General features: G+C 44.0%; 54 protein-coding genes, 1 other RNA gene and 1 pseudogene (1 of these 56 running past the window's edge). 44 read left to right on the forward strand and 12 right to left on the reverse strand.

The genetic code is table 11. The annotated features are described in order from the left end of the window. Together Xsto_RS14245 and Xsto_RS14250 are read left to right on the forward strand one after the other, a co-directional pair. The coding region (locus tag Xsto_RS14245; RefSeq protein ID WP_211284273.1) for a tail fiber assembly protein at positions 1 to 190 on the forward strand (190 nt) is incomplete at its 5' end. A 291-nt stretch (positions 191 to 481) separates the two neighbouring features. Beyond that, positions 482 to 1,021, forward strand: coding sequence for a hypothetical protein (locus tag Xsto_RS14250; protein WP_099109063.1), 540 nt, complete (start codon positions 482 to 484; stop codon positions 1,019 to 1,021). A 767-nt stretch (positions 1,022 to 1,788) separates the two neighbouring features. On the opposite strand, the gene ssrA is transcribed toward Xsto_RS14250, so the two are convergent. Together ssrA and smpB are read right to left on the reverse strand one after the other, a co-directional pair. Next, positions 1,789 to 2,152: a transfer-messenger RNA gene (gene ssrA / locus Xsto_RS14255) on the reverse strand. Between the two features lie 50 nt (positions 2,153 to 2,202). Then, complete coding sequence (gene smpB / locus Xsto_RS14260) at positions 2,203 to 2,685, reverse strand: SsrA-binding protein SmpB (RefSeq protein WP_099111869.1); 483 nt, start codon at positions 2,683 to 2,685, stop codon at positions 2,203 to 2,205. A gap of 157 nt (positions 2,686 to 2,842) precedes the next feature. Between smpB and Xsto_RS14265 the strand changes: the two genes are divergently transcribed. Then, positions 2,843 to 3,277: a type II toxin-antitoxin system RatA family toxin gene (locus Xsto_RS14265; protein ID WP_099111870.1), complete on the forward strand. Its 435-nt coding sequence runs from the start codon at positions 2,843 to 2,845 to the stop codon at positions 3,275 to 3,277. Next, positions 3,270 to 3,563, forward strand: coding sequence for an RnfH family protein (locus Xsto_RS14270; RefSeq protein WP_099111871.1), 294 nt, complete (start codon positions 3,270 to 3,272; stop codon positions 3,561 to 3,563). The genes Xsto_RS14265 and Xsto_RS14270 overlap by 8 nt, the downstream gene beginning before the upstream one ends. Before the next feature lie 63 nt (positions 3,564 to 3,626). On the opposite strand, the gene bamE is transcribed toward Xsto_RS14270, so the two are convergent. The 3 genes from bamE to nadK all read right to left on the reverse strand — a co-directional run bounded on the left by bamE (position 3,627) and on the right by nadK (position 6,804). Beyond that, positions 3,627 to 3,971, reverse strand: coding sequence for an outer membrane protein assembly factor BamE (gene bamE / locus Xsto_RS14275; RefSeq protein WP_099111872.1), 345 nt, complete (start codon positions 3,969 to 3,971; stop codon positions 3,627 to 3,629). A 143-nt stretch (positions 3,972 to 4,114) separates the two neighbouring features. Continuing rightward, positions 4,115 to 5,788 (reverse strand): DNA repair protein RecN, encoded by a 1,674-nt coding sequence (recN, locus tag Xsto_RS14280; protein WP_099125461.1) that lies wholly within the window; start codon positions 5,786 to 5,788, stop codon positions 4,115 to 4,117. A gap of 137 nt (positions 5,789 to 5,925) precedes the next feature. After that, positions 5,926 to 6,804 (reverse strand): NAD(+) kinase, encoded by an 879-nt coding sequence (gene nadK, locus Xsto_RS14285; protein ID WP_141554516.1) that lies wholly within the window; start codon positions 6,802 to 6,804, stop codon positions 5,926 to 5,928. A gap of 124 nt (positions 6,805 to 6,928) precedes the next feature. Between nadK and grpE the strand changes: the two genes are divergently transcribed. Continuing rightward, positions 6,929 to 7,510 (forward strand): nucleotide exchange factor GrpE, encoded by a 582-nt coding sequence (grpE, locus tag Xsto_RS14290; protein WP_099111875.1) that lies wholly within the window; start codon positions 6,929 to 6,931, stop codon positions 7,508 to 7,510. A gap of 58 nt (positions 7,511 to 7,568) precedes the next feature. On the opposite strand, the gene ung is transcribed toward grpE, so the two are convergent. Beyond that, positions 7,569 to 8,249 (reverse strand): uracil-DNA glycosylase, encoded by a 681-nt coding sequence (gene ung, locus Xsto_RS14295; RefSeq protein ID WP_099111876.1) that lies wholly within the window; start codon positions 8,247 to 8,249, stop codon positions 7,569 to 7,571. Positions 8,250 to 8,600: 351 nt separating this feature from the next. Between ung and Xsto_RS14300 the strand changes: the two genes are divergently transcribed. Beyond that, entirely contained in the window at positions 8,601 to 9,785 is a 1,185-nt protein-coding gene (locus Xsto_RS14300; RefSeq protein ID WP_211284323.1) for a Tle-like phospholipase domain-containing protein, read from the forward strand. 84 nt (positions 9,786 to 9,869) lie between these two features. Here the strand turns inward: Xsto_RS14300 and srmB are convergent, their stop codons facing one another. Next, a complete protein-coding gene (gene srmB / locus Xsto_RS14305; RefSeq protein WP_099125462.1) occupies positions 9,870 to 11,210 on the reverse strand; it encodes an ATP-dependent RNA helicase SrmB in 1,341 nt (446 codons plus the stop codon). Between the two features lie 160 nt (positions 11,211 to 11,370). Here srmB and trmN point away from each other — a divergent pair, with 160 nt between their 5' ends. From trmN to Xsto_RS22215, 12 genes and pseudogenes are all read left to right on the forward strand, one after another. Continuing rightward, entirely contained in the window at positions 11,371 to 12,111 is a 741-nt protein-coding gene (gene trmN, locus Xsto_RS14310) for a tRNA(1)(Val) (adenine(37)-N(6))-methyltransferase TrmN (protein ID WP_099125463.1), read from the forward strand. 290 nt (positions 12,112 to 12,401) lie between these two features. Then, complete coding sequence (rpoE, locus tag Xsto_RS14315; protein WP_099110645.1) at positions 12,402 to 12,977, forward strand: RNA polymerase sigma factor RpoE; 576 nt, start codon at positions 12,402 to 12,404, stop codon at positions 12,975 to 12,977. Positions 12,978 to 13,047: 70 nt separating this feature from the next. Next, a complete protein-coding gene (gene rseA / locus Xsto_RS14320) occupies positions 13,048 to 13,701 on the forward strand; it encodes an anti-sigma-E factor RseA (protein ID WP_099110644.1) in 654 nt (217 codons plus the stop codon). A gap of 5 nt (positions 13,702 to 13,706) precedes the next feature. Next, positions 13,707 to 14,666, forward strand: coding sequence for a sigma-E factor regulatory protein RseB (gene rseB / locus Xsto_RS14325; RefSeq protein ID WP_099125464.1), 960 nt, complete (start codon positions 13,707 to 13,709; stop codon positions 14,664 to 14,666). Continuing rightward, entirely contained in the window at positions 14,666 to 15,130 is a 465-nt protein-coding gene (gene rseC / locus Xsto_RS14330; RefSeq protein WP_099125465.1) for a SoxR-reducing system protein RseC, read from the forward strand. Before rseB ends, rseC begins: the two co-directional genes overlap by 1 nt. 358 nt (positions 15,131 to 15,488) lie before the next feature. Continuing rightward, positions 15,489 to 17,282: a translation elongation factor 4 gene (gene lepA / locus Xsto_RS14340; RefSeq protein WP_099110638.1), complete on the forward strand. Its 1,794-nt coding sequence runs from the start codon at positions 15,489 to 15,491 to the stop codon at positions 17,280 to 17,282. Positions 17,283 to 17,306: 24 nt separating this feature from the next. Next, the gene (gene lepB, locus Xsto_RS14345; protein ID WP_099110636.1) at positions 17,307 to 18,281 is read left to right on the forward strand and encodes a signal peptidase I; all 975 of its coding nucleotides are present in this window, start codon (positions 17,307 to 17,309) and stop codon (positions 18,279 to 18,281) included. Between the two features lie 210 nt (positions 18,282 to 18,491). Next, positions 18,492 to 19,172, forward strand: coding sequence for a ribonuclease III (gene rnc / locus Xsto_RS14350; protein ID WP_099110634.1), 681 nt, complete (start codon positions 18,492 to 18,494; stop codon positions 19,170 to 19,172). Next, positions 19,169 to 20,074, forward strand: a complete 906-nt coding sequence (era, locus tag Xsto_RS14355; protein ID WP_099110632.1) for a GTPase Era — start codon at positions 19,169 to 19,171, stop codon at positions 20,072 to 20,074. The genes rnc and era overlap by 4 nt, the downstream gene beginning before the upstream one ends. Before the next feature lie 8 nt (positions 20,075 to 20,082). After that, positions 20,083 to 20,814 carry a DNA repair protein RecO gene (recO, locus tag Xsto_RS14360; RefSeq protein WP_099110630.1) on the forward strand — a complete coding sequence of 244 codons (732 nt, stop codon included), beginning with the start codon at positions 20,083 to 20,085 and terminating at the stop codon, positions 20,812 to 20,814. A 70-nt stretch (positions 20,815 to 20,884) separates the two neighbouring features. After that, positions 20,885 to 21,616 (forward strand): pyridoxine 5'-phosphate synthase, encoded by a 732-nt coding sequence (pdxJ, locus tag Xsto_RS14365; protein WP_099125466.1) that lies wholly within the window; start codon positions 20,885 to 20,887, stop codon positions 21,614 to 21,616. Continuing rightward, a pseudogene (locus Xsto_RS22215) lies at positions 21,616 to 21,821 on the forward strand (holo-ACP synthase). The gene pdxJ and the pseudogene Xsto_RS22215 overlap by 1 nt, the downstream one beginning before the upstream one ends. Before the next feature lie 77 nt (positions 21,822 to 21,898). Here the strand turns inward: Xsto_RS22215 and Xsto_RS14375 are convergent. After that, positions 21,899 to 22,159, reverse strand: a complete 261-nt coding sequence (locus Xsto_RS14375) for a YfhL family 4Fe-4S dicluster ferredoxin (protein WP_099125467.1) — start codon at positions 22,157 to 22,159, stop codon at positions 21,899 to 21,901. Between the two features lie 275 nt (positions 22,160 to 22,434). Here Xsto_RS14375 and cspE point away from each other — a divergent pair, with 275 nt between their 5' ends. Together cspE and Xsto_RS14385 are read left to right on the forward strand one after the other, a co-directional pair. Further along, entirely contained in the window at positions 22,435 to 22,647 is a 213-nt protein-coding gene (cspE, locus tag Xsto_RS14380; protein WP_099110625.1) for a transcription antiterminator/RNA stability regulator CspE, read from the forward strand. A 414-nt stretch (positions 22,648 to 23,061) separates the two neighbouring features. Further along, positions 23,062 to 23,964: a DNA-3-methyladenine glycosylase family protein gene (locus Xsto_RS14385; RefSeq protein WP_099125468.1), complete on the forward strand. Its 903-nt coding sequence runs from the start codon at positions 23,062 to 23,064 to the stop codon at positions 23,962 to 23,964. A 3-nt stretch (positions 23,965 to 23,967) separates the two neighbouring features. Here the strand turns inward: Xsto_RS14385 and fos are convergent, their stop codons facing one another. Continuing rightward, complete coding sequence (gene fos, locus Xsto_RS14390; RefSeq protein WP_099110621.1) at positions 23,968 to 24,366, reverse strand: fosfomycin resistance glutathione transferase; 399 nt, start codon at positions 24,364 to 24,366, stop codon at positions 23,968 to 23,970. Positions 24,367 to 24,569: 203 nt separating this feature from the next. Here fos and Xsto_RS14395 point away from each other — a divergent pair, with 203 nt between their 5' ends. Next, entirely contained in the window at positions 24,570 to 25,214 is a 645-nt protein-coding gene (locus Xsto_RS14395) for an HD domain-containing protein (RefSeq protein ID WP_099125469.1), read from the forward strand. 59 nt (positions 25,215 to 25,273) lie between these two features. Further along, positions 25,274 to 25,780, forward strand: coding sequence for a tRNA adenosine(34) deaminase TadA (tadA, locus tag Xsto_RS14400; RefSeq protein ID WP_099110618.1), 507 nt, complete (start codon positions 25,274 to 25,276; stop codon positions 25,778 to 25,780). Positions 25,781 to 25,787: 7 nt separating this feature from the next. On the opposite strand, the gene mltF is transcribed toward tadA, so the two are convergent. Further along, the gene (gene mltF / locus Xsto_RS14405) at positions 25,788 to 27,266 is read right to left on the reverse strand and encodes a membrane-bound lytic murein transglycosylase MltF (RefSeq protein WP_099110617.1); all 1,479 of its coding nucleotides are present in this window, start codon (positions 27,264 to 27,266) and stop codon (positions 25,788 to 25,790) included. A 265-nt stretch (positions 27,267 to 27,531) separates the two neighbouring features. Here mltF and purL point away from each other — a divergent pair, with 265 nt between their 5' ends. The 7 genes from purL (at position 27,532) to glnB (ending at position 38,489) form a co-directional block, all read left to right on the forward strand. Further along, the gene (gene purL / locus Xsto_RS14410) at positions 27,532 to 31,419 is read left to right on the forward strand and encodes a phosphoribosylformylglycinamidine synthase (protein WP_099125481.1); all 3,888 of its coding nucleotides are present in this window, start codon (positions 27,532 to 27,534) and stop codon (positions 31,417 to 31,419) included. 170 nt (positions 31,420 to 31,589) lie between these two features. Continuing rightward, positions 31,590 to 31,994, forward strand: coding sequence for a RidA family protein (locus Xsto_RS14415; RefSeq protein WP_099125470.1), 405 nt, complete (start codon positions 31,590 to 31,592; stop codon positions 31,992 to 31,994). A gap of 765 nt (positions 31,995 to 32,759) precedes the next feature. Next, on the forward strand, positions 32,760 to 34,199 hold the full coding sequence (locus Xsto_RS14420) for a sensor histidine kinase (RefSeq protein WP_169926653.1): 1,440 nt from the start codon (positions 32,760 to 32,762) through the stop codon (positions 34,197 to 34,199). A gap of 32 nt (positions 34,200 to 34,231) precedes the next feature. After that, positions 34,232 to 35,071, forward strand: a complete 840-nt coding sequence (qseG, locus tag Xsto_RS14425; RefSeq protein WP_099110612.1) for a two-component system QseEF-associated lipoprotein QseG — start codon at positions 34,232 to 34,234, stop codon at positions 35,069 to 35,071. Further along, on the forward strand, positions 35,068 to 36,405 hold the full coding sequence (gene glrR, locus Xsto_RS14430) for a two-component system response regulator GlrR (RefSeq protein ID WP_099110611.1): 1,338 nt from the start codon (positions 35,068 to 35,070) through the stop codon (positions 36,403 to 36,405). The genes qseG and glrR overlap by 4 nt, the downstream gene beginning before the upstream one ends. A gap of 107 nt (positions 36,406 to 36,512) precedes the next feature. Next, the gene (locus Xsto_RS14435) at positions 36,513 to 38,135 is read left to right on the forward strand and encodes an NAD+ synthase (protein WP_099125472.1); all 1,623 of its coding nucleotides are present in this window, start codon (positions 36,513 to 36,515) and stop codon (positions 38,133 to 38,135) included. 15 nt (positions 38,136 to 38,150) lie between these two features. Beyond that, positions 38,151 to 38,489, forward strand: a complete 339-nt coding sequence (gene glnB / locus Xsto_RS14440) for a nitrogen regulatory protein P-II (protein ID WP_086956068.1) — start codon at positions 38,151 to 38,153, stop codon at positions 38,487 to 38,489. 56 nt (positions 38,490 to 38,545) lie between these two features. On the opposite strand, the gene hmpA is transcribed toward glnB, so the two are convergent. Then, positions 38,546 to 39,793, reverse strand: coding sequence for an NO-inducible flavohemoprotein (gene hmpA / locus Xsto_RS14445; RefSeq protein WP_422646200.1), 1,248 nt, complete (start codon positions 39,791 to 39,793; stop codon positions 38,546 to 38,548). A gap of 287 nt (positions 39,794 to 40,080) precedes the next feature. On the opposite strand from hmpA, the gene glyA reads away from it, so the two are divergent. Both glyA and Xsto_RS14460 read left to right on the forward strand, forming a co-directional pair. Then, positions 40,081 to 41,334 carry a serine hydroxymethyltransferase gene (gene glyA / locus Xsto_RS14455; RefSeq protein ID WP_099110605.1) on the forward strand — a complete coding sequence of 418 codons (1,254 nt, stop codon included), beginning with the start codon at positions 40,081 to 40,083 and terminating at the stop codon, positions 41,332 to 41,334. 112 nt (positions 41,335 to 41,446) lie between these two features. After that, positions 41,447 to 42,673, forward strand: a complete 1,227-nt coding sequence (locus tag Xsto_RS14460; protein ID WP_099125474.1) for a 3-phenylpropionate MFS transporter — start codon at positions 41,447 to 41,449, stop codon at positions 42,671 to 42,673. Between the two features lie 106 nt (positions 42,674 to 42,779). Here the strand turns inward: Xsto_RS14460 and suhB are convergent, their stop codons facing one another. Then, positions 42,780 to 43,583, reverse strand: a complete 804-nt coding sequence (suhB, locus tag Xsto_RS14465; protein WP_099110602.1) for an inositol-1-monophosphatase — start codon at positions 43,581 to 43,583, stop codon at positions 42,780 to 42,782. A gap of 125 nt (positions 43,584 to 43,708) precedes the next feature. Between suhB and trmJ the strand changes: the two genes are divergently transcribed. The 13 genes from trmJ to Xsto_RS14535 all read left to right on the forward strand — a co-directional run. Further along, positions 43,709 to 44,470, forward strand: coding sequence for a tRNA (cytosine(32)/uridine(32)-2'-O)-methyltransferase TrmJ (trmJ, locus tag Xsto_RS14470; protein WP_099110654.1), 762 nt, complete (start codon positions 43,709 to 43,711; stop codon positions 44,468 to 44,470). 139 nt (positions 44,471 to 44,609) lie between these two features. Continuing rightward, positions 44,610 to 45,104 (forward strand): Fe-S cluster assembly transcriptional regulator IscR, encoded by a 495-nt coding sequence (iscR, locus tag Xsto_RS14475; RefSeq protein WP_099121872.1) that lies wholly within the window; start codon positions 44,610 to 44,612, stop codon positions 45,102 to 45,104. 60 nt (positions 45,105 to 45,164) lie between these two features. Beyond that, a complete protein-coding gene (locus tag Xsto_RS14480; protein WP_099110599.1) occupies positions 45,165 to 46,379 on the forward strand; it encodes an IscS subfamily cysteine desulfurase in 1,215 nt (404 codons plus the stop codon). A 24-nt stretch (positions 46,380 to 46,403) separates the two neighbouring features. Further along, on the forward strand, positions 46,404 to 46,790 hold the full coding sequence (gene iscU, locus Xsto_RS14485; RefSeq protein WP_099110598.1) for a Fe-S cluster assembly scaffold IscU: 387 nt from the start codon (positions 46,404 to 46,406) through the stop codon (positions 46,788 to 46,790). Between the two features lie 260 nt (positions 46,791 to 47,050). Further along, positions 47,051 to 47,374, forward strand: coding sequence for an iron-sulfur cluster assembly protein IscA (gene iscA, locus Xsto_RS14490; RefSeq protein WP_099110596.1), 324 nt, complete (start codon positions 47,051 to 47,053; stop codon positions 47,372 to 47,374). Between the two features lie 31 nt (positions 47,375 to 47,405). Continuing rightward, on the forward strand, positions 47,406 to 47,927 hold the full coding sequence (gene hscB / locus Xsto_RS14495) for a co-chaperone HscB (RefSeq protein WP_099125475.1): 522 nt from the start codon (positions 47,406 to 47,408) through the stop codon (positions 47,925 to 47,927). Between the two features lie 127 nt (positions 47,928 to 48,054). Then, entirely contained in the window at positions 48,055 to 49,902 is a 1,848-nt protein-coding gene (hscA, locus tag Xsto_RS14500) for a Fe-S protein assembly chaperone HscA (protein WP_099125476.1), read from the forward strand. Positions 49,903 to 49,904: 2 nt separating this feature from the next. After that, positions 49,905 to 50,240: an ISC system 2Fe-2S type ferredoxin gene (fdx, locus tag Xsto_RS14505; RefSeq protein ID WP_099110592.1), complete on the forward strand. Its 336-nt coding sequence runs from the start codon at positions 49,905 to 49,907 to the stop codon at positions 50,238 to 50,240. Between the two features lie 154 nt (positions 50,241 to 50,394). Beyond that, complete coding sequence (gene iscX / locus Xsto_RS14515) at positions 50,395 to 50,589, forward strand: Fe-S cluster assembly protein IscX (RefSeq protein ID WP_099125477.1); 195 nt, start codon at positions 50,395 to 50,397, stop codon at positions 50,587 to 50,589. Positions 50,590 to 50,775: 186 nt separating this feature from the next. Beyond that, on the forward strand, positions 50,776 to 52,101 hold the full coding sequence (pepB, locus tag Xsto_RS14520; RefSeq protein ID WP_099125478.1) for an aminopeptidase PepB: 1,326 nt from the start codon (positions 50,776 to 50,778) through the stop codon (positions 52,099 to 52,101). Positions 52,102 to 52,122: 21 nt separating this feature from the next. Next, positions 52,123 to 52,563, forward strand: coding sequence for a GNAT family N-acetyltransferase (locus Xsto_RS14525; protein WP_099110588.1), 441 nt, complete (start codon positions 52,123 to 52,125; stop codon positions 52,561 to 52,563). A gap of 128 nt (positions 52,564 to 52,691) precedes the next feature. Further along, on the forward strand, positions 52,692 to 53,120 hold the full coding sequence (locus Xsto_RS14530; RefSeq protein ID WP_099125479.1) for an enhanced serine sensitivity protein SseB C-terminal domain-containing protein: 429 nt from the start codon (positions 52,692 to 52,694) through the stop codon (positions 53,118 to 53,120). Positions 53,121 to 53,311: 191 nt separating this feature from the next. Next, positions 53,312 to 57,671 carry the 5' portion of an alpha-2-macroglobulin family protein gene (locus tag Xsto_RS14535; protein WP_099125480.1) on the forward strand. Its footprint extends 701 nt past the window's final position, so the window shows 4,360 of its 5,061 coding nt (coding positions 1-4,360); it begins with the start codon at positions 53,312 to 53,314; its stop codon lies beyond the right edge, outside the window.

Genomic DNA, 57,671 nt, shown 5'->3' on the forward strand with positions numbered 1-57,671 from the left:
GTCTCGAAAACGGCAACTGCTAACGGAAGCCAAAGAAAAAATCGATATCTGGCAGGACGCCGTTGAGCTTGATATGGCAACGAAAGAAGAGAAAGCCGCACTGCTCAAATGGAAAAAATACCGTGTCCTGCTCAACCGGGTGGATTGTTCCACTGCCCCCGATATCGTCTGGCCTGAACAGCCGGAGTGAGGCTGTCGCTTGGATGTCCGTGTCCAAATGCCGGCAGATTCGGTGTGGAATGTGAAGCAGAAAGAGGCCGAGGTTGCCACTGATAGTGAGCAGGCTGAACCGGTGGAGTAAGGGCATGATTAACCCGCAGAAAATTGCGGGTTAAGTTGTATTCAGACTTAAGCGGCTCTGACGATGTAATTGAAGGCTACGTTGCGTCAGGGGGAAGAAAGATTTAGTTAGGATAAGGTTTACATTGAAGGGAGTACAGTTTGCGATGTATCTATTGATGAAGAAGCAAAAAGGAAAGTTATGAGGTTAATAAAAGTATATTCCGACTCATATTGGTTTGAAGAATCAAGCCGGAAAGAGCAGGGGAAGAATCGGTTAACGATGGCTTGCCATGGTTTTGGTTTTATAGACGGAATATCACAAGTAAAGATAGATGGTCAGTACAAAAATCCCGCACAACTTGCACTATACATCAAAGCATGGGTAGATATTAGTAAGTTACATGATATTCGACTTGTTTCTTGTGAATCAGCTAATCCTCACCCCAATGAGAAAGACCTACGAATAACTTCAGATCACCGCAGATATCCACCCTGGGCAACCTCTTTCGGCTCGCAATTATCTCTTTTTTTGCCAGATATCTGGATAAAAGCATACATGGGGCTCATTGATTCAGATTGCTCAGATGAGTACACGTGGAACTTTTATACAACATACGGGCACGATGCTACTAGCACTATGTTAAGCAAATACTTTAAGTTATATAAAGGGAGTCCTGACCATTATCATAGCGTAGTGTTTTTGAATGGTAGATTTTATAAACAACATTACAGAGAATAATCCTTAATTTTTAGTTTTCTGGCATAAATAATCAAAATCAATCACTTATCTAAATAGGATAATTCTCCCCTTTTAACTCATTGATTTAGTTGAATTCCGTTCCTGAGCCGGAATTAAGCAAAATCAACAAGTTACATAAAGGTGAGAAATCTCACTTTTAACTTTTCCGCATGAAATTTAGGAGTCACCGATTTGGGAGGCTCCTCCTGTCATTCAGGAGGGTATACGAAAATTTTCGGACACCTGCGGCAACTTATTGATTATTCCGTGGTCCTCACTTTGGCTCAATCCTTCTGTTTCAAACGGAGTGATTACTCAACCGCAATTATTTCTCTTGTTACTCAGTGGAGTGAGTATGCAAAATATTTGTCGCACTCAGTTAAATGCAATCAAAAAATTTGAATATTTCAATATGCTGCTTATGCGTACAGAAGTGAGCCAGTTCAGAGAGGAAATTTAGTGGTGAATTTTTTGAAAAAAATAACGATGACCGTTCTTCAATATAAAATTTGGTGCGCATGATTCAGAAGGAAAAATTAGACTCTAAACAGGTAAAACGGCCTGTTTTTTTGTTACTCTTTCTTACAAATGGAAATGATTTTGTTACAAATAAAAACACCTCAGAGGGGAATCTGAGGTGCCTTAGATTTAACTTCACGTGCATTTTACGTGCACTTTGAAGTCCTTTTACTGTCATGACAGTGACCTACCAACTTTGCTAACTGCCTGTTTTTCAAGTTGTTGTCCTAACACTGTCCTACCAAATTTGGTGGAGCTGGCGGGAGTTGAACCCGCGTCCGAAATTCCTACGTCCTCGGTACTACATGCTTAGTCTAATCTTTACATTCGCTTGCCAGCTGCGGACAGACACGCCACTAACAAACTAGCCTGATTAGGTTTAACGCTTCAACCTCAGGCAAGGCATCCACGCGATCTCTTTTGGGTTTGACCTCTCTTGATCCCCGTCCTAAGAGCGGAGGCTAGGGAGAGAGGGCTCTGCGCAGGTTATTAAGCTGCCAGTGCGTAGTTTTCGTCGTTTGCGACTATTGTTTTGCGGCTTTTTACGAGGCCAACCGCCCCTCGGCATGCACCTTGGGTTTCGCGAATCCCGTCGAATCCAGAATCAGCCCCAAGTATGTTAAACGCAAGTATATCAGAATATTGAGCAATAATGCTAGTGGTTAACGCCCAGCATTCTTCATAATTCGCGCTTTGTCTAATTTCCACTCACGTTCTTTAATATCTGAACGTTTATCGTGCGCTTTTTTACCTTTGGCAACGCCGATTTTGATTTTACACCAAGCGTTTTTCCAATAAAGGGAAAGGGCGACGATAGTATAACCTTCACGATTGATCCGACCGTATAGGGAATCAAGTTCGCGTTTGTTAAGTAATAGTTTACGTGACCGTGTAGGATCACAGACCACATGGGAAGAGGCGACATTTAATGGCGTAATTGTGGCACCAAAAAGATAAGCATCACCATTTTTAAGCAAAACGTAACTTTCACTGATGTTTGCCTTGCCAGCGCGCAGTGATTTGACTTCCCAACCTTGTAGCGATAAGCCAGCTTCGAATTCTTCTTCAATAAAGAATTCGTGGCGAGCTCGCTTATTCATGGCAATTGTTGCCGAACCGGGTTTGTGTGCTTTTTTCTTTGTCATAATGCGTTGTATTATACTGTAAGCGCTAATGAAAGAAATCTCTTCTGCATGATATTTAGCGATAACCGCACATTTATTGCGCTAAAGATCATCAGGTTTTTATTTAACCACATTAAAGTGATATTATTCGGCGCTGTTATGTTTTACAGGAAATGATATGCCACAGATTAATCGCTCTGCGTTAGTTCCATACAGCGTGGAACAAATGTATAAATTGGTCAATGATGTGAAATCTTACCCGGATTTTTTGCCGGGGTGTGTCGGCAGCCGCGTTATAAGCAGTAATGGTAATGAAATGACGGCTTCTGTTGATGTCTCCAAGGCAGGGATCAGTAAGACGTTTATAACGCGGAATACGTTATCTGACAACCAAAGCATCAGTATGCAGTTGGTTGATGGCCCCTTCCGCAAACTCATGGGTGGATGGCACTTCATTCCACTTAGCGAAGATGCCTGTAAGGTTGAATTACATCTCGATTTTGAATTCACTAATAAGTTGATTGAGCTCGCTTTTGGTAAAGTATTTAAGGAACTGGCCGGTAATATGGTTCATGCTTTTACCCAACGTGCGCGAGAGGTTTATAGTGTCTGAAATCAATATTGAAGTCATTTATGCTTTACCAGAACGGCAATATCTGCGTAATGTTAAATTGCCTCAGGGAGCCACTGTTGAACAGGCAATTATGGCATCGGGGCTTTTAGAGTTACGTAGTGACATTGATTTGGCTAAGAATAAAATTGGCATTTATAGCCGTCCGGCTAAATTGGCAGATACTTTGGAAGAGGGGGATCGTGTTGAAATTTACCGTCCTCTTATTGCTGATCCGAAAGAAATGCGTCGTAAACGCGCAGAACGCGCAAAAAATAGTACTCAGTAGATATCTGCTTGATATTTACTCGCCAGAAATTAATTCACTGGCGAGTAAATAAAACCTCGAACCTTACCCATTTTTCGGCAAAGATTTCTCATTTTTGATATCGGTTAAAACGCCATTACTATCAAATGTGAGTGTTAATGTTTCTTGTTTTACTTTCTCGTGCCCGGGCTGCTGACGGAATATGTAATACCATGTCTGGCTACCAAACGGATCTGTCAGCATAGGTGTTCCCAAAGTGTAAGTAACCTGCTGTTGAGTCATCCCTTTATGGATTTTTGATACTGCATCCGGTGTCAGGTAATTCCCCTGATTAATATCAGGACGATAAATAACTCGCTCAAACATAGAGCAACCCGCAGTCAGCATAACTAGAGATATAGTTGCGGCAGTCAACAATTTACAGCGCATAGTAATCACATTCCTTTAGGAGTTAGGCTGTCGATGATAATAAACATTATAGAGTTTGAAAACCTCTATGCTATTTGCCTATAGCTTTAATTTTGAAATCGGTAAGATATATGACTTCAATTATACAAAAAAGTTGTAGTAAGTTATGCGGCTAAAAGTTCCTTCGCGTTAGCCAGCGTATTTTTTGTCACTTCACTGCCTGCGAGAAGCCGGGCAAGCTCCTGCAACCGAGCTTTTCTATCTAACAGCTGCATTTGGGTTTCTGTTTCTTCTCCATCAGTTTGTTTACTGACGTAAAAATGCTGATGACCACATCCTGCAACCTGCGGTAAATGCGTAACACACATAACCTGAGTTGATTCGCCCAATTCCCGGAGAAGCCGCCCTACGATCATTGCTGTCGGGCCACTGATACCAACATCAACTTCGTCAAAGATTAGTGCAGGCGTTTCCATTTTTTTAGCTGTAATCACTTGAATCGCAAGAGCAATGCGGGAAAGTTCACCACCTGAAGCCACTTTTGCCAGTGATTGGTGAGGTTGTCCGGGGTTAGTTGTGACATTAAATTCTACCTTACTGGCGCCATCAAGATTTAAATGCTCAGGCTCGAAAATAACATCAATGGTGAATCGGCCGTGAGGCATAGAAAGTTGATGCATGCTGTTGGTGATAAGCTGACTTAATTCGATAGCGTATTGCTGGCGAATTTGGTGGAGCTTTTCAGCAACGCTGAGCGCTTGTTGATAGTGTACGCTGACGAGTTCACTGAGGTGAGCACAATCATCTTCCTGCTGTGAAAGCTGGTGCTGTTCTTCCAACAGTTGTTGATGTAAGGCTGGTAGCTCTTCGGGAGAAACATAATGTTTACGGGCGATACTGATTTGCTGTGAGATTTTTTGTTCCAGCTCAAACAGGCGATTAGGGTCTAATTCCAGTTGATCGCTGTAATGACGTAGCTCATCACTCACTTCACTGATTTGAATAGAGGCTTCTTCCAGCATATTCAGTAAACCGCTGAGTTTATGATCCATGCTGGCGAGTTCAGTAAGTTCATTTCGTGCGTAATTTAGCAGACTAACGATATTTTGTTCATCATTGTCACTTAAAATCTGAAGGATATCCTGACTGCCAGACAAAAACTGACCGCAGTTTGCCAGACGTTTATATTCGCTATCTTGTTCCTGATATTCGCCAGACTGAGGTGCCAGCTCATTCAGTTCTTTCAGGTGGTATTCCAGTAGCTGTTGCCGTGAACGGCGCTCAAGAGCCTGCTGCTGGAATTGGGTAAGAGCCTGACAGCTTTGCCTCCATTGCTGATATGCCTGCTTCATTTCATTTTTTAGTGTGAATTCACCGGCGTAAGTATCCAGCAAATGTCTTTGATGGCGGTTTTCTAAAAGCAGCTGATGGGCATGTTGACCATGGATTTGAATCAGATGTGAACCTAATTCACGTAGCTGAGAAAGAGGGACTGCGGTACCATTGATAAAACCACGGGAGCGCCCGTCTGCGGTAATAGTACGCCGTAGCAGGCACTCATTATCATCATCAAAACTGCCATCAAGCTGATGTGTTTCAAGCCATTTACGGGCAGAAGGTGTATCTGCCAGCGAAAACCGGGCACAGATGTCAGTACGGGGAGCACCAGCTCGAACCATATTCGCTTCTCCACGATTACCGAGACATAAACCCAGCGCATCAATTGCGATTGATTTACCTGCTCCGGTTTCTCCGGTGATGGTCGTCATTCCTGAGCGAAAATCGATTTCAAGTTCGCGAACAATGGCAAAATTACTGATGGTCAATTGAGCTAACATCGTGCTCCTCCTACCTTTTCTATACTTAAAACAATGTTTCTGTATATAAGTCCATGTTCCTGTGCATAAAAACATGTCTGTTCTTTTGCACAGTATAAACTGGTTTTTTATACAGTAAAGTAGGGAAGCATCTTTTTTTAGAACATTTTTTTTGACCAGCCTAACTTGGTACTCAGTGTATTGAAATAATTATAATCTTTCGGATGGATTAAGTGCAGGTTATATTCACTACGCTTAATGATAACTTCTTCACCATCCTGAATCGGTAGTACAATCTGGCTGTCACAACTGACTTCGTAATCATTGCTGTTTTGGGAAAATTTTAGACGAATGCTACTTTCGCTGCTGACCACAAGAGGACGGGCAGAGAGTGTATGTGGAAACATCGGTACTAATACGATAGCATCCAGATTCGGTGTCAGTATTGGCCCGCCGGCTGACAGAGAATAGGCGGTAGAGCCTGTTGGGGTCGCTATAATGAGGCCATCTGAACGTTGCGAAAAGGCAAAACGTTCATCAATATAAACCTCAAAATCGATCATATGGGCGACTTTGCCCGGATGCAGGACAACTTCATTCAGTGCTGTACTGTGCCGCGGTTTCTGGCCTTTTTTTGTGACCTGCGCTTCCAGTAGAAATCGTTTTTCGTCCCGATATTCTCCATTGAGAACCTCAGAAAGTTGTTGTAGGGCGTTATCCGGATCTAAATCCGTCAGAAAGCCTAAATTACCGCGGTTAATGCCAATAACTTTAATATCATAACGGGACAGGACTCTGGCAGCTCCCAGCATGTTACCGTCACCGCCAACTACGATCACTAAATCGGCGATTTTGCCGATTTCAGTTAATCCTCCGGTTTGAGCGTCTTTTAAATTAATATCTTTTGCAACTTGTCTGTCCACAATGACGCAATAACCTTTAGATACCAGCCAATAATAAAGCATTTCATGAGTAGCCAGTGCTTCAGGGTGACGTGGACGCCCGACAATACCGATGCATTTGAATTCATTATTCATTGCTGTTATTTCCTGCAGCATATGGTTTTGCCCTCACAATATGATGTGTTCCCTTGAATCCCTCGTTTTGATCCCCATAATAAGCGAGAGTTGCGAATATAATACAAAATACGCGGAGATATTCATGAGTAGTAAAGACCAAAAAGTACCTGACGAGCAAGTCTCAGAAAATACAGAAAATGTATTTGAGCAACAAATGGATGCAGAAAAGGCAGACGCGCCAGAGACTGAAAGCATTGTTGACCCGCGTGTTGCCGAGTTGGAAGAAGAGCTGAAACAGGCTCAGTCTCGTGAACGTGATGCGATTCTGCGTGCTCGTGCTGAAGTAGACAACATTCGTCGTCGTGCTGAGCAGGATGTAGAAAAAGCACATAAATTTGCACTGGAAAGATTTTCTAATGAGCTTCTGCCAGTAATTGATAATCTGGAACGTGCTCTGGAAGCGGCAGATCGGGCCAATGAGACTTTGGTTCCAATGATTGAAGGTATTGAATTAACTCTGAAATCATTTATTGATGCAGTGGGTAAATTTGGTATTGAAGTTGTTGGTGATATCAATGTTCCTTTCAATCCGGAAGTACATCAGGCGATGACTATGATGGAGTCTGATCAGCATGAGCCAAATCATGTAATGTTGGTTATGCAGAAAGGTTATACTCTGAATGGGCGTCTGCTGCGTCCTGCAATGGTTGCTGTTTCTAAATAAGAAATACAGTTTCCATTATTTAATGCCGCCGTTTTAGGCGGCATTTTTGCAGGAATAACTATTCAGGAAGTACCGGGTTCCAGTCAATTGATGCCAATCCTTGGGATTCAAGTAGTTGGTTAGCCTGTGAGAAGTGCTTGCACCCCAGAAAACCGCGATGAGCTGATAAAGGAGAAGGATGTGGCGCTTTCAGGACATGATGGCGCTGTGTATCAATAATTCGGCCTTTTTTCTGGGCATGTGCACCCCAGAGCAGGAAAATAACACCACTCCGATGTTCATTGATCGCTGCAATGACCTTATCTGTGAAAGTCTCCCAACCCAGATTTGCATGAGAGTGAGCATTACCCCGTTCAACCGTTAACACTGTATTCAGCAATAAAACCCCTTGTTTTGCCCAGCTAAGCAGGCAGCCGTGATTGGGGCGCTGAAATCCTGCAATATCAGATTCCAGTTCTTTGTACATATTAACGAGTGAAGGTGGTGCGGGTATTCCCGGCTGTACTGAAAAAGCCAGGCCATGAGCCTGATTCGGGCCGTGATAAGGGTCTTGTCCCAGGATCACGACTTTCACATCAGCTAATTCGGTATAGCGGAATGCGTTGAAAACATCCTGTTGTGGCGGATAAATGGTTTTACCTGCTTTACGTTCGTTAGCGACATACGTCAATGTATCAGTAAAGTAAGGCTGTGCTTTTTCATTGCCGATGACATCATGCCATGTAAGGGGAGCGGACATAGCGGGTTCCGTTTTAAATAAAAGATTACCAGATAGGGTTAAGCTTACCGATTCCCTTAGCATAGGGAAAGCTTTCATCTAAGAAGTTCTTATACCTCCCCCCCTCTTTTAAGTAATTCTCCTCGTTGGCTGCATTTACTCACTTTAGTCACATCTAACTACTATAGTTGTTTATGCTTCAGAAGGTGCTTCCTTACTACTTTGATGCAAATTGAAATTCATTGATTATATAAAATGAATACATTCGATTGTTAAATAAAAATTAAAATTGATATAAAAATGTTAATCATTCTGCCGATAGATGATCTAGGTCAGTCTGTTATGTCTAACTTAAATCGGTAGGAGTATTTTATGACTTTGGTGACAAATATCAGTTTATTGAGTAAGTTAGGTGCTATCCCTTTACAGGGAAATCAGGCAACTCTTCAGTCAATTTCCTCTGGCAGTACACTTCTGGATAAAAATAAACAACTTTCTCCCGCGATAACTTCCCGTTCAGAAAATACTAAACAAGCTGATTCGCTCTATCAATCATTGATAACGTCTTCTCAAAACAGAGTTATGGATACACCTGAATTAAAAGCTAATGATATTGCAGGAAAACATTCAAAATCTATTGATTATGCACTGGCTCAAGTCACCCGTGATGTTTATCGTCGAAATAGTTTTGGCATTGGTGACTATGTACGCGTATCAGATGAAGAGCTAATTAAAGCGGGTATTGACCCTGATACCTTGGATGATAGCTCTACAGGGTTTCAGGCTGGGATTTACCGGAATAAGGGGTTATATATTGTGTCATTTACCGGCTCAAACGAAATAAAGGATTTTATGGCGAGTATTCGTCAGGGGCTTGGATACAATGAAGCGCAATATAATCAGGCGGTAGATTTGGCTAAATCAGCATTAAAAGCATTTGGCGAGAATGTTATTTTTACCGGGCACTCTATGGGGGGAGGGCTGGCATCAATGGCTGCTCTGACAACAGGAAAGCCTGCGGTTACTTTTAATTCTGCCGGTGTTTCAGACTGGACATTGAAACGGATGGGATGGTCACCGGGAGCTGGTCGTGAAATAGCTGAACAGGGATTAATCCGGAATTATATTGTTGAACATGATTGGTTGGATAATCTGCAAAAAGCATTACCAATTCCTCAGCCGATGGGAAGTCAGATTCTTCTTGAATATGAATACAAGCCGGAAAATTTCATCGATTCGATTGTGCGCTATAGCTATGCGTTACATTCATTCAAGGCTCATTTTTTAGAGGCGGTGCAGGAATTAATGGTTATTCATAAGCCCTGGCAAGGAAAAGAAGATAATAAAGAACATGGGAAAGAAAGTGTGATGATGGCTGCCGCGAGTAACGATATCCACGATAATATCATCGCTTCAAATAAAGCGTCATCACTGCAAACATGGGCGGTAGATATGAGTGACAATGAACTTGGTGTTGTATTCAGCCAATCCTATCAGCACACTCATTTACAGCCGCAATTAAGTAAGGAAAAATTGGAAAAATATTATTCAGCTTAATTGATTGTCTTCTAATTAAGAATTCATGCGTTGAGAACAATATCGATAACAAGCGGGCAAATAGCCCGCTTATACCAAAATTGGTTAATTGTCAGTCGATTCTGGCAATTCTGGTTTAGGGTTTCCTGAAGGAGCGCGGCGCTTTCCGATGTTTTTGCTGTCACGATGACGCACTTTCACCCGGTTTTTCTTCGCTTCTTCTGTTTTTTTCTTTTCTTTACGCTTAGCCAGCACTTTCTTGGATGGCTTATAGCTTTTATTCTCACTTGGTGCTTTGGTTTGTGGACGAAGTTCGTCAACAACTCGCACTTTCAGTGGTTCCTGAAGATAGCGACTGATTTTTCCAAGTAATGGATGGTCATGGGACTCAATCAGCGCAATTGCGGTTCCTTTGCGGCCAGCACGGGCAGTTCGGCCAATCCGGTGCAGATAAACATCTGCTGTGCGTGGTAAATCAAAGTTAAAAACGTGGCTGATATTTTCGATATCCAGCCCACGGGAAGCAACATCGGTTGCAACCAGTACCTTAACTCGGCCATCATTCAGGCGCTTCACAGCGTCTGTTCGTTTAGCCTGTACCATTTCACCTTCAAGGAAACTGGACTGAATACCGGCCTGATGCAGCCATTCAACCAATTCGCGGACACGCTCCCGTTTACGTACAAAAACAATCGATTTTGTAACGTCTTCTTGTTTCAGCAAGTGGCATAACAAGGCTGTTTTATGTGCCAGATTATCAGCACGATAATAAAATTGCTGAATTTTCTTACGCTCACGACGGGAAGGCTCTGCATCGATCTCAACAGGATCTGTCAGCAGGCGCACTGCAAAATCACGGATACTTTCGCCTTCAAGCGTTGCGGAAAATAGCATGGTTTGTTTACGCCAGCGGGTTTCTCCGGCAATCGTCTCAACGTCATTGGCAAAACCCATATCCAACATGCGATCGGCTTCATCAAGGATGAGGGTTTCTACTGCACGGCAGTCAAAGTTTTCTTCTTTGATATATTGCAGCAGACGCCCTGTAGTTGCGACGACAATGTCCTGATTCTCACTGAACACTTCTGCATGATTCATATAGGCTACACCACCAGTAATTGTGGCAATATCCAGATTAGTATGTGCAGCCATCTCTCTGGCCTGCTCTGCAACCTGCATCGCCAGTTCACGGGTTGGTGTCAAAATCAAAATACGTGGTGGCCCTGATTTCTTACGTGGGAAATCCAGCAAATGCTGTATAGCCGGTAGCAGGTAGGCAGCTGTTTTGCCTGTCCCCGTTGGTGCGGAACCTAATACATCCCGCCCGTCCATGGCCGCAGGAATGGCTGCCGCCTGAATTGCGGTCGGGCGTTCATAGCCTTTATCATTTAACGCATCAAGCAGGCATTCATCAAGTTCGAAGTCGGAAAAGTTTGTCGCAGTCATCATATACCTCTGTTTGGGCCGATGATTATAAACAGGTTAGGCTCATTCTTCACCCTATAACATGCACCAGTGTTAAAAGTATCAGGCGTGCGTGTGGCTTTTATCCTCGAGTCATAAGATTTATGCTATGAAGAATTTTGGTTTTCAACAGATATAATTCATGACGTTAATACACAAACCTGCTTTGCGTCGCGGTGGTTTCACATTCAAACAATTTTTTGTCGGGCATGATAAATGTGCCATGAAAGTCGGAACTGATGGCGTGCTATTGGGGACATGGGCACCGGTAGATAATAGAAAAAATTGTCTGGATATCGGGTGTGGCAGTGGACTGATTGCACTGATGATAGCCCAGAGATCCGGAAACGATACAGCTATTGATGCCGTGGAGCTGGACGAAGATGCAGCAATGCAGGCTATTGAAAATATCGATCAATCCCCGTGGCCTGACCGCATCAGGGTATACCGGCAGGATATTCATGATTTCGCTGTGAGAAGCGAAATCCGGTATGACTTGATTGTGAGCAACCCTCCTTACTTCGAACCTGCCATTGCCTGTCGTAATGAGGCGCGCAATCAGGCTCGTTATACCGAAGCACTGACTCATCAAGGGTTATTGGACTGTGTTGAACAATTGATTACCCCGGACGGGTTATTTTGTGTGGTGCTTCCTTATGGGATTGGAGAGCTCTTCGAAAAAATGGCGATAGAATGTGGTTGGTTTCCCCATTATCGGCTCAATATTCGTGATAGGCTGGATAAGCCGTTACATCGTTTATTGTTGGGATTATCCCGGCAGAGGCAGGAAATACAGGTTAGTGAGCTGATGATCCGTGCTGCTGATGGTACATATTCAAACGAGTTTCAGCAGTTAGTGAAAGATTTTTATCTTTATTATTGATAGGGTTATCGTTCATAAAAACCTTAAATTTTTTTACGGAAGATTGGGATAAATCTTTCTGTTTTTCATAATCTAAAATCGAGTGAGCCACTGAATAGAGGCTATGATTTGTACTATAAATAAAAAGTGCAATGCAGAATAATCGGTGGTTGTAACACAAAATTACAATCAAAGTTGAACTTCACATGTAATGAACACTCAAAAGTGATGCTTGTTCGAGTAGCAAAGTGTCATGGCTGGTGTAATGTAAGTGTAAATGTGGAGTTTTACCTCAGGAGAGTGAGCCTCGGATGAGCGAGCAGTTAACGGATCAAATGCTGGTCGAGCGAGTACAAAAAGGCGACCAAAAAGCGTTTAATTTGCTGGTAATCAGATATCAGCACAAAGTGGCAAGCTTAATTGCCCGTTACGTACCTCAAGGCGATGTTCCTGATGTTGCACAAGAGGTATTTATTAAAACTTATCGGGCACTGTCTTCTTTTCGGGGTGATAGTGCTTTTTATACGTGGTTGTACCGTATTGCCGTTAATACTGCGAAAAATTATTTGGTAGCTCAGGGGCGTCGTCCACCATCCAATGATCTGGATGCTAATGATGCAGAAAATTACGATACGTCAAGTTCATTAAAAGAAATTTCGAACCCTGAGAACTTAATGTTGTCAGAAGAATTAAAGAAAGTGGTATTTCGTACCATTGAATCACTGCCAGAAGATTTGCGGATAGCAATTACGCTTCGGGAACTTGATGGCCTGAGCTATGAGGAAATAGCCGTCATTATGGATTGTCCTGTGGGTACTGTTCGCTCGCGAATTTTTCGTGCAAGGGAAGCCATCGACAATAAAGTTCAACCCCTGATCCAGCAGTAAGCAGTAGTGGAAGCACCAGCAGCAGTGGAAACAGTAGTAGTGGAACAAAATAATATTGAAGGGTACTGGCATGCAAAGAGAGAAACTTTCCGCGTTAATGGATGGAGAAGCTCTTGATAGTGAAATCGTTCGTTTAATCTCTGAAGATGCTGAAATGCAGAAACAGTGGGAAAGATATCACCTCATCCGGGATACATTACGTGGTGATGTGGGTGAAGTGTTACATTTGGATATCGCTAGTCAAGTGGCACAGGCGCTTGAAAAAGAACCTGTCCATATTAATCCAGCAGCTATTCCGGAATCTCAGCCAAAACCTGATACGTGGCAGGAATTGCCGTTCTGGCATAAACTCCGCCCGTTAGTGACTCGGCCCTGGGCTAGTCAGATAACTCAGATTGGTGTTGCGGCTTGTGTGTCAATGGCAGTTATCATCGGTGTTCAGCAATATAATGGGTCTGACACTGATGCTCAGCTTGATAACCCGGTCTTCAATACATTACCGGTGATGGGTTCTGCTTCACCTGTTGGGTTATCGGTTCCCGCTGAACATGATGCTTTTGGTGGCGACTTGAGTACGCAGGTGCGGGAAAGTAATAAGCGTATTGATGCAATGTTGCAACAGTATGAACTTTTCCGGCGTATTAATGCAGAAAATGAACAAGGGTTGCCGGAGGTTAACGCAATACATTCGGGAGAACAAAGACCTGTAATCTCAAATAAGTAATAAAAATGAAATATACTGTTTTTTTCATTTTATTATTCGGGAGCTTCCTGAATTTATCAAAAGCCTCGGTTCAGCAAAAAAATAGTACCGAGGCTTTGTTACAGGGTATGGGGCACTCCGTACAGACCTTGCCTTATGAACTTGCTTTTATTAACCTGAGCCAGCAATTTATTATTCCTCTGCGTTATCGCCACGTTATTATTGATAATCAGCCCATCGCACAACTTATTCAAATGGATAACACGCGCCGTGAGATTATTCAGCGTGGTGATCAGATAAGCTATTACGAATCAGGCTTGGATTCATTTAGTCTGCGTGGTGATCATATTGTGGACTACTTGCCTCCGATCATCTTTGCCGATTTTTCTCAGATACAGAAATTCTACAATTTCATTGATGCAGGCTCTACCCATGTTGGCGATCGTCCTGTCTATTTCGTGCGTATAACATCCAAAGATAACGATCGCTATAATTATAATTTATTGATAGATAAAAAAAGTTATCTGCCTTTGCTGATTGAGTTATTTGATCAGGAAAAAATGGTGGTTGTTGAACAGTTCCGTGTTATATCCTCAAGGGTGAATGACGATATCAAGCAGGAATTGAACGCCATTGTGGATTTGAAATTACCACCGATGTTAGTTATTCCAAAAGCTGAAAAAGTAGCATTTAACTGGAAAGTTAGTAAGTTGCCTGAAGGCTTTCGGGAAATTTCCCGTAATCGGAGTCGGTTATCAAAGACAGAATTATTGGAATCCATTATGTACAGTGATGGGGTATTTAGTTTTTCTGTAAATGTGGTAAATACTGACGCAAAAGCTGCTGATGAGCCACTGTATCGACAGGGGCGACGAACAGTTTATACTGTGTCGAATGGCAGGCACAGCATTTCTGTTATTGGCGAATTACCCTTCGCCACAATTAAACAGATTGCCGGAAGTGTCACATTTACGGGGGGTAACTGATGGTTAAAGAATGGGCAACGGTTGTTCGTTGGCAGCAAGGCCGGGCAATATTGCGTTATGGCTCCTCTTCGGGGTGTGGCAGTTGTCAGGCAAAAACAGCCTGTGGGTCGTATTTGCTGGAAAAACTGGGGCCGGAAAATATCCACCAACTGGAGTTGGAGATTACTCAACCACTTCAACCGGGGCAAAAAGTCGAAGTTGGTATTCCGGAAAGTAGTTTATTACGTTCCGCTATGCTAGTTTACTTAACCCCATTATTAGGTCTGTTTTTAGGCGGGTTGCTCAGTCAATTCTGGACTGCTGAGCAGTTATGGGTATGTATAGGTGGTATTGCTGGTGGTCTGGCCGGTTTTGCTTTTGCCCGTAAAATTGCTGCATATTGGGATAATCAGCAGGCATACCAACCCGTGGTGTTACAAATTGGTTTACCTCCCGATACGATTAAGGTTCTACATCAGGAATAATCTGTTTTACCATAATCGCTTTCACGATTTATTACGAATATTTTCACTTTCTGGTCATACTGTATGGGTTGTACCCAATAGATTTCAAGTTGCATCGTTGCAGCAAGAGAATGAATCCCCAAGAGCATAGACAACTATGTGACCGGGGTGAATGAGCGTAGCCAACAAAGAGGCGGCTTGAAAGATGAAGGGTATAGGTTGAAAACCGTAGGCATGACTAGGTTTTCACTGTGTTGACATGTAGAATACGGCTTTTCAGGCCAGTGGCCAAACCCGTATCTAATAAACGTCGCTTTATGTCCATCAGTGTGTCCATAGGCGAATGATTCAGAAATATTAAGGCAAAAAAGATTTAATAATGAAGCAAATAAGAAATTTCTCCATTATCGCCCACATTGACCATGGTAAGTCCACGCTATCTGACCGGATTATTCAAATCTGTGGTGGGTTGTCAGACCGTGAAATGGCAGCGCAAGTACTGGATTCAATGGATCTTGAACGTGAGCGTGGTATCACTATTAAAGCGCAGAGTGTGACTCTTGATTATAAGGCACATGACGGAAACGTTTATCAATTAAACTTTATCGACACGCCGGGGCATGTTGACTTCTCCTATGAAGTTTCCCGCTCTTTGGCTGCCTGTGAAGGTGCTCTGTTGGTTGTGGATGCAGGGCAGGGCGTTGAAGCTCAGACGTTGGCTAACTGTTATACCGCGATTGAAATGGATCTGGAAGTTGTTCCGGTTCTGAACAAAATTGACCTGCCAGCTGCAGAACCAGAGCGCGTAGCAGAAGAAATTGAAGATATCGTCGGTATTGATGCAACAGATGCTGTTCGTTGTTCCGCAAAAACCGGTGTGGGTGTACAGGATGTTATTGAGCGTCTGGTTAAGGAAATTCCAGCACCGGAAGGTGATCCTGAAGCACCATTACAGGCATTGATTATCGACTCATGGTTCGATAATTATCTGGGTGTTGTCTCACTTGTACGTGTTAAGAATGGTACGCTGCGTAAAGGCGACAAAATCAAAGTAATGAGCACAGGTCAGGTATATAACGCTGATCGTTTAGGTATTTTCACACCGAAGCGCATTGACCGTGACGTATTAAATTGCGGCGAAGTGGGCTGGTTGGTCTGTGCTATAAAAGATATCCTTGGTGCACCTGTCGGCGATACGTTAACAACAGCGCGTCATCCGGCAGAAAAAGCATTACCGGGTTTCAAAAAGGTTAAACCTCAGGTTTATGCGGGATTGTTCCCTGTCAGCTCTGACGACTATGAAGCATTCCGTGATGCTTTGGGCAAACTGAGCCTGAACGATGCCTCTTTGTTCTATGAGCCAGAAAGCTCTACTGCTTTAGGCTTTGGCTTCCGTTGTGGTTTCCTCGGCTTGCTGCACATGGAGATCATTCAGGAGCGTCTGGAACGTGAATATAATCTGGATTTGATCACCACTGCGCCAACGGTTGTTTATGAAGTTGAGACAACTAGTGATGAAGTCATCTATGTGGATAGCCCATCCAAATTACCGCCATTAAACAATATTAAAGAACTACGTGAACCTATTGCAGAATGTCACATGCTGTTGCCACAGGAATATCTCGGTAATGTCATTACACTCTGTATAGAAAAGCGTGGTGTTCAGACCAATATGGTTTATCACGGTAATCAGGTTGCGCTGACATACGAAATCCCAATGGCTGAAGTGGTGCTGGATTTCTTTGATCGCCTGAAATCTACCTCACGTGGTTATGCGTCGCTGGACTATAATTTTGTTCGTTTCCAACATTCTGACATGGTACGTGTGGATGTGTTGATTAACGGTGAGCGTGTCGATGCTCTGGCGTTGATCACTCACCGTGATAACTCGCAATACCGTGGTCGAGAGCTGGTGGAGAAAATGAAGGAATTAATCCCTCGCCAGCAATTTGATATTGCCATTCAGGCAGCCATCGGCACTCACATTATCGCTCGTTCTACGGTTAAACAGTTACGTAAAAACGTATTGGCGAAATGTTATGGTGGTGATGTCAGCCGTAAGAAAAAGCTGTTGCAGAAACAGAAAGAAGGTAAAAAACGCATGAAGCAGGTTGGTAACGTTGAACTGCCTCAGGAAGCCTTCTTAGCAATTCTGCATGTCGGAAAAGATTAATTAACAAGGTCGTAAGGAGTCTAAATGGCTAACACTTTTGCCTTGATCTTAACGTTTGCAACGTTAATCACCGGGATTATCTGGTGTGTAGATCGCTTTAAACTCGCCCCTGAGCGTAAGAGAAAACTGGCTCAGGCTCAGAAACAGGCAGCGGGCAACGAATCTCAGGAAGCTGCAATTAAAGAAATAAACAAGCCTACATGGGCTGAGACATTTGCATCTGTTTTTCCGGTGTTAGCCATTGTTTGGATCCTGCGTTCATTTGTGTATGAACCTTTCCAGATCCCTTCCGGTTCAATGATGCCTACCCTGTTGATCGGTGATTTCATTCTGGTAGAAAAATTTGCCTATGGTTTGAAAGATCCGATCACACAAACCACCCTGATTAAAACCGGTGAGCCTAAACGCGGTGATATTGCTGTTTTCAAATATCCCGTAAACCCAAGTATAGATTTTGTAAAACGGGTGATTGGTTTGCCCGGGGATAAGATTGTTTACAACTATTGGGATAAAGAGCTTCAGATTTATCCTGGCTGTGGTTACGCTCAGCAATGTAAAGACATTCTCCCGATTACTTATGGGGATGTGTATCTTAGTGACTGGACTATCTCAGAGAAGATAAAGAAAGACGGTACGATTGCTAATGAAGTGCATCAAATTCCTGTTGGGCAAACATTAGGCCCTCGCACATTGCGTCAAGGGGAGCGGGTTGAAACGTTGGGTGATGTTTCGCACCATATTTTAACCCTTCCGCCACAACGTGAACCTGAGTTTGTTCAGGAAGGCCAACCGGTAGGCACTTGGGTTGTACCTAAAGGAGAGTATTTCATGATGGGCGATAATCGTGATAATAGCTCTGATAGCCGTTTCTGGGGATTTGTTCCGGAGAAGAATCTGGTCGGACGTGCAACCGCTATCTGGATCAGCTTCAATAAACAAGAAGGTGAGTGGCCTGACTGGCCATGGGTACGTTTCAGCCGAATAGGTGGAATTCACTAATATTTATATATTAGCGAAGCATTAATTTATCTCTCAGTGTAGAATATTCTCTCAAACGAGATGACTGGCTTCCTGAAATGATTAACTTTTTAGGAAGCCAGTGCAAACGCAACAGTTTTGTAAGGCATATCATTAAGGCAGAAGTCAGGTAGTCTCACAGGTCTGTTGCGTGTGCTTTTATTTGACGGATTCTAACTGAATTGGTAGCACATGAACTCCATAATAATGAACAGGTTACAGCGTAAGCTGGGATATACCTTTAAGCAGAATGATTTATTGCTTCAGGCGTTAACTCACCGTAGTGCCAGCAGTAAGCATAATGAACGTTTGGAATTTCTTGGCGACTCAATCCTGAGTTTTGTCATTGCTAACGCGCTTTATCACCGTTTTCCCCGGGTTGACGAAGGCGATATGAGCCGGATGCGAGCCACATTGGTGCGAGGTAATACACTGGCGGAACTTGCCAGAGAATTTGAACTGGGTGAATGTCTGCGTTTAGGGCCGGGCGAGTTAAAAAGTGGTGGTCATCGCCGTGAATCTATTTTAGCGGATAGCATTGAAGCCTTGATTGGCGGTATTTTTTTGGATAGCGATATTCAGACTGTTGAACAAATTGTACTGAATTGGTACGAAAGTCGTCTGAATGAAATAAGTCCGGGTGATAAACAGAAAGATCCCAAAACGCGTTTACAGGAATATTTGCAAGGGCGCCATCTGCCGTTGCCATCATATCTGGTTGTTCAGGTTCGTGGGGAAGCACACGATCAGGAATTTACAATTCACTGTCAGGTCAGTGGATTTGAGCAGCCTGTCAGAGGAATAGGTTCCAGCCGTCGCAAGGCAGAACAGGCGGCTGCGGAACAAGCATTAAAACAACTGGAGCTTGAATGAGCAAAGAAAAAAACTATTGCGGATTCGTTGCAATAGTCGGACGACCCAACGTCGGTAAATCGACTTTATTGAATCAGTTACTGGGTCAAAAAGTCTCCATTACTTCCCGTAAACCTCAGACGACACGCCATCGTATTATGGGGATCCATACGGAAGGGGTTTATCAGACTATTTATGTTGATACCCCGGGTCTTCATATCGAAGAAAAGCGAGCAATTAACCGCCTGATGAACCGTGCTGCAAGCAGTTCAATCGGTGATGTGGAACTGGTCATTTTTGTTGTGGAAGGTACTCACTGGACACCGGATGACGAAATGGTTGTGAATAAACTGCGTGACCTTCGTTGCCCGGTTATGCTGGTTATCAACAAAGTGGACAACGTTACGGATAAAACCATTTTACTGCCGCATATCGGTTTTCTCAGCCAGCAGATGAATTTCATTGATGTTGTGCCGATCAGCGCAGAAAAAGGCACAAATGTTGATACCATCGCTAAAATTGTGCGTGAGCGCATGCCGGAAGCGGAACATCATTTCCCCGAAGATTACATTACTGATCGTTCACAGCGTTTCATGGCATCTGAAATTATCCGTGAAAAACTGATGCGTTTTCTGGGTGAAGAATTACCTTATTCCGTTACAGTTGAAATTGAACAATTTGTCACTAATGAGCGTGGAGGTTATACGATCCACGGCCTGATTCTGGTAGAGCGTGATGGCCAGAAAAAAATGGTCATTGGTAACAAAGGCAGCAAAATCAAAACAATCGGAACAGAAGCCCGTCAGGATATGGAAAAGCTGTTTGATGTTAAAGTTCATTTAGAACTTTGGGTCAAAGTGAAAGCTGGCTGGGCGGATGATGAGCGTGCTCTGCGTAGCCTTGGCTATATTGACGATTTATAAGGTTAATCGTGGACGGCTGGCAGAGAGCCTTTGTGCTTCATGGGCGCCCTTACAGTGAAACCAGTTTATTACTGGATTTTTTTACTGAACATGAAGGGCGAGTGCGTGTTTTAGCAAAGGGAGCACGTAGCCGCCGTTCCAATCTGAAAGGCTGTCTTCAGCCTTTTACCCCGCTACTGGTTCGCTGGAGTGGGCGGGGTGAAATCAAAACATTACGGGATGCTGAACCCGTCTCGTTAGCTCTTCCTTTAACCGGTAGCGTGTTATACAGCGGCCTGTATGTTAATGAACTCTTATCCAGAGTCCTTGAACAGGGAACCGCCTATCCTGCCCTTTTCTTTGATTATCTCCAGTGCTTGCAAGTGTTGGCTGCAAGTGAATACACGCCTGAATACGCCCTGCGCCGTTTTGAATTATCGGTGCTAAATAACATGGGGTATGGCGTGGATTACCTCCATTGTGCCGGCAGTGGTGAGCCTGTCACAGACACAATGACATACCGCTATCGAGAAGAAAAAGGATTTATTGCCAGTCTGGTTGTTGATCACTACAGCTTTACTGGCAATGAACTAAAGGCACTGGCTGCGCGTGAATTTCCTGATCCGGCCACATTGAAAGCGGCCAAGCGATTTACTCGCATTGCCTTACAGCCTTATCTCGGGGGAAAACCGTTAAAGAGCCGTGAATTATTTCATCAATTTGTGCGCAGAAATACAGGTAACACGAACCAAAAAAATTAAGATGGGATCGCTCTCAATAATGGAGAGTGAGTACGTTGTTTTATCTAATATATAATTGCAGGAGCTAAAAATGGCTGAGGTATTGTTAGGCATCAACATTGACCATATTGCAACAGTACGTAATGCCCGTGGAACGCAATATCCTGATCCTGTACAGGCTGCATTTGTTGCTGAACAGGCTGGTGCTGATGGGATAACAGTTCACTTGCGTGAAGATCGTCGCCACATTACAGACAGAGATGTTCAGTTATTAGCAAAAACCATCCAGACACGTATGAATCTGGAAATGGCTGTGACTGATGAGATGGTAGAAATAGCCTGCCAAATCAAACCTGCTTTTTGTTGTTTAGTCCCTGAAAAACGTGAGGAAGTCACAACAGAAGGGGGATTGGATGTCTTCGGGCAGAAAGCACATGTTGGTGCGGCAGTTAAGCGTTTATCATATGCCGGTATTCTTGTTTCCCTGTTTATTGATGCAGACCATCAACAGATTGATGCTGCGGCTGAAGTGGGAGCACCTTATATTGAAATCCATACTGGTGCGTATGCTGATGCAGAAAATGATGCGCAACAGGAAAAAGAGTTTCAGCGTATTAAAGAAGCTGTAACTTATGCCACCGCTAAAGGTATAAAAGTCAATGCAGGCCACGGGCTGACTTATCATAATGTACAGCGCATTGCAGCATTGCCGGAAATTTATGAATTGAATATCGGCCATGCCATTATAGGGCGTGCATTATTCAGTGGTTTGTCTGCTGCGGTTTCTGATATGAAAACATTGTTGCGTGAAGCCCGCCGTTAATGGCCATTATCGGACTGGGTACAGATATTGTTGAAATTCTCCGTATAGAGGAGATTGTCGGGCGTTCTAGCGAACGCCTGGCAAAACGTAAAAACTTCATGGCGAAGCAAGAATATTAGCGAGCCAACTGTATGTGAAATCTATGCATGTCACACTGGCAGATGAACGGCGATATGCCTGTGCAACGGTGATATTGGAGAGTTAGAAAAATATTATGGCCTCGTTCTATTTGGACGAGGTATCAGCAGAAAAGTTATTTTGAATTCCATGAACAAGCTGAATTCATATTTTGTCAGCATGATGTAAGAGTACAAATTTATCCCATAGCTGCTCTTCTGTCTCTTTATACTCGGGGTCGATAATAATAGTGTTGGTTATCGGACATACAGACTGGCAGGTAGGTTTCTCATAATGCCCTATGCACTCAGTACAGCGCTCTGGATCAATTTCATAGATTTCAGCCCCCATTGTAATGGCCTGATTAGGGCATTCAGGTTCACACATATCACAATTGATGCAGCGTTTGGTAATTAGTAGTGACATTTCAATATATTACGCAAATTATTATTGTAAACTAAAGTGAGACAGAAAATAAAGTTTGCTATCACAGTGAAGATGTGGATATAATATCGCCACTGGTTTGGAAGTACAAACCTATTTATGATAAGCAAGTTTCAAGCAGTTCAGCAGTGAGCGTTATCTTTGATATCCCTTCATAGCGAATTCCTTCTAATTTAGTTCCCATAAGTACGTATAAATCAAATCAAAAATATCATCTTGCCTCATGGCAATTAATAAAAAAATTCAAAGGAATTCGTATGTCTAATACAATGACTGGCACAGTAAAATGGTTTAACAACGATAAAGGCTTCGGTTTTATCTCTCCAAAAGATGGCAGCAAAGATGTGTTTGTTCACTATTCTGCTATCCAAAGTAATAGCTTCAAAAGCTTAGATGAAGGGCAAGAAGTTTCCTTTACCATTGAAAATGGTATGAAAGGCCCAGCTGCTGCCAATGTAGTGATCCTCTAAGGCACAACATCTATTTTTTGCAAAACAGTTATGCTACCTATTCAGATAGGTATACATCCAGATAATTAAATCCCGCAAATATAGGGTTTATTGAATAACTGTTTTCACTTCAAACCGTGTAGCGTTGATGCGCTTCACGGTTTTTTTGTATCCGTTGATTTATTTAGCAAATTCCTTACATTATTAGGGATTGACGCTATCAATAGTCAGCTCTTATGCCCAGTAAAATATAAATAATGGGCGCTTCATAATCCTCATAGTTTCTAAGAATCCATTCAGAATCTTTACTAAAACTTATTTATCCCTGATTATTTGCGGACTTGATAAGTTCACACATACCACTATAGATATAGTGTTTGGTCATCAGTAGCGCCATTCCGATCTATTATGAAAATTTATGATGGAGTTTTTGTAATGAAACCAAGCTTTTTTTCGGAAATTATCTTACCAGATAATTATCTCGCGCTAGATTTTTTGGCGTTTCATCAGCGGGATGAAAAGTGTGTTTCTGAAATTGTGCAGCTGGATCAGGTTAAAAAAGGCATTATCTGGCACGGAAAACCAGCATTACTGACTATTTCAATGGAAAAAAACCGTGCTCAGGTACAGCTTGATATTGATGGTGACAGCGTTTCTTATTCCAAAGATGCTTTGTCTGTTTTAGCCACGCACATGCTTGGGTTATTGCAGCCTGTTGAAATATTTGAAGAGCAATATCAAGAAAATCCAGTGATTGGAGAACTCATCACACGGCAGGCGGGTTTGCGTATTTATCAATCGGCATCGCCTTTTGAAGCGTTGAGCTGGGCGATTATAGGCCAGCAGATAAGTGTCAGTGCAGCAGTTTCCATTCGGCGACGATTTATTCAATCTGTTGGAATTAAACATACTTCAGGGTTAATGTGTCATCCGACTCATAAAGAAGTCATGCAGTGTACAGAGCAGGATTTGTATCAATGTGGTTTTTCTATGGGTAAAGCGAAGGCGTTATTGAGTGTCTGTCAACTAATCGATTCTGGTGAATTGGATTTGTCTATTGAAAATGATGAAGCTGAAATTAGCCGGCTTACCAAAAATCTTTTAGCGATTAAGGGAATCGGTATCTGGACGGTCAATTATACCCTGCTAAGGGGATTAAATTATCTGAATGGCTCTTTGCATGGCGATGTCGCTGTGAGGCGTAATCTCCAATACTTGCTGAAACAGGAAAACAAGGTAGATGCTGAGCAAACAGAGAAATGGCTGGCCGGTTTTTCTCCCTGGAAGGCTCTTGTAGCAGCTCATTTATGGAGACAACAATCCAGCAGTGGATATTAAATTTCAATACCACTCTAATCCGTCATAAGGCTTTATGCGTAGCGCATCAAGGCGGCTTGTCAGCGATCCCACATGGACTTCAAGCTGATGGCCGTCTGGATCCAGCAGGTAGATTGAATCTCCCTCACTCCGGTTCTCTTTCCATTGTGTTACTCCAGCACTGAGCAATTTTTCTCTGAAAGCAGAAAAATGCCGAGCTTCGATATTAAAAGCGATATGCGTATAATCCTGGGCTGGTTTTGCTTCGTCACAGGAAAGACAGAGCCACAGTTCTCCCAGAGTTAAATAAGCCCCATTTTGCCAGCGGGCATGTGGGGTGAATCCAAGCAGATTAATGTAAAAATCGAGACTATGCTCGAGATTAGAGACTGCCAGTGTCAGATGGTTTAGCCCTGTCAGCATAGAGTTTGCCTATTTTTATCTTTAAATAATCGTTTTAAAACAAATAATTAAATAATATTATGCGATCATGCAATGACATCGCTATGTTAGGAAAGGATATTATATCTGGCAAGTTTTCCTTGGTGCCCTCCTTTTGAAATCTAATAAAATGTTCCGAATGCTTTTGTTAAGATACCCATTTTACCCATTAAGAGGTTTTGGCAATGTTATCTTTTTCACCGTTTGATGATTTAGCTCAGCAAATTTTACCGGTTGCAATAGAAGGGGATGATGGTGCGCATGATGTAGCTCATTTATACCGGGTTTGGAGAAATGCCCAGAAAATCTGTGAAGCTGAATGTGGTAATTTGAGGTTAGTTTTTGCAGCCGTTTTATTACATGATTGCGTTAGCGTTGAGAAAAATGACCCGAACCGGCATTTAGCCTCCCGTATGGCCGCGGAAAAAGCCACGCTGATATTAAAAGATCTTGGCTGGTGCGAAGAAGATATTGCTGCGGTCAGCCATGCAATTGAGACTCATAGTTTCTCTGCCGGATTGACTCCGGAGACACTGGAAGCTCAAATTGTACAGGACGCTGATCGGCTTGATTCCATAGGCATGATGGGAGTTGCCCGTTGTTTTTATACAGCAGGGCGTATGCGTTCAGGTTTATATAATGCTTATGATCCTTTGGCAAAGCAGCGTGAATATGATGATCGCGCTTATGCCGTTGACCATTTTTATACCAAATTATTCAAGATAGAAGCGGGTTTTCAAACGGAAACTGGCAAACAAATGGCGCGGGAAAGAACGAATCGCATGGAACAGTTTCTGAATGAGTTCTTTGACGAAATTCAGGCTGAATAAATCAGTGTTAATTACATGAATGTATAATTAACAGGTTATAACCAGCAAGAGAACATGTAGTGACAGAAATATATAGTGATGAATACTGGATGCGTCAGGCCATGGATTTGGCAATGCAGGCACAGACAAAAGGGGAAATCCCTGTAGGAGCGCTGCTGGTAGCGGATAATAAAATTATTGCTGAAGGTTATAACCACCCCATAACAGATCATGATCCAACGGCCCATGCAGAAATTATTGCATTACGACGTGGAGGCACTCAATTACAAAACTATCGCCTGTTGGAGACAACACTGTATGTCACTCTGGAGCCATGTGTCATGTGCGCGGGAGCGATGATCCACAGCCGTATACAGCGGCTGGTTTACGGTGCAAGTGATATGAAAACGGGAGCAGCCGGGTCTTTGATCGATATTCTGCGTCATCCCGGAATGAACCATCGGATCGAAATTACTGGTGGTGTACTGGAGCAGGAATGCTCCGCTATGTTGAGTGCATTTTTCAAACAACGTAGGGAGCAGCATAAGGAATTAAAACGGCTGAAAAAGCAACAGCTGGAAGAGTGATAAACGTTTACTGTATAACCTGAGCAGACGCGGGGACTTCTGCTGGTGGATGAGAATTACTGGCAGTTGCTGGCTCAGCCTGTGTGTCAGGAATTTCTGTCTTGTTGCGGTTGTTCCTGGCTCTCAGATATCCTTCCAGGCTTTGATAATAACGACGAATATTTCCGACGTAGCGGTAGGCTTCATAGCCCCGAGCATAACCATATGTAGTATTGGCATAGTATTTTTTCTGAGCTAACAGGGGAATTCGCGATTTAACATCCATCCAGAGATTAGGATCTCCTTTTTGCATAGCGGTTAATTTGCGTGCATCAAGAATATGCCCATACCCTATATTATAAGCCGCTAATGCGAACCAAATTCTTTCATCTTCAGGAATGGTATCCGGCAAACGTTCCATCAGGTAATGTAAATATGCCATTCCTCCTTTTACACTTTCTTCCGGATCTAGGCGATCTTTGATTCCTGCCCATTCTGCTGTCGGACGGGTCAGCATCATCATGCCGCGAACTCCGGTGGGTGAGGTTGCCAGTGGATCCCAGTGTGATTCCTGCCATGCGATAGCTGCAACTAACCGCCAGTCCAGAGAGCCAGCGTATTTTTCAAAAATAGGCTGATATGTCGGCAGTAGTTTGTTGATTGCACGAATAAATGAAATAGTATCGAAGTAATCGAATGAACCAATATGGCTGAAGTATTTATCTTCCAACCGTGAGGTTATACCGTTTTCGGTCAGCATGTTGAAAAAATCCAGCATTGCTGAATAGAGGCTATAGTCATCATTACGTTTTAAATACCAAGTCAGCGGTTTGTCTTCACTGACATCGAAAGCGATCGCCAGATTAGGATGGATCCGCTGTTGCAGGGAAAGGCTGATAGAATCACTGATGGTATAATCAATTTTACCCTCAGAAACCTGCTCAAGTAGTTCCTGAGTATTACTATGTGATGATTCTTCCCAGCTTAATTCTGGGTAAGATTTTTCTTTCAATTGCTTCAGCTCACTGACATGAGCTGAACCTGCGCTCACAACCAGTGAGCCAGCCAGGTCTGCAAATGAGCGCGGGCGTACCGTACCTTTACGATAAACCAACTGTTGAGATACAGAGTAATAGGCCGGGCCAGTTCGCGTCTGGTTAAGTCTTTCTTTATTGTAGATAAGACCTGCGGCTAAAAAATCAGCTTTGTCATTATCTAAGTCGTCAAAAAGCTGGTTAATGTTAGAACGAAACTTAATGCTTAGTTTGACACCCAGATAATCTGCAAACCGTTTGGCTAAATCATAATCAAATCCTACAGGTTCATTTTTATCATTAAGTGAAATCAGAGGGGAACTGATGGTACTAACCCTAAGTTCCCCCCGCGCCAAGATCCTGTTTATTTGCTCCTGCTGTTTATTAGGCCAACTGATGTTGAGGCCAATAATTGTGGCAGACAGGAGTGCGATAATGACGATGACAAAATAATTTATCTTGATATTGCTCAAACAGTTATCTCTCGTCAGTACGGTTAGGCTCAGTATGAAAAGTCAGATAATAGCATGGTTAAATTTCCAGTACTTAGGAATTTTGCGCAACAAAATTGAAGTCTGCAACTTTATTGGAGCTGTTTTAAAAGTCCATTGTATGTGTCGATAGATTAATTAACGCCCACGCAAACGGTTTCGTCGAGGAAAACATTCCTCTATAATGTCGGCGTTTCCCCTAAGGCATCAGTCAGGCTTTGCTTCTAAGATGAGAGAACCTATTACTATGGAAATTCTGCGTGGCTCGCCCGCTTTATCAGCGTTTCGTATTACTAAGCTCCATTCCCAGTGCCAGGCTCAACAGCTTCCCGTGACAGAAATTTATGCGGAATATGTCCATTTCGCGGAAATAAATTCACCTCTTACGGCAGAAGAACAGGAAAAATTAAACAGACTATTAAAATATGGTCCTTCTTTAGCTGAACATGAACCCAAAGGTCAACTATTTTTAGTCACTCCCCGGCCAGGTACGATATCACCGTGGTCTTCAAAAGCGACAGAGATAGTTCATAACTGTGGGCTGAAACAAATTGCCCGTCTGGAAAGAGGGATTGCCTATTATATCCAATGCGGTGAAATGAATGATATGCAGTGGCAGGCACTGTCGGCTTTACTGCACGATCGTATGATGGAACGCGTGTTTACTCAGTTTGAGCAGGCGGAAGTGCTGTTTTCTCACCAACAGCCAGCACCGTTGAAACAGGTTGATATTCTGCAATCAGGACGCGCAGCATTGGAATCTGCCAATATTGAATTGGGGCTGGCATTGGCGGCGGATGAGATTGACTATCTGCTGCGTGCTTTCCAGAAATTAGAGCGTAACCCGACTGATGTTGAACTCTACATGTTCGCACAGGCAAATTCTGAACATTGCCGCCATAAAATTTTCAATGCGGATTGGGTGATTGATGGTCAGGAACAGGAAAAATCTCTGTTTAAGATGATTAAAAATACATTTGAACAGACGCCGGATCATGTTTTTTCTGCTTATAAAGATAACGCTGCTGTTATGGAAGGTTCTCAGGCGGGGCGTTTTTTCCCTAATCCTGAAAATGGTGTGTACGATTATCATCAGGAACCCGCCCATATATTGATGAAAGTTGAAACACATAACCATCCAACTGCCATTTCTCCGTGGCCGGGAGCGGCGACAGGTTCGGGCGGAGAAATCCGTGATGAAGGTGCTACAGGCCGGGGGGCTAAACCTAAAGCCGGGCTGGTTGGTTTTTCTGTTTCTAACCTGAAAATTCCCGGATTTGAACAACCGTGGGAAGAAGAGTTCGGTAAACCTGAGCGCATTGTCAGTGCGCTGGATATCATGCTGGAAGGCCCTTTGGGAGGCGCTGCATTTAATAATGAGTTTGGCCGTCCTGCGTTATTAGGGTATTTCAGAACGTATGAAGAAGAAGTGACATCCCATAACGGTACTGAATTGCGTGGCTATCATAAGCCGATCATGCTGGCCGGAGGAATCGGCAATATTCGTGAAGAGCACATCCAGAAAGGAGAGATTTCTGTTGGTGCCAAATTGATTGTGCTGGGTGGCCCAAGCATGAATATCGGCCTTGGTGGCGGAGCGGCTTCTTCAATGGCATCTGGTCAGTCTGATGCGGAACTGGATTTTGCCTCCGTGCAGCGTGATAACGCAGAAATGGAACGCCGTTGTCAGGAAGTGATTGATCGCTGCTGGCAGCTTGGCAATGATAACCCGATTTTGTTCATCCACGATGTTGGTGCTGGTGGGTTGTCAAATGCGATGCCAGAATTAGTCAGTGACGGCGGACGAGGAGGTCGTTTTGAACTGCGTAATATCCTCAATGATGAACCGGGGATGAGCCCATTACAGGTATGGTGCAATGAGTCTCAGGAACGTTATGTATTAGCTGTAGAGCCGGAGCAGCTTGCTCTGTTCGAGGATATTTGCCAGCGGGAACGTGCGCCGTATGCTGTTATTGGTGAAGCGACAGAAGAGCGCCATCTGTTGTTGAATGATAGCCATTTCGATAACCAGCCAATTGATATGCCATTGGATGTGCTTCTTGGTAAGACACCAAAGATGCTGAAAAATGTGAATTCACTGAAAGCAAAAGGAAAAGGGCTTGAGCGTCAGGGTATTGATTTGGCAGAGGCGGTTAAACGTGTTCTGCATTTACCCGCAGTAGCAGAGAAAACTTTCCTGATCACCATTGGTGACCGCTCAATAACCGGTATGGTAGCAAGAGATCAGATGGTCGGCCCTTGGCAAATCCCCGTTGCGGATTGTGCGGTGACGACAGCGAGTCTGGATAGCTATTATGGTGAAGCGATGTCGATGGGGGAGCGTGCTCCAGTTGCTCTGCTGGATTTTGCTGCTTCGGCCCGTATGGCTGTCGGAGAAGCACTGACAAATATCGCCTCAGCTTATGTACAGGATTTGAAGCGAGTGAAGCTGTCTGCTAACTGGATGTCAGCTTCAGGTCACGCAGGGGAAGATGCCGGATTATATGAAGCAGTGAAAGCGGTTGGCGAAGAATTATGCCCGGCATTGGGCCTGACGATCCCTGTAGGCAAAGATTCTATGTCGATGAAAACCCGTTGGACACAAGAGGGTGAAGAGCGTGAGATGACGTCTCCGCTTTCATTAGTCATTACTGCATTTGCGCGGGTAGAAGATGTGCGTTATACCGTTACGCCTGAATTATCAACGGATGATGATAACGCATTGATTTTGATCGATCTGGGATTGGGACAAAATGCATTAGGAGGAACGGCACTGGCTCAGGTTTATCGTCAACTTGGCGATAAGACTGCGGATATTCGCAGTACTGAGCAACTCGCAGGTTTCTTTAAAGCTATTCAGCAACTGATAGCAGAACGTAAATTACTGGCTTATCACGACCGCTCTGACGGTGGCCTGTTGGTAACATTGGCAGAAATGGCATTTGCCGGACATTGCGGCCTGCACGCCAATATCAGTGCTTTTGATGAAGATATTCTGGCTGCTTTATTCAGTGAAGAATTAGGGGCAGTGATTCAGGTTCGTGAAACTGACAGGGAACAGGTTGAAAATCTACTGACTGACTATGGATTAAGTGATTGCGTACATTATTTAGGTAAAGCCAAAGCAGGAGATGATTTTGTCATCTCCAGTAATAATATGGAAGTTTATCGCCAGAACCGGAGCACTCTGCGTTTATGGTGGGCAGAAACAACCTGGCAGATGCAGCGCCTTCGTGATAACCCCGAATGTGCAGATCAGGAACACCAATCAAAACAGGATTTGAGTGATCCGGGCCTGAATGTGAAATTATCCTTTGATCCGGCAGAAGACATTGCCGCTTGTTACATATCAAAACAGGTACGCCCACGTGTTGCTGTGTTGCGTGAACAGGGAGTGAATTCGCACGTCGAAATGGCGGCAGCATTCCATCGCGCTGGTTTTGAAGCCGTGGATGTCCATATGAGCGATTTGCTGAGCGGACGAGTGACCTTGGAGCAGTTCCAGACACTGGTTGCCTGTGGTGGCTTCTCATATGGTGATGTTCTGGGTGCTGGTGAAGGCTGGGCTAAATCCATTCTGTTTAATTCACAGGTGCGTGATGATTTTGCCAACTTCTTTTCCCGACCGGATACCCTATCTCTTGGGGTATGTAATGGCTGCCAGATGATCTCGAATCTACATGAATTGATCCCGGGCACAGAATACTGGCCTCGTTTTGTCCGCAATTACTCTGAACGTTATGAAGCACGTTTTAGTCTGGTTGAAGTGACAGAAAGTCCATCGTTGTTTTTACAGGGAATGGCGGGTTCTCGTCTGCCAATTGCAGTGGCTCACGGTGAAGGTCAGGTAGAATTCAGAAGTAGTCAAAGTCTGGCTGAATTGGAAAAACATCAGCAAATTGCCCTGCGATTCGTAGATAACTATGGCCAGCCGACAGAAAATTATCCTGCCAATCCTAATGGATCTGTTGGTGGGATTACCTCTGTCACCAGCCGAGATGGACGAGTTACTGCAATGATGCCGCATCCTGAAAGGGTATTCCGTACAGTCAGTAACTCCTGGCACCCTGAGGAATGGGGAGAAGATGGCCCGTGGATGCGTATCTTCCGTAATGCCCGCAAGCAGTTAGGTTAATCACTTAATTATCCAATTTTCACTTTTCATCATAAGGCTCTGAATATGTATCAGAGCCTTTATTTTTCATTTCGTTATCACAGATAATGTTTTTTCTACATGTGGTTTTTATCTTTTTGATTTATCGTTTTATTTGCGATTTTTTACTCTGACTGTCGAGGCATATCTCTATGACTAAAAAAACGATAAATCCTGAAACGGTATTTAATTCTGTTCAATATGGTTTCAGTCAGGCAGTGATTAAAACAGGAACCCGACATCTGTTTTTGTCTGGTCAGGTAGGAATTAATAAAGATGAGGAAACAATTCCGGGAGGATTGCCTGCCCAAACTAAACTTGCGTTAGAAAATTTACACTCAGTGATCCGAGAGGCTGGTGGTGAATTAAGCGATATTACAATGTTGCGTATCTATATCAAGCAGGGAGCTGAATCGCATGAGAATCAGTTGATCATATCATCTTTATTACAGCAGTATTTTCCTTCAGAGCCTCCCGCTTCTTCTTGGGTCATTGTAACAGGGTTATCTTTACCTGAATGGCTAATAGAAATTGAAGCTGAAGCCATTTTAGATTAATGCAAAGATTTTCCATAACACACGAAGTGTTGTGGAAATGTTTTTATTTGGTTAACTTACGTTGTCTTATGAGTTAATTAAATTAATATTTTTAAAATGGTGTCTCTAAAGAGCGACAATGGTTGTTTTTGCTGTCTCAAAATGGAGACACTTAATATTATGATTTAATTAATTAAATTAATTTAAATCATGAAGTGTCATAAATTAGCGACAGAAATATATATCCCGCATCAAAAAAACATATAACAAAGTATAAATATTAAAGTGTTTTTTATTTTTATATAATAAAATCAATTAATTAATAAGTTTTTCAAAAGTTGGCACGCAATGTGCATAATAAAAGGCAGTTGCTCATTCAATTTTTTATGTCGGCCCACAAAATAGGGTGGAAAAATGCCACATAAGCCCGGAATGACGCCAAAGTAAGGTGCCTACCGTCCAATTTATGATATTCGCTTTCGGGCCTTATCAAGCAACGGGCGACACGTGGAGTGAGGCACCACCTATATTTTTATAGGCTCCTCGCTGGCGGGATAGTAGAAAAAATACTATCCCGCCGTCATTATTGCTGATTCATTTTGCCCATCGTGTTGATATATCCGCCTGCATTATTCTTGTTCTTGCCAGCCCATTTGTTATAACCCATTATTTGAGACTATTTTTTTCTAAAACTATTTTTTCTGAAAAACGGCGATAAAATCCATCATCTGGCTGGCTTTCTACCACCTTATATCGGTTAGCATCAACGTAATTGCAGGTTTTAAGATGATTTCTCTGAAAAAAAGGCGTTTATTTCCCCGATCATTGCGTCAATTAGTTGTAATGGCTTTCTGGCTGGTGTTATTACCGCTATTAGTTCTGGCATATCAGGCATATCAAAGCCTAGACCAACTGAGTACTCAGGCGGCAGAAATTAACCGCACAACCTTATCTGATGCCCGACGCAGTGAAGCTATGATTGGTGTCGCCCTCGAAATGGAACGTAGCTATCGCCAGTATTGTGTTCTGGGGGATGTCCGGCTGGAAAAACTCTATCAACGCCAATATCAGCAGTACACAACGATGCTGAATAATCAGATGGCGATGCTGGCCAATAAAGAGTATAAGGATAAGTTTAATCAGCTCCTGTCCGGGTTGAATAAGATTACTTGTCGCAACAGTGTGCCAGAGGCTGCCGCAGCTAAATTACTTGAACAATTCTCAAATGCGAATAATCAGTTAGTACAGGAAACACGCAATATCATCTTTATCCGTGGTGAGCAATTACAAAAAGAAATTGCGGATAAGGGACAGTTTTTTGGCTGGCAAAGTTTAATCTTATTTCTGTTAAGTGCGTTTTTAATTGCCCTGTTTACACGAATGATTATTGGACCGGTCAAAGGCATTGAGCGCATGATTAATCGGTTAGGTGCAGGGCAGGCACTTGAAAACAAAATTGAATCCTTCAAGGGCCCCAGAGAGTTACGCTCACTAGCATTGCGGATTATTTGGCTAAGTGAACGCCTGTCCTGGCTTGAATCTCAGCGCCACGAATTTTTACGCCATATCTCCCACGAACTGAAAACGCCTCTCGCCAGTATGCGTGAAGGGACGGAATTGTTGGCGGATGAAATTGCCGGGCCGTTGACTACAGATCAAAAAGAAGTGGTCACCATTCTGGACAGTAGCAGTAAACATTTACAGCAACTTATCGAACAATTACTCGAATATAATCGTAAAATTGTCGATGCCCCTGCCGAACAACAGGTTGTGTCGTTAAAAGAGATAATTGACAGCGTTGTCTTGTCACATCAATTACCTGCGCGGACAAAAAATATTCATACAGAAATTCAATTGGATACTGATGATTGTTGGGCTGAACCTAAATTATTAATGAGAGTTATTGATAATCTCTACTCCAATGCAGTGCACTATGGCGCTGAATCCGGTAACATTTGGATTTCCGGTCGGCAAGTGGATAAAAATATTCAGATCGATATTGCCAATACGGGAACACCTATCCCTGAGTTAGAGAAAAGCATGATTTTCGAACCATTTTATCAAGGAAAACTTCAACGCAAAGGTGCGGTCAAAGGAAGTGGTCTTGGTTTGAGTATTGCGCAGGATTGTATTAAACGGATGGGGGGAGAACTTCATCTGATAGAATCCGACTTTGCTGATGTATGTTTCCGGATTGAACTGCCGTTAACCGCAGAGAATGATTAAATAATATGCACAACAGGTTTACTCACCACTTTATGATGAAGACGGAGCAGCAGAATATTGTGACTCGGACAGTGAAAAAAAAAGCGGTAATGCCGCATTTATCTGAACGGGCTGTGTCCCGGTGTTTCCGTACTATGATGTTACTGTTTGTTCCCTATTTACTGACAGGGTGTGTTTCAAATTCCGCTTCTGGTGAGTTGACAAAAATTTCTGAAGCCATTATGCCGGAGCAGCGTGTCATCGATTATCACCCCAAAGCGTGTGATGTGATATGGAATATCACAAAAACAGCTGCAATGGAAAATAGCCTTTACTGGCTAAGACTGATCGACTGCACAGAGAAACTGTCTCCAACGGAAGCCCGTGACAAGGTCAAGCAGTTCATGGCAGATGATTGGTCACAGGTTTTCAAACAGAGTATTCTTATCAACCACTCGATACCTTCAGTTGCTGAACGGCGCAGTATCATAGAAAACCTGAATCGATATAGCACACAATTTCCGCCTTCGTTGCAGCCATTATTACAACTATGGCGTGACCAACAATATTTAAAAATTAGTCTGGCAGAGCAAAAAACAAAATATCAGCGATTACAATCAGATAGTGATAACAAAATTGATCGGCTGAAAGAGGCACGAACTCGGCTGGAATATGAATTACATTCAATATCCCGTAAGTTAGAAAATCTGACCGATATTGAACGTCAGCTTTCATCCCGCAAGCAAAGCCAGAATGGCTCTTCGGCGTCAGTTGAAACAGAACACCCTGTTGATGAAAGCGGTAATAAAATCAACGAATCCCACCCGGAAAGAAAATCGGAAACAAAGACAGAAGATAATTTTTCAGAAGAAAAAGGAGCTGAAGTACAATGACCGCACGCAATCCTGCTCATCTCCTTCTGGTTGATGATGATCCAAGCTTGCTGAAATTATTGGGAATGCGTCTGATCAGTGAGGGATTTCGTGTCACGACAGTGGAAAGTGGGCATGAAGCATTACGCATCCTATTAAAAGAAAAAGTAGATTTGGTCATCAGTGACTTACGCATGGATGAGATGGATGGCATGGCCTTATTTGCTGAAATTCAAAAACAGCATCCGGGTATGCCGGTGATTATTCTCACTGCTCATGGTTCTATTCCCGATGCTGTTGCCGCAACACAGCAGGGCGTATTTAGTTTTCTGACTAAACCTGTTGATCGTGATGCACTTTATAAAGCCATTGATGATGCTCTGGAATTATCAACACCTGCCATAGATGGTAAATGGAGTGAGCAAATTGTCACCCGCAGCCCTCTGATGCTACGTTTGCTGGAGCAGGCAAAAATGGTGGCACAGTCTGATGTCAGCGTTTTGATTAACGGACACAGCGGAACCGGTAAAGAAGTGTTGGCTCAGGCTATTCATCGTGCAAGCCCCCGGGCAAAGAAACCCTTTATTGCGATTAACTGTGGTGCCTTACCTGAACAACTGCTGGAATCTGAACTGTTCGGCCATGCGAAAGGCGCATTTACCGGAGCAGTCAGTAGCCGGGAAGGGCTTTTTCTGGCGGCTCAGGGAGGAACGCTGTTTCTTGATGAAATCGGCGATATGCCACTGGCGCTTCAGGTTAAGCTATTGAGGGTATTACAGGAGCGTAAGATCCGCCCTCTGGGGAGTAATCGTGATTTAGATATTGATGTCAGGATTATTTCGGCAACTCACCGTGATTTGCCAAAGGCGATGCAGCGCAATGAATTCCGCGAAGATCTCTATTATCGATTGAATGTGGTCAACCTGAAAATCCCTACCCTGAATGAACGTGCCGAAGATATTCCTTTACTGGCAAACCATTTGCTGCGGGAATCAGCTAAACGCCATAAGCCTTTTGTGCGCAGTTTCTCCACCAATGCGATGAAATGTCTGATGGCAGCAAGCTGGCCGGGGAATGTTCGCCAGTTGGTCAATGTTATTGAACAATGCGTGGCCCTGACAACTGCCCCGGTGATCAGTGATGCCTTAGTCATGCAGGCATTGGAAGGTGAAAACACGGCATTACCGACATTTGTCGAGGCGCGTAGCCAGTTTGAACTGAATTACTTACGTAAATTACTACAAATGACTAAAGGTAATGTCACTCACGCCGCCCGTGTAGCAGGGCGTAACCGAACAGAATTTTATAAATTATTGGCTCGCCATGAACTGGATGCCAATGATTTTAAGGAATAACCTTCCTGTAATTTAAATCCCATAAATAATTGAAACGTTTTTAAAGCCGTATTGAACTGTCTGAACCAGACAGAGAAGTGAATAATGGCCCAGGAGAGCCGCATTCTATGAGTCGTACTCTTAATATTGCCCTTGCCCAATTAAACTGGCTGGTAGGGGATATCGAAGGCAACAGCGAGCGTATGTTGCATACAGTACAGGAACAGCAGGAAAAAGGCGCTGATCTCGTCATGTTCTCTGAATTATCACTGTCGGGCTATTTCCCAGAGGATCTACTGTTCCGTTCTGATTTCCATCAGCGTTGCCGCGAACAGTTAGTACGCTTACAAGAGGCAAGCTCTCAGGTTGGTATTTTAGTTGGTCACCCGTGGCAACAGGACGGAAAAATATACAACGCACTTTCGCTGTTCTGGAAAGGTGAAACCGTTGCGCGTTATTTCAAGCAACAACTGCCTAATTATGGCGTTTTTGATGAAGAACGCTATTTCGATGCGGGCGAGCGAAATTGTGTTATACCCTTTAAAGGGTATAACTTGGGTTTGTTGATTTGTGAAGACCTATGGTTTGATGCTCCGGTTGATGCTTTGAAACAGGCCGGAGCCGATATTATCCTATCAATGAATGCTTCTCCTTATAATCACGAAAAACCAAATATCCGCAGTGCGCTTATCAAATCACACTGCCAGCGTATCCATTTGCCAATCATCTATCTGAATCAGGTTGGCGGACAGGATCAACTGATTTTTGATGGTTGTTCAAAAGTCTTTGATATGAATGGTGAAATCACACACCGCATGGCAGCTTTTGAAGAGCAGGTCGAGCAGTGTCGTTTGAGTGATATGACAATTGAGCCGATGGCAAATCCTATCCCTCCATTGCCGCCACTGGGGCAAATTTATAAAGCCTTAGTTCTTTCTGTGCGGGATTATGTACAGAAAAATGGTTTTAAAGGTGCGTTACTTGGATTATCCGGAGGAATTGATTCCGGCCTGACACTGGCGATCGCGGTGGATGCTTTGGGTAAAGAGCATGTACAGGCGGTGATGATGCCATTCCGCTATACCTCTGAAATGAGTATTCATGATGCCAGAGAACAGGCTGAATTGCTCGGTGTTGAATTTGATATTGTCTCTATCGAACCAATGTTTGACGCATTTATGGCGCAGTTGGAGCCGATGTTTGCCGGTACAGAAAAAGACACGACAGAAGAAAACTTACAGGCTCGTTGCCGGGCTGTCATTCTGATGGCAATGTCAAACAAGCGCCGCCGTCTGGTACTGACAACCAGTAACAAAAGTGAATCAGCGGTAGGCTATTCCACTTTATATGGCGATATGGCTGGTGGCTTCAACGCTTTGAAAGATGTGCCAAAAACTATGGTATTTGCATTGTCCACATATCGTAATACATTATCTCCTGCTATTCCTCAGCGTGTTATCGATCGTCCGCCATCTGCGGAACTGGCTCCCGATCAGCTCGATCAGGACAGCCTGCCTCCGTATGACATGCTGGATGCTATCCTTGAGGGATATGTAGAAAAAGATAAATCCGTGGCTGATCTGGTAGCAGAAGGTTTTGACGAAACGATTGTCCGTAAGGTGATCCGGTTGGTGGACATCAATGAGTATAAACGTCGTCAGGCTCCGATTGGCCCGCGTATTACACAGCGTGATTTTGGTAAAGACAGGCGCTATCCGATTACGTCTGGTTTCGGGCGTAAGAACTGGTAATAACAGGAATACTTCATGAAAAAGATTGATGCAATTATCAAACCTTTCAAGCTCGATGATGTGCGTGAAGCTCTGGCTGAAGTCGGTATCACAGGTATGACGGTAACAGAAGTGAAGGGATTTGGCCGCCAGAAAGGACATACCGAACTGTATCGTGGTGCAGAATATATGGTGGATTTTCTGCCCAAAGTCAAAATAGAGATTATCGTACCGGATGATATTGTTGATACCTGTGTCGATACTATTATGCAGACTGCCCAAACCGGTAAGATTGGTGATGGCAAGATTTTTGTGTTCGATGTTGCTCGTGTTGTACGTATTCGTACTGGTGAACAGGACGAAGAAGCAATTTAATCTCTAAGAGTCTCATTCCCCGCCATGAGGGCGGGGTTCCAGATGACGATGCTGATTTAAATGACTTTATGCGGGCCAAAACATTCGTAATGGATATGTTGTTCATGGATGTCCATTTTCAGAAGCTGAGCGGCGATATATTGCATGAAAGCGACCGGCCCACAGAGATAAAACTGCATTCCTTCTACATTTATTTCATCTTTTACCGAAGTCAGCTCCATTAACCCTGTCTGTTGGTAATCTGCGCCGTAATTATCTTCATTTCTGGGTTCGCGATACCAGACCTGATAATTGATATTAGGCATGGATTCGGCAATCGCCTTTACTTTTTCTGAGAAGGCATGATAACCACCATGTTCTGCTGCGTGAAACCAATTGACGGTACTAGGATGTTGTTGTTTATGCAGATATTGCAGCATACTCATCATCGGAGTCAGGCCGACACCGGCAGAGATCAGCGTAACAGGAGTATCAGGCTGGATATCAAGGAAGAAATCGCCTCGCGGTGCGGACAGTAATACAGTATCCCCTTCCTGTACTTTATCGTGCATATAGCTGGATACCCTACCATGAGATTCCCTTTTAATGGCGATTTGATAGTGAGTTTCATTTGGTGCGGCAGTTAATGAATACTGACGAATTTCACGATGCTCAAAAGCAGGATCTTCCAGATAAATACTCAAGTATTGCCCCGGTTTATAATCTAAGACTTTACCTCCATCGACAGGCACAAATTCAAAACTGGTAATAATATCGCTTTGCGGTTGTTTCCGGCTGACACGAAACTGACGCAGACCACGCCATCCTCCCGCCGAAAGTTCACCACTCTGATAAATTTCTTCTTCACGATTGATAAAAACACCGGCTAATACGTCGTAGGCTTTTCCCCAGGCATCCAGCACTTCTTCTGCCGGATGAAACATTTCATCAATTGTTGCTAATAGATGAGTTCCCACAATTTGGTAGTGTTCCGGCTGAATATTCAGGCTTGCATGTTTGTGAGCAATCTTTTCTACCGCCGGTAACAGAGCAGATAAGTTATCGATATTAGCCGCATAAGCACACAGGGCATTGAAAAGAGCCTGACGCTGATCACCGTTACTCTGGTGGCTCATATTAAAGATATTCTGTAATTCAGGGTTATGACTGAACATGCGTTCATAAAAATGAGCAGTTAATTTTGGCCCGGTAGAAACAATCAGCGGAATAGTGGATTTTATAGTTGCGATAGTTTGACTGTCTAACATCATGATCTCCTGAATTTTTAAATCATGCTCAATTGATAAGTTGCATTTTAAATGCAACTTATTATTCAGTGAAAGAGCTTAAAGTAAAAAGCAGAAATTATTTTGACTTAAATCAAAATCGCAGGATTTGTGAAACAACAATATTTGACAGGAATCACAAAGATCAATGATAAATCCCGGACGGATAAAAAACATTATGGGCTATAGGGCGGTAGGTCTTAAAGCAATCGTTTGCGTAAAATGTCCTGTCAAGACTATCTCATTTGATAAAAAGAGTTTACACTGTGTCACATTCTGGCCCTCAGGGGTATTTTTCAAAGATGTAGCTGAGTCAGGAGAACCAAATGCTAAAGCGTGAAATGAATATTGCGAATTATGATCCCGAACTGTGGCAGGCGATGGAGCAGGAGGTTCGTCGTCAGGAAGAACACATTGAACTGATTGCTTCTGAAAACTACACCAGTCCAAGAGTTATGCAGGCTCAAGGCTCTCAGCTGACTAATAAGTATGCGGAAGGTTATCCGGGTAAACGCTACTATGGTGGCTGTGAGTACGTTGATATAGTTGAACAACTGGCAATTGACAGAGCAAAAGAGCTGTTTGGCGCAGATTATGCTAATGTCCAGCCGCATTCAGGTTCTCAGGCGAATATGGCGGTATATATGACGCTGTTGCAACCCGGTGACACTGTTTTAGGGATGAATCTGGCACACGGTGGGCACCTGACTCACGGTTCTCCGGTCAACTTCTCTGGGAAACTTTATAATGTTGTTCCCTATGGTATTGATGAAAATGGAAAAATTGATTACGACGATATCCGTAATCAGGCACTGAAACATCAGCCTAAAATGATCATCGGTGGCTTCTCTGCCTACTCTGGAGTGGTTGACTGGGCAAAAATGCGTGAAATTGCTGATGAAATCGGTGCATACCTTTTTGTTGATATGGCTCACGTTGCCGGCCTGATTGCCGCAGGTGTTTATCCAAACCCGGTTCCTCATGCTCATGTTGTGACAACGACAACCCACAAAACACTGGCAGGCCCACGCGGTGGTCTGATTCTGGCAAAAGGTGGGGATGAAGAGCTGTATAAAAAACTGAACTCTGCTGTTTTCCCTGGTGGTCAGGGTGGCCCGTTGATGCATGTTATTGCAGGTAAAGCGGTTGCGCTGAAAGAAGCCATGGAACCGGAATTCAAAACGTATCAGCAACAAGTCGCTAAGAATGCGAAAGTCATGGTAGATGTGTTTTTACAGCGTGGTTACAACATTGTTTCCGGCAGCACTGAAAACCATTTGTTCCTGTTGGATCTGGTGGATAAAGATATTACGGGTAAAGAAGCTGATGCAGCATTAGGTCGTGCCAACATTACCGTCAATAAAAACAGCGTACCTAATGATCCTCGTAGCCCATTTGTCACTTCTGGTATTCGTATTGGTACCCCGGCAATTACCCGTCGTGGTTTCAAAGAAGCAGAAACCAGTGAACTGGCTGGCTGGATATGTGATGTGCTGGATAACATCAATGATGAAACGGTGATTGAAAGCGTTAAACAGAAAGTATTGGCAATCTGCGCAAAATATCCGGTCTACGCATAACTTAGAATAATTATTGAGTATAAATACTGAATAAATAGTTAATAAGCCCGTCTCATTAGTTTTGAGCGGGTTTTTTTGCATTAAACTTTTGCATTAAACACGGGGGCAAAGGATGGTTGTTCCATCAACATTTTGGCTGGGATTAGGCTATTTCACCTATTTCTTTTCTTTTGGGATCTTTTTACCATTCTGGTCAGTCTGGTTACAGGGAGAAGGCATTACTCCTTCCATGATTGGCATAATATTAGGCATTGGTTTGGTTTCCCGTTTTGTTGGCAGTCTCATTATTTCTCCTACCGTTAAAGATCCTGCCAAATTAATTACAGCGTTAAGATTATTATCTTTTCTGGCTTTGATCTTTGCGGTCAGTTTTTCTTTTGGCAGCCACTGGGCTTGGATTTGCCTTGTAATGATAGGGTTTAACCTGTTTTTTTCGCCGTTAGTCCCTTTATCAGATGCTTTAGCGGGTACATGGCAAAAGCAGTTTACTTTTGATTATGGCAAAGTGCGTGTGTGGGGATCGATTGCCTTTATTATCAGTTCTTCTTTAACCGGTATATTACTCTCTTCCTCCGGTATTGAGTTTGGATCAAATGTCAGTATTTCCTTTGATAAACTCAATGACTGGATTGGTGGTAATTTATTTGGTCATCACCAGATTATCCTTGCTTCTCTGATTATCAGTGTTGCCATTATGCTGTCAGGTATGATGCTGAAACCGTCTATTATGCCTGCGGGTAAAATCAAGGTAGAAAACGCCAATACAATATCATTCAAAAAGTTATTATCCGAAAAATCAGTGTGGCAGTTTTTATTATGTGTCACGCTATTACAGGCCGCTCATGCTGGTTATTACAGCTTTGGTTCCATTTATTGGGAAAAAGCCGGTTATTCTTCATCAACTATCGGTTATCTCTGGTCACTGGGTGTAGTAGCTGAAGTTGTTATTTTTACCTTCAGCAAACAGCTATTCCGCCGCTGGAGCGCTCGCAGTCTTCTGCTACTTTCTGCTATTTGTGGGGTGATTCGCTGGGGATTAATGGGAGCATTCACGGAACTACCCGTGCTGATTATTATTCAAATCCTGCACTGTGGGACTTTCACTGTCTGCCATTTAGCGGCGATGCGTTTTATCGGTGCCAGAAAAGAAAATGAAGTGATTCGCTTACAGTCAGTCTACTCTGCGTTAGCAATGGGAGGCGGCATCGCTGTTATGAGTGCGGTAGGCGGTTTCCTGTATGAACATATGGGTGGCGGTATTTACTGGGTGATGGCACTGGTCGCATTACCGGCGATTTTCTTACGGCCTAAAGCTGAAGGTCAAATTCATTCGGTGTGAAATTAAATTATAAATAAGAAACAATAAATTAATAAAAACTAAGTAAAAAGGGCACCTATCGTTTTGGTGCCCTGTAAATAACATTGCTCAGATAATTATTTTTTAATTAACGTTTCAGTGCTTCAGTCAATTCTTCACGCATTTCAGACAGCATATCTTTAACAATACGTGGGCTGCCTGCAACGATATTACCGGAACTGATGTAGTTGTGACCACCAACGAAGTCAGTCACGATACAGCCGGATTCACGTACCAGCAGTTCACCACCCATGAAATCCCATGGTTTCAGGCCAATCTCGAAATAACCATCAACACGGCCGGCAGCAACATAAGCCATATCCAGTGCTGCGGAACCGGTGCGACGGAAATCTGCGCAGCGTTCAAATAATTTACCCAATACGTTCATATAAGGGATAGCGTGTTGTTTAGCTTTGAATGGGAAACCGGTAGCAATGATAGTGCCATCCAGATCACGGGCGTTCGCACCACGCAGGCGATAGCCATTCAGCTGTGCACCCTGACCGCGGGTAGCAGTGAACAGTTCGTTACGCATGGGATCGTAAACCACAGCAACTTCGGTGCGGCCTTTGATGCGCACAGCAATGGAAACAGCGAAATGAGGGAGACGTTTGATAAAGTTGGTGGTGCCATCCAGTGGATCGATTACCCATTGGACATCGCTATCTTCACCTAAGTGTTCACCAGTTTCTTCAGTGATAATAGTATGCTTAGGGTAGGACTTGCGGATAATGTCAATAATCATGCTTTCTGCATCACGATCAACGTTAGTGACAAAATCGTTACTGCCTTTTTGGCTTGCTTCAACAGCGTCAGGAGTTTCATAGCTTTTGGCAATGTGGTTGCCGGCCTTACGAGCAGCGCGTATAGCGATATTTAGCATCGGATGCATGGGGTATCTTCCACCAGAATTTTAAAGAACGGGAAACAAATCGGCGCGCAGTATAGCAGTAGTTCGTCAAAATGACTAATGCTGTGTTAAGATATTCGGCTCTTATACTGAAATTAAAAGCCGTCATGTTAGAGAACATCCGCATTATCCTGGTAGAAACTTCCCACACGGGCAACATGGGTTCAACTGCCAGAGCTATGAAAACCATGGGGTTAACCAATCTGTATCTGGTCAATCCGCTTGTTTTGCCTGATTCTCATGCAATCGCACTTTCCGCAGGTGCCAGTGATGTCATTGGTAATGCAACGATTGTGGATTCGCTGGATGAAGCACTGTCCGGGTGTGAATTGGTTATCGGAACCAGTGCCCGTTCCCGTACACTTTCCTGGCCAATGGTGGAACCGCGGGAGTGTGGTGAACGCTGTGTCAGCGCTGTTCAGAACTCACCGGTAGCTATCGTTTTCGGTCGTGAACGTGTGGGTCTGACTAACGAAGAACTCCAGAAGTGTCACTACCATCTTTATATTCCTACTAACCCGGAATATGGTTCGCTGAATCTGGCTATGGCTGTTCAGTTGGTCAGTTATGAGATCCGAATGGCGTATCTTGCTCTTACTGCTCAGGAAAAACAGGAAAAAGCGGATGCGACAGAGCATGAAGCGGAATACCCGCCTGTTGAAGATATGGAGCGTTTTTACCAGCATCTTGAACAGGTATTAAGTCATTCCGGCTTTATTCGCAAAGCGCACCCTGGGCAAATAATGAACAGATTACGGCGTCTTTATACCCGTGCCCGTCCGGAAACTCAGGAGTTAAATATCCTGCGTGGCATTCTGACTTCTATGGAAAAATGGGCTAATAAATCGTCTGAATCCGGTCGGAAATAGGATCAGAAATGGGGCTTGTGAGCGGTAACAGGATGAAAGACAACTAAATAATAGTTGAGTAAATTACTAGGTTAAATAGTTGACTAAAACGCTCAGGAATGCCACAATTTGACCCATATTTCACCATGGAGTTTTTGTTATGAGACTGACATCAAAAGGACGTTATGCGGTAACTGCCATGTTAGATGTGGCATTGCATTCACAAGAAGGGCCGGTGCCACTAGCTGACATATCTGAACGTCAGGGAATTTCCCTTTCCTATCTTGAGCAGTTGTTTTCTCGCCTACGTAAGAATGGTCTGGTTTCTAGCGTCCGTGGTCCGGGTGGCGGTTATCTGCTGGGCAGAGATGCCGGTAAGATTTTCGTTGCCGAAGTAATTTCTGCTGTTGATGAATCCGTAGATGCAACTCGCTGTCAGGGCAGGGAAGGCTGTCAGGGTGGTGATCGCTGTCTGACTCATACATTATGGCGTGATCTTAGCGAGCGCATTACGAGCTTCCTGAACAGCATCAGTTTAGAAGAATTAGTGAACAACCAAGAAGTTTTAGACGTTGCTGATCGTCAAGACAGCGATAAGCGCCGTACAGCTAATGGCCGGGTTCAAGAAATGATTAACGTTAACCTGCGTGCTTAAATTAGTGGTAAATAAGCGGCAAACAAATGTATTAAAAGTGTCTTACGGAGCATGTGAGCAATGAAATTACCCATTTATTTGGACTATTCAGCAACAACGCCGGTTGACCCTCGTGTTGCTGAAAAGATGATGAATTATCTGACTATGGACGGGGTTTTCGGTAACCCTGCTTCCCGGTCACACCGTTTTGGCTGGCAGGCTGAAGAAGCGGTTGATATTGCGCGTAACCAGATTGCTGATCTTATCGGTGCCGACCCGCGTGAAATCGTCTTTACTTCAGGTGCAACAGAGTCAGATAACCTCGGTATTAAGGGTGCAGCGAAATTCTATCAGAAAAAAGGCAAGCACATTATTACCAGTAAAACTGAACATAAAGCTGTTTTGGATACTTGTCGTCAGTTGGAGCGTGAAGGTTTTGAAGTGACTTACCTTTCACCAATGAGCAACGGCATGATCGATCTGAAAGAGCTGGAAGCCACAATGCGTGACGATACGATTCTGGTTTCTATCATGCACGTCAACAACGAAATTGGTATTGTTCAGGACATCGTGACCATCGGTGATATGTGCCGCAGTCGTGGCATCATTTTCCACGTTGATGCGACTCAGAGTGTCGGAAAACTGCCTATTGACCTCAGCAAACTGAAAGTTGACCTGATGTCTTTCTCGGCTCATAAGATTTATGGCCCGATGGGTATCGGCGGTCTGTATGTTCGTCGCAAACCTCGTATCCGTATTGAAGCACAGCAGCACGGCGGCGGTCATGAACGTGGTATGCGTTCCGGTACACTGCCTGTTCACCAGATCGTCGGCATGGGCGAAGCCTACCGCATTGCAAAAGAAGAACTGCAAGCCGAGTCAGAACGTCTGCGTGGTTTACGTCTGCGTTTATGGAACGGTATCAAAGATATTGAAGAAGTTTACCTGAACGGTGATTTGGAACTGGGTGCGCCACACATTCTGAATGTCAGCTTCAATTATGTTGAAGGTGAATCATTGATGATGTCACTGAAAGACTTAGCGGTTTCTTCCGGTTCAGCATGTACTTCTGCGAGCCTGGAGCCTTCCTATGTTCTGCGCGCACTGGGCATGAATGATGAGCTGGCACACAGTTCTATTCGTTTCTCTTTGGGGCGTTTTACCACAGAAGAAGAAATAGACTATGCAATCAAGTTGATTCATAACGCGATTGGTCATCTGCGTGATCTTTCTCCATTGTGGGAAATGTTCAAGCAGGGAGTGGATCTCAGCACCATCGAATGGTCTCATCATTAATCAGACAGTTTCAGGAGTAACGACATGGCTTACAGCGAAAAAGTAATTGATCACTACGAGAATCCACGCAATGTAGGGTCATTTGATAGTGAAGATCCTTCAGTGGGTAGTGGAATGGTTGGTGCGCCGGCTTGTGGTGACGTCATGAGACTGCAAATTAAAGTCAGCGATGACGGTATTATCGAAGACGCACGTTTTAAAACTTATGGCTGCGGCTCCGCGATTGCATCCAGTTCTCTGGTAACAGAGTGGATGAAAGGAAAATCACTGGATCAGGCAGAAGCAATCAAAAACACTGAGATTGCCGATGAACTGGAGCTGCCACCAGTGAAAATTCACTGTTCTATTCTGGCAGAAGATGCAATTAAAGCTGCGATTGCAGATTATAAGAGCAAGCGTCAGGCCAAATAATTCTTCTAAATATACCCTATGGATTTCGAGTTGTATCGAGGCGGCAAGAGAATGAATCCCTAGGAGCATAGATGACTATGTGACTGGGGTGAATGAGTGTAGCCAACAAAGAGACAACTTGAAATACGACGGGTAAATATAATTCTGGTGGATATTGTTTTAATATCCACCTTTACTGATTTTGAAGATGGCAGCTTTGAAGGTGATAGCTTCAAAGATAATAGTATTCAAAATTAATAGTTTTAAAAGTGAGGTGTTGTATGTCAATTTCCCTGACAGAAAGTGCAGCCCAGCGTGTTTTGGCTTTCCTTGATAATCGTGGAAAAGGTGTTGGTCTGCGTCTGGGAGTGAGAACTTCCGGCTGTTCTGGTATGGCATATGTACTTGAATTTGCTGATACAGTTAATGATGAAGATCAGATTTTTGAAGATAAGGGCGTGAAAGTTATCGTTGACGGTAAAAGCATTGTTTACCTTGATGGAACTGAGTTGGATTTTGTCAAAGAAGGCCTGAATGAAGGCTTTAAATTCAACAACCCCAATGTTTCCGGCGAATGCGGCTGTGGGGAAAGTTTTAACGTTTAACCCCCGTATTTTGCGAAACCAAGAGTAACTTATGGACTACTTTACTTTATTCGGGTTGCCTGCGCGTTATGCAATCGATCGCCAACAATTAGCGACCCGCTATCAGGAGTTACAGCGTCAGTTTCATCCTGATCGTTTTGCCAACCAGCCAGAGCGTGAAAAAACGCTGGCACTTCAACAGGCTGCAACCATTAATGATGGTTACCAGACTCTGAAACACCCCCTGAAACGTGCAGAATATATGCTATCTCAGCAAGGGTTTAACTTATCCAGTGAACAGCACACGATGCAGGATACGGCTTTCCTGATGCAACAGTTAGAGTTGCGTGAAGAGCTTGATGTTATTGAGCATAGTGCCGAGCCGGATGCTGCATTGGCTGGTTTTTCATCTCGCCTGAATAAAATGATTAAAACTCGTAGTGAGCAGATGGAACAGCAGCTGGATGCAGAACAGTGGTCAATTGCAGCCGATACTGTCCGTAAGTTACGCTTTCTGGATAAATTGCAACAGCAGGTCGAACAGCTGGAAGAGCGGCTGTTGGATGATTTTTAGCTGAATCGCGTTTTAGTGAACAATGCGGGGCTGATTTAGTATATCCGAGAAATTTCAAGTTATATCGAGGCCAATGACAAAGAGGCAGCTTGAAAGACGGGTATAATTGGTTTTTATAGGGGCACACATGGCTTTATTACAAATCAGTGAACCTGGTTTATCTGCCGCACCACACCAGCGTCGTCTGGCTGCGGGGATTGATCTTGGTACAACACACTCCCTGGTTGCGACAGTCCGCAGTGGTCAGGCTGAGACCTTAGCAGATAGTGAAAACCGTCACTTGCTTCCTTCAGTTGTACAATATTGCAAAGATGAAATTCAGATCGGCTGGCAGGCCCGTCAACAGGCGGCTTTTGATCCTGTTAATACGATAAGCTCTGTCAAACGTATGATGGGGCGCTCTCTGGCTGATATTCAGCAGCGTTACCCGAATCTTCCTTATCAATTTCAGGCCAGTGAAAATGGGTTGCCGTTAATTAATACAGCGGCAGGTTTGGTTGACCCTATTCAGGTTTCTTCTGACATATTGAAATCGTTGGCTCAACGGGCAGAAGAAACACTGGATGGTAAACTTGATGGTGTTGTTATCACCGTTCCCGCTTATTTTGATGACGCTCAGCGTCAGGGCACGAAAGATGCTGCTCGCTTAGCAGGTTTGCATGTCCTTCGCCTCCTGAATGAACCTACTGCGGCTGCGATTGCCTACGGGCTTGATTCTGGTCAGGAAGGTGTGATTGCTGTTTATGATCTGGGCGGCGGAACATTTGACGTTTCTATCCTGCGTTTGAGCCGTGGTGTTTTTGAAGTATTAGCAACGGGCGGTGATACTGCGCTGGGTGGTGATGACTTTGACCATCTGCTGGCAGACTGGATCCGTGAGCAGGCCGGGATTACTGATACTGACCACGGGTTACAGCGTCAATTACTGGATGTTGCGACACAAACTAAAATTGCATTGAGCGATGAAGATTCAGTCTCAATTAATTTTGCTGACTGGCAGGGCAATATTACCCGCACAGAATTCAATGAATTAATTACGACACTGGTTAAACGGACTTTATTGGCTTGCCGTCGGGCATTGAAAGATGCTGGTGTGACCGCTGACGAAGTATTGCAGGTCGTGATGGTGGGAGGCTCAACAAGAGTTCCGCTGGTGCGCAGCATGGTAGGCGAATTTTTTGATCGTGAACCGCTGACCTCAATCGATCCGGACAAAGTTGTTGCGGTTGGTGCGGCAATACAGGCGGATATTCTGGCAGGTAACAAGCCAGATAGCGAAATGTTGTTGCTGGATGTTATTCCGCTGTCACTGGGCCTTGAAACTATGGGTGGGCTGGTTGAAAAGGTTATTCCGCGCAACACCACTATTCCTGTCGCAAGAGCTCAGGAATTTACGACTTTCAAAGACGGACAGAGTGCAATGAGCATCCACGTTGTTCAGGGTGAACGCGAGTTGGTGACAGATTGTCGTTCTCTGGCTCGTTTCACGCTGCGGGGAATCCCTCCGTTGCCGGCAGGTGGCGCACATATTCGCGTGACTTTCCAGGTTGATGCTGATGGTTTACTGAGTGTCAGTGCACTGGAGAAATCAACGGGTGTTGAAGCTTCTATTCAGGTGAAACCTTCTTACGGTCTGTCTGATGAAGAAATCGCCCGAATGATCAAAGATTCAATGAGTAATGCGCAGGAAGATATTCAGGCGCGTAAATTGGCTGAGCAAAAAGTAGAAGCAGCCCGTGTGCTGGAAAGCTTAACCGGTGCGCTGGAAAAAGACGCTGATTTACTCAGTCAGGAAGAACATACTGCAATTGATGCTGCCGTACAAGTATTAATTGAAAGTGCTCAGGGAACGTCTCCTGAAGCGATCGAAAGTGCAATTAAACAATTGGACAAGCAAACGCAGGAATTTGCTGCGCGTCGCATGGACACATCGATCCGCCGGGCTTTGGCGGGCCATTCTGTGGATGAAATTTAATTATGCCTAAAATTGTATTTTTACCTCATAACGAACTTTGCCCTGAAGGTGCAGTATTGGACGCTAAAGAAGGCGAATCAATTCTGGATGTTGCACTGCGAAACGGTATTGAAATTGAACATGCCTGTGAAAAATCCTGCGCATGTACCACTTGTCACTGTATCGTCAGAGAAGGGTTTGACTCATTGGAAGAAAGTGAGGAACTGGAAGATGACATGCTGGATAAAGCGTGGGGACTGGAGCCGGAAAGTCGCTTGAGCTGTCAGGCTAAAGTTGCTGATGAGGATTTGGTTGTTGAAATTCCTAAATACACGATCAACCACGCGCGTGAGCACTGAGTTTAAAATAAAGTTATACACAATGGATTTCAAGATGCGTTGCGGCGGTAAAGGAGTGAATCCCCAGGAGCATAGATAACTATGTGACTGGGGTGAGCGAGCGCAGCCAACAAAGAGGCAACTTGAAAGACGAAGTGTATAAGGAGAACAAAAAATGAAATGGTCTGACAGCCGTGAAATAGGCGAAGCACTTTATGATAAGTTCCCGGATTTAGATCCTAAGACAGTGCGTTTCACCGACATGCATCAATGGATTTGCGAACTGGATGGTTTTGATGACAACCCGGAAAAATCCAACGAAAAAGTATTAGAAGCCATTTTATTGGTTTGGTTAGATGAGTTTGAATAACAGAGATCAAGCTTACACGTCATGTTACGCAAACAAATAATGCGAAAAACAGTGCTGACTCACCAATTTTTGTCCAATGACTTGGCATAGTCTGTATTTAATGAAAAACTGGCATCCGCCAGTTTTTTTACATTTATGGCTCGAATAATGATCCTAATACAGTAAAAATAAGAAGAGAGAAAGATAATGACCAAAAACGCTATACCGGCGCAAATCATGCCGATAACTCTGTCTTATGAGCCAGCTAAAGCATGCTGGGGTGAAAAGGCGCTAATTAGCTCAAATGATCAGGGAATGATGATCCATATGTCAGGCGAGAAATCTGACATAAACAGTGAACTGGCGTTGATCCAGCGTGCCGGACGTAAAATTAATGGGCAAGGTATCTATAATGTTGCTTTGGCTGGTGAAGGCTGGGATCTGGAAAAAAGCTGGGCATTTTGGCTCGGTTTCCGGGCACCAAAAGGACTGCGCACTATTGAATGGCCGCAACTGAATGCCGAAGAAAAGCAGGAGCTCGAACATCGAATTAAATTCATCGACTGGGTGCGTGATACCGTCAACCTGCCTGCCGAAGAACTAGGGCCAGAGCAGCTTGCTCAGCGTGTTATCGATTTAATTAACAATGTAGCGCCAGATGCTATCAGTTATCGCATCATAAAAGGTGATGCGTTATATGAGCAGGGCTATGTTGGTGTCCATACTGTTGGTCGTGGTTCTTCCCGTGTTCCTGTTTTTCTGGAGCTGGATTTCAACCCAACAACAAACAAAAATGAACCCGTATTTGCCTGCTTAGTCGGAAAAGGTATTACTTTCGATTCAGGCGGATATAGCCTGAAGCCATCTAACTCGATGAGCGCCATGAAATCTGATATGGGTGGTTCAGCAACTCTGTCAGGTGCGCTGGCACTGGCAATCAGCCGTGGTCTGAAACAGCGTGTAAAACTGTTCCTGTGCATTGCTGATAATATGGTCAGCGGGAATGCATTCAAACTGGGTGATATCATTCGCTATCGTAACGGTAAAACCGTTGAAGTCATGAATACTGATGCAGAAGGCCGTCTGGTACTGGCTGACGGTTTGATTGATGCCAGTGCAGAAAATGCCCCTTTGATCATTGATGCAGCGACATTGACGGGTGCTGCAAAAATGGCAGTGGGTAACGATTACCACTCTGTTTTCAGTTTTGATGATCAACTGGCGGCGGATTTATTGGTTGCAGCGGATACAGAGCATGAACAATTCTGGCGTCTGCCATTGGCTGAATTCCACCGCAATCAGCTGCCATCCAACTTTGCTGATTTGAATAACATTGCTGCACCTTCTCACACGGCTGGCGCAAGTACTGCCGCTGCTTTCCTGTCTCATTTTGTCGAGAATTACAAAAAAGGCTGGGTACATATCGATTGTTCAGCAACCTATCGTTCATCTGCGGTTGAACAATGGTCGGCAGGTGCAACAGGTTATGGTGTTCGCACCATCGCCAACTTACTGCTGACAAAAGTAAAATAAGTGCATAGGAAGGAAAATGTAATGAATCAGGACATTGTGCTACCCGACTTTGACATCACGGATTCTGACGAAAATGATCCACATGCGCGTGAACGGGTCAGTGAATTACTCGATCAATGGAATATCAGGCAGACAGGCGAGCAGGGTAACCAGCCTCTGGATATTTATATCCGGGATAGCGATGGGGAAGTGATTGGCGGTTTGGTCGGACGAACGTCACTTGGCATGCTTTTCATCAACTATCTTTACCTCCCTGATGAACTCAGAAGTCAGAGACTGGGCAGTGTGTTACTCAGAAAAGCTGAGGAAAAAGCCCGCCAGCGTGGTTGTCATGCTGTGACGTTGTACACGATGTCCATTCAGGCACCTGAATTTTACCTCAAACACGGATACACGGCTTTTGGTGAAGTCGCCTGTAAACCGGCGGGAAATGCCAGAATATTTATGTATAAACTGTTGTGATATCTGAATACTTCTGCTTTCCTGTTTTCTGGCCTCCTCATATGGGGAGGCTATGATTTAGCGCTTTTTATTGGGTATAACTCTGCCTTTAACATCTGTATCAACATATATACTGTTCGGAGATTTTCATGAGCTTGTCAAACGAAGCCGTTGCCACTGAAATTGAGGTTCCGAGTGGAAGTCGTATTACTCTCAGCCAACTAGAAGAACAACCAGTCCAGCTTATTGAAGCCCTGATTAATTTATTTAAGCAGCATAAACCCGTACGCCGTGCTTTTCTGGTGATGGCACACGATAAAGAGCAGGACGAAAACCCTAATCTGTTAATTGGTCTGGAGCTGAGTGGGATACAAGCAGACGGTGACATTAATATACTGATCCAGACTGCTGGAGAGGCAGCTTGTGAACACCTGAATGAAGATGAATCAGTGGATTTTTGCCTGCTTGATGAAAAAGATGGCGGGATAAGCCACTACCTGATTCAACATACTCAGCCTTTCTACCAACGGAAACTGGGCAGTTGGCTGAGGGAGACTATTCCTGTACTCAATCAATAAATATTACTTAACACAGGGATATACACTTCGTCTTTCAAGTTGCCTCTTTGTTGGCTACGCTCACTCACCCCAGTCACATAGTTATCTATGCTCCCGGGGATGAGTTCCCTTGCCGCCGCGACGCATCTTGAAATCCATTGTGTATAGTGTAATGAATGAGTGCCAGCCGGTGAACAATAAGGATTATGGTTATGTGTCAACATCAACTGAGGCAATGGGCAACAAGGAAAAAACGCACAATCACGTCAATGGTTGTTACTTTGTTTGCATTCTTTGCGCTAGGTATTTTATCCGGATGCGATCAATCGCAGGATAATGAAAAGAGTATAAAACCGGAAACATCAGCAATTCCGGCACCTTCAGAAATAACGGATACCGCCAGTCGCGGTTCTCACTCCCCGGTAACACAATCTCCAGCAGCCCAATCCCTGCCAAGCCAATCACTGGAAGAGCAATATGCGGGTAAAGATGTCACCATTTTAGATGCTTCAGAAGTACAGCTGGATGGTGCCAGTGCAATGGTCGTGACATTCTCTGTTCCTCTGAATCCTAATCAAAATTTTGCTCAGCGAGTTCATTTGGTTGATGTTAAATCCGGCAAATTAGATGGTGCATGGGAATTATCAGATAACCAAATGGAGCTGAGACTCCGCCATTTGCCTCCAAAGCGCCAATTAATATTAACTGTTGATGATGGTTTACAGGGTATCAACGGGCGCAGTCTGTTCAATGTCTATGAAAAAAAATTCCAGACTGCCTCAATTCAACCGGCTGTCGGTTTTGCCAGTAAAGGTGTACTTTTACCCAGTAAACTAGCAGAAGGATTACCCGTTCTGGCACTGAATGTTGATCGGGTCGATGTTAATTTTTTCCGCATCAAAGAAGCTTCATTACCCATGTTTATCGCTCACGGGCGATACCTCAGAGGTATAACTTCCTGGGATTCTGAGCGATTACTGGAAAATGCAGATTTGGTCTATACCGGTCGTTTTGACTTGAACCCGACACCGAATACCCGTGAAAAACTGTTATTGCCATTGCACGATATTAAAGAGTTGCAAAAGAGCGGTGCCTATCTGGCCGTTATGCAGCAGGCCGGAAAATATGCTTACACTAACCCAGCAATTCTGTTTACGCGGAGTGATATTGGCGTCTCAATGCATAGCTATCTGAATCAGATAGATGTTTTTGCTCAATCACTGGAGCAGGGTTCCGGCCTGAAAGGTGTTGAGGTTCGTGTACTGGATATCAATGGGCAACTTCTGGCAAAAAACACGACAGACAGTAATGGCCATGCCACGCTGGAAAAAAGTTCCAAAGCGGCCTTGTTGCTGGCAACGCAGGGCGAGCAAGTCAGTATGATTGATTTGTCATCCCCCGCACTGGATCTGTCTGAGTTTGATATCGGTGGTGAGCAAGGGTATAGCAGGCAGTTTTTTGTATTCGGCCCCCGGGATCTTTATCGTTCGGGCGAAACACTGATTGTTAATGGCTTACTGCGTGATGCGGATGGTCGTTTGCTGAAACCTCAGCCGGTAAAAGTAGATATATTAAAAGCCGATAATCAGGTTGCGCGTAGTTTTGTCTGGCAGCCTGAAAATGGGTTGTACCAATATCGTTATTCAATCCCACAGTCTGCTGAAACCGGGATGTGGTCACTGCGTCTGGATTTGGGAGATAACACTCCACGTTATTACAAATTCAACGTTGAAGACTTTATGCCTGAGCGTATGGCCTTAGAAATTAAAGGAAATACGGACAGCCGGCCAATACAGAAAAACGAAAGTGTTAACTTTTCCATTATGGGTCGTTATTTGTATGGTGCTCCGGCAACCGAAAATCGGCTACAGGGCCAGTTATTCATGCGTCCGGACCGTGATGCAGTAGCGAAGCTATCAGGGTATGAGTTTGGCTCGTCGAAAGAAGAAGAGTTAAGCAGAACACTGGATGAGTTTGATTTAGCCCTGAATAGCGAAGGAAAAACTGACATTGTTGTCAGTGAGGATAACTGGAAATATGTTTCTTCTCCGGTAAGCATCCTCGTACAAGCCAGCCTGCTTGAAGCAGGAGGGCGCCCGGTAACACGCCATGCTGAACAGGCGGTCTGGCCTGCTGAAAAACTGGTTGGTATACGCCCGCTATTCAATAAAAAGTCTAATTATAACTATTACACAGATCGCTATGAATCCCGTTATAACGTTAATGAAAACTCGCTGGCGGAGTTTGATGTTGTTTATGCGGATGCCGATGGTAAAAAATACGCCACGAATGATTTGAGAGCTCGCTTGATATACGAACGCCGTGATTATTATTGGCGCTGGTCTGACGACGGTGGCTGGGATTCGGGATATGATCAGAAAGATCTGATGATGGTAGATGAGCCTGTTCAAATTGTGGAAGAGGGTACAGCAAAAATCAGCTTTCCGGTTAAATGGGGCTCTTATCGTATCGAAGTTGTGAATCAGAAAAATCAACTTATCACCAGTCTGAACTTTTGGGCCGGCTATTCATGGCAGGATAATACTGAGGGAACAGGAGCTGTCCGGCCGGATCAGGTCAAATTATCACTGGATAAACCTGCATATAAACCGGGAGATAAAGTCAGACTACATATAGCTGCGCCACAGGCAGGTAAAGGCTATTTATTACTCGAATCCAGTGATGGCCCGTTATGGTGGCAGGAAATTAATGTGCCGGCACAAGGTCTGGATATTGAGGTGCCGATTAATCAATCATGGGCACGTCATGATCTGTATCTGACTGCTGTTGTCGTACGACCGGGAGATAAAAGCCGTCAGGCAACATCAAAGCGGGCAATCGGCGTCTTACACTTACCACTAATGGATGAAGGGCGTAAGCTGGATCTGACACTCAGCGCGCCAGACAAAGTACGCCCGAATCAGGATCTTTCTGTCAAAATTAAAGTAACATCGCAAAAAGGCAGGGAGTTGCCAAAGCAGGTTTATGTACTGCTTTCTGCTGTTGATTCAGGTGTCCTCAGTATTACTGACTTTAAAACCCCGGATCCCTATGAGGCATTTTTCGGACGTAAGCGTTATAGCGTTGACCAGTATGATGTTTACGGACATCTGATTGAAAGTGAAGGGCGCAAGGCAAACTTACGCTTTGGTGGTGATGTTGGTGAAGGTGAACCGGAAAGAGGCGGTAAAAAACCACTGACAGTCGTCAATATTCTGGCGGAACAGGCTAAGCCTATTAGCCTGAATGCTGATGGCGAAGGGGTGATTACGTTACCAATCCCTGACTTTAATGGTGAACTCAGGCTAATGGCGCAGGCATGGAGCGATGACGAATTCGGAAACAGTGAACGCAAAGTTACTGTAGCCGCACCAGTGGTCGCGCAGATGTCATTACCGCGTTTTATGGCTGGTGGTGATCAATCTCAACTGGCATTAGATCTCACTAATCTCACTGAGCAGCCACAAAAGCTGACATTGAATTTTGCTACAACCGGGCTGATAAAATTACAGGGATCTGCGAATAACACCATCACGCTGGAAACAGGAAAAAGGGTAACGATTCAAATTCCGGTTAAAGCTGATTATGGATTTGGACAAGGTGAAATTTTCCTGACCGTTGACGGCCTGAAGGTATCCAACGAGATACAGCAATACAAAAACAGTTGGAAAATAGGTGTTCGTCCTGCATACCCTGCTGTCACCAGACAGTTTGCGGATGTTATCCGGCAAGATGAAGAATGGCTGTTACCGCCGGATGCGATCACAGGTCTGGCACCGGAAACATTGGAAGGGCAGCTTTTACTGACCAGCAGGCCACCACTCCAAATCGCCCGTTATATCCGCGAATTATATGCTTATCCATATGGCTGTCTGGAACAGACGATCAGCGGGCTTTATCCGTCTCTTTATTCCAATGAAGCTGAACTGAAAAAGCTGGGCATTAAGACACAAACTGATGAAAGTCGTCGGGCAGCCATTGACGCCGGTATTACGCATCTGCTGAGTATGCAACGTCATGATGGCAGTTTTTCTCTTTGGGATCGTCATGGTGAAGAAGAATTCTGGCTAACCGCATATGCGGCAGATTTCCTGTTCCGTGCTAATCAGCAGGGCTACAGTATTCCGGTTGATGCCCTGAAAAATGCCAATAACCGGCTACTGCGTTACTTGCAGGATAAAAACACCATCAACGATCGCTATAGCGGTTCGCACAGTGCAACACAGTTTTCCGTTCGTGCTTACGCAGGTCTAGTTTTAGCCAGCCAGCAGAAAGCGCCATTAAGTAGCTTGAGACAACTCTACGATCAGCGGGAGCAGGCTGATAGTGGATTATCTCTGGTGCAATTAGGCATAGCATTAAGAATGATGGGAGATGATAACCGAGGCAATGAAGCCATTCACTCCGGTGTGTCTAAATCCCGTCAACCGGGTTATGGATTGCTTGATTACGGCAGCACCATACGTGACGATGCATTGATTGTCGCCCTGTTGACTGAAAACAACATCTTGCAGAAAGAGCGGGATAAAAAGCTACTTGCATTATCCAATGAACTCTCGTCCCGAAAGTACT

The sequence above is a fragment of the Xenorhabdus stockiae genome, assembly GCF_002632825.1.
GTDB lineage: Bacteria > Pseudomonadota > Gammaproteobacteria > Enterobacterales > Enterobacteriaceae > Xenorhabdus > Xenorhabdus stockiae.

Bases quoted from the DNA above. Each gene is read 5' to 3' on its own strand.
- Xsto_RS14250 (WP_099109063.1), top strand. From the start codon at position 482: ATGAGGTTAATAAAAGTATATTCCGACTCATATTGGTTTGAAGAATCA.
- smpB (WP_099111869.1), bottom strand. From the start codon at position 2,685: ATGACAAAGAAAAAAGCACACAAACCCGGTTCGGCAACAATTGCCATG.
- Xsto_RS14265 (WP_099111870.1), top strand. From the start codon at position 2,843: ATGCCACAGATTAATCGCTCTGCGTTAGTTCCATACAGCGTGGAACAA.
- bamE (WP_099111872.1), bottom strand. From the start codon at position 3,971: ATGCGCTGTAAATTGTTGACTGCCGCAACTATATCTCTAGTTATGCTG.
- recN (WP_099125461.1), bottom strand. From the start codon at position 5,788: ATGTTAGCTCAATTGACCATCAGTAATTTTGCCATTGTTCGCGAACTT.
- nadK (WP_141554516.1), bottom strand. From the start codon at position 6,804: ATGAATAATGAATTCAAATGCATCGGTATTGTCGGGCGTCCACGTCAC.
- grpE (WP_099111875.1), top strand. From the start codon at position 6,929: ATGAGTAGTAAAGACCAAAAAGTACCTGACGAGCAAGTCTCAGAAAAT.
- ung (WP_099111876.1), bottom strand. From the start codon at position 8,249: ATGTCCGCTCCCCTTACATGGCATGATGTCATCGGCAATGAAAAAGCA.
- Xsto_RS14300 (WP_211284323.1), top strand. From the start codon at position 8,601: ATGACTTTGGTGACAAATATCAGTTTATTGAGTAAGTTAGGTGCTATC.
- srmB (WP_099125462.1), bottom strand. From the start codon at position 11,210: ATGACTGCGACAAACTTTTCCGACTTCGAACTTGATGAATGCCTGCTT.
- trmN (WP_099125463.1), top strand. From the start codon at position 11,371: ATGACGTTAATACACAAACCTGCTTTGCGTCGCGGTGGTTTCACATTC.
- rpoE (WP_099110645.1), top strand. From the start codon at position 12,402: ATGAGCGAGCAGTTAACGGATCAAATGCTGGTCGAGCGAGTACAAAAA.
- rseA (WP_099110644.1), top strand. From the start codon at position 13,048: ATGCAAAGAGAGAAACTTTCCGCGTTAATGGATGGAGAAGCTCTTGAT.
- rseB (WP_099125464.1), top strand. From the start codon at position 13,707: ATGAAATATACTGTTTTTTTCATTTTATTATTCGGGAGCTTCCTGAAT.
- rseC (WP_099125465.1), top strand. From the start codon at position 14,666: ATGGTTAAAGAATGGGCAACGGTTGTTCGTTGGCAGCAAGGCCGGGCA.
- lepA (WP_099110638.1), top strand. From the start codon at position 15,489: ATGAAGCAAATAAGAAATTTCTCCATTATCGCCCACATTGACCATGGT.
- lepB (WP_099110636.1), top strand. From the start codon at position 17,307: ATGGCTAACACTTTTGCCTTGATCTTAACGTTTGCAACGTTAATCACC.
- rnc (WP_099110634.1), top strand. From the start codon at position 18,492: ATGAACTCCATAATAATGAACAGGTTACAGCGTAAGCTGGGATATACC.
- era (WP_099110632.1), top strand. From the start codon at position 19,169: ATGAGCAAAGAAAAAAACTATTGCGGATTCGTTGCAATAGTCGGACGA.
- pdxJ (WP_099125466.1), top strand. From the start codon at position 20,885: ATGGCTGAGGTATTGTTAGGCATCAACATTGACCATATTGCAACAGTA.
- Xsto_RS14375 (WP_099125467.1), bottom strand. From the start codon at position 22,159: ATGTCACTACTAATTACCAAACGCTGCATCAATTGTGATATGTGTGAA.
- cspE (WP_099110625.1), top strand. From the start codon at position 22,435: ATGTCTAATACAATGACTGGCACAGTAAAATGGTTTAACAACGATAAA.
- Xsto_RS14385 (WP_099125468.1), top strand. From the start codon at position 23,062: ATGAAACCAAGCTTTTTTTCGGAAATTATCTTACCAGATAATTATCTC.
- fos (WP_099110621.1), bottom strand. From the start codon at position 24,366: ATGCTGACAGGGCTAAACCATCTGACACTGGCAGTCTCTAATCTCGAG.
- Xsto_RS14395 (WP_099125469.1), top strand. From the start codon at position 24,570: ATGTTATCTTTTTCACCGTTTGATGATTTAGCTCAGCAAATTTTACCG.
- purL (WP_099125481.1), top strand. From the start codon at position 27,532: ATGGAAATTCTGCGTGGCTCGCCCGCTTTATCAGCGTTTCGTATTACT.
- Xsto_RS14415 (WP_099125470.1), top strand. From the start codon at position 31,590: ATGACTAAAAAAACGATAAATCCTGAAACGGTATTTAATTCTGTTCAA.
- Xsto_RS14420 (WP_169926653.1), top strand. From the start codon at position 32,760: ATGATTTCTCTGAAAAAAAGGCGTTTATTTCCCCGATCATTGCGTCAA.
- qseG (WP_099110612.1), top strand. From the start codon at position 34,232: ATGATGAAGACGGAGCAGCAGAATATTGTGACTCGGACAGTGAAAAAA.
- glrR (WP_099110611.1), top strand. From the start codon at position 35,068: ATGACCGCACGCAATCCTGCTCATCTCCTTCTGGTTGATGATGATCCA.
- Xsto_RS14435 (WP_099125472.1), top strand. From the start codon at position 36,513: ATGAGTCGTACTCTTAATATTGCCCTTGCCCAATTAAACTGGCTGGTA.
- glnB (WP_086956068.1), top strand. From the start codon at position 38,151: ATGAAAAAGATTGATGCAATTATCAAACCTTTCAAGCTCGATGATGTG.
- glyA (WP_099110605.1), top strand. From the start codon at position 40,081: ATGCTAAAGCGTGAAATGAATATTGCGAATTATGATCCCGAACTGTGG.
- Xsto_RS14460 (WP_099125474.1), top strand. From the start codon at position 41,447: ATGGTTGTTCCATCAACATTTTGGCTGGGATTAGGCTATTTCACCTAT.
- suhB (WP_099110602.1), bottom strand. From the start codon at position 43,583: ATGCATCCGATGCTAAATATCGCTATACGCGCTGCTCGTAAGGCCGGC.
- trmJ (WP_099110654.1), top strand. From the start codon at position 43,709: ATGTTAGAGAACATCCGCATTATCCTGGTAGAAACTTCCCACACGGGC.
- iscR (WP_099121872.1), top strand. From the start codon at position 44,610: ATGAGACTGACATCAAAAGGACGTTATGCGGTAACTGCCATGTTAGAT.
- Xsto_RS14480 (WP_099110599.1), top strand. From the start codon at position 45,165: ATGAAATTACCCATTTATTTGGACTATTCAGCAACAACGCCGGTTGAC.
- iscU (WP_099110598.1), top strand. From the start codon at position 46,404: ATGGCTTACAGCGAAAAAGTAATTGATCACTACGAGAATCCACGCAAT.
- iscA (WP_099110596.1), top strand. From the start codon at position 47,051: ATGTCAATTTCCCTGACAGAAAGTGCAGCCCAGCGTGTTTTGGCTTTC.
- hscB (WP_099125475.1), top strand. From the start codon at position 47,406: ATGGACTACTTTACTTTATTCGGGTTGCCTGCGCGTTATGCAATCGAT.
- hscA (WP_099125476.1), top strand. From the start codon at position 48,055: ATGGCTTTATTACAAATCAGTGAACCTGGTTTATCTGCCGCACCACAC.
- fdx (WP_099110592.1), top strand. From the start codon at position 49,905: ATGCCTAAAATTGTATTTTTACCTCATAACGAACTTTGCCCTGAAGGT.
- iscX (WP_099125477.1), top strand. From the start codon at position 50,395: ATGAAATGGTCTGACAGCCGTGAAATAGGCGAAGCACTTTATGATAAG.
- pepB (WP_099125478.1), top strand. From the start codon at position 50,776: ATGACCAAAAACGCTATACCGGCGCAAATCATGCCGATAACTCTGTCT.
- Xsto_RS14525 (WP_099110588.1), top strand. From the start codon at position 52,123: ATGAATCAGGACATTGTGCTACCCGACTTTGACATCACGGATTCTGAC.
- Xsto_RS14530 (WP_099125479.1), top strand. From the start codon at position 52,692: ATGAGCTTGTCAAACGAAGCCGTTGCCACTGAAATTGAGGTTCCGAGT.